The organism is Pseudoalteromonas sp. NJ631, assembly GCF_000276645.1.
Classification (GTDB): domain Bacteria; phylum Pseudomonadota; class Gammaproteobacteria; order Enterobacterales; family Alteromonadaceae; genus Pseudoalteromonas; species Pseudoalteromonas piscicida.
In genome coordinates this window covers 1-56,423 of record NZ_AKXJ01000022.1, presented here as the reverse complement: position 1 = coordinate 56,423, position 56,423 = coordinate 1, and the positions used below count along the sequence as shown (strand labels likewise).

The 56,423-nt window shown below is 42.7% G+C and carries 61 protein-coding genes (1 of these 61 running past the window's edge); 47 read left to right on the top strand and 14 right to left on the bottom strand.

Annotation, left to right across the window (positions count from 1 at the left end):
- The 3 genes in view from ctaD to A587_RS0122980 are tightly spaced (each overlapping or abutting the next) and all read left to right on the top strand, a layout consistent with a single transcriptional unit that may run on beyond the window.
- On the top strand, positions 1-658 hold the 3' end of the coding sequence (gene ctaD, locus A587_RS0122990) for a cytochrome c oxidase subunit I (protein ID WP_017219464.1). The gene continues 917 nt to the left of window position 1, outside the view; the window shows 658 of its 1,575 coding nt (coding positions 918-1,575); the start codon falls outside the window, past its left edge; its stop codon occupies positions 656-658.
- The gene (locus A587_RS0122985; protein ID WP_017219463.1) at positions 658-1,236 is read left to right on the top strand and encodes a cytochrome c oxidase assembly protein; all 579 of its coding nucleotides are present in this window, start codon (positions 658-660) and stop codon (positions 1,234-1,236) included. The genes ctaD and A587_RS0122985 overlap by 1 nt, the downstream gene beginning before the upstream one ends.
- Positions 1,226-2,101, top strand: a complete 876-nt coding sequence (locus tag A587_RS0122980; protein WP_010378438.1) for a cytochrome c oxidase subunit 3 — start codon at positions 1,226-1,228, stop codon at positions 2,099-2,101. The genes A587_RS0122985 and A587_RS0122980 overlap by 11 nt, the downstream gene beginning before the upstream one ends.
- Here A587_RS0122980 and A587_RS25475 read toward each other — a convergent pair.
- Entirely contained in the window at positions 2,007-2,303 is a 297-nt protein-coding gene (locus tag A587_RS25475; RefSeq protein ID WP_081629166.1) for a DUF2909 family protein, read from the bottom strand. The two genes, A587_RS0122980 and A587_RS25475, sit on opposite strands and share 95 nt — an antisense overlap.
- Before the next feature lie 12 nt (positions 2,304-2,315).
- On the opposite strand from A587_RS25475, the gene A587_RS0122975 reads away from it, so the two are divergent.
- The 13 genes from A587_RS0122975 (at position 2,316) to A587_RS0122915 (ending at position 14,656) form a co-directional block, all read left to right on the top strand.
- Positions 2,316-3,044 carry an SURF1 family protein gene (locus A587_RS0122975; protein ID WP_017219462.1) on the top strand — a complete coding sequence of 243 codons (729 nt, stop codon included), beginning with the start codon at positions 2,316-2,318 and terminating at the stop codon, positions 3,042-3,044.
- Positions 3,037-3,528 (top strand): hypothetical protein, encoded by a 492-nt coding sequence (locus A587_RS0122970; protein ID WP_017219461.1) that lies wholly within the window; start codon positions 3,037-3,039, stop codon positions 3,526-3,528. The genes A587_RS0122975 and A587_RS0122970 overlap by 8 nt, the downstream gene beginning before the upstream one ends.
- 9 nt (positions 3,529-3,537) lie before the next feature.
- Positions 3,538-4,551 carry a COX15/CtaA family protein gene (locus tag A587_RS0122965; protein ID WP_017219460.1) on the top strand — a complete coding sequence of 338 codons (1,014 nt, stop codon included), beginning with the start codon at positions 3,538-3,540 and terminating at the stop codon, positions 4,549-4,551.
- Entirely contained in the window at positions 4,535-5,434 is a 900-nt protein-coding gene (gene cyoE / locus A587_RS0122960) for a heme o synthase (RefSeq protein ID WP_017219459.1), read from the top strand. The genes A587_RS0122965 and cyoE overlap by 17 nt, the downstream gene beginning before the upstream one ends.
- Positions 5,431-6,024 (top strand): SCO family protein, encoded by a 594-nt coding sequence (locus A587_RS0122955; protein WP_017219458.1) that lies wholly within the window; start codon positions 5,431-5,433, stop codon positions 6,022-6,024. The genes cyoE and A587_RS0122955 overlap by 4 nt, the downstream gene beginning before the upstream one ends.
- Before the next feature lie 155 nt (positions 6,025-6,179).
- Positions 6,180-6,452 (top strand): STAS domain-containing protein, encoded by a 273-nt coding sequence (locus A587_RS0122950; protein ID WP_010378445.1) that lies wholly within the window; start codon positions 6,180-6,182, stop codon positions 6,450-6,452.
- A 9-nt stretch (positions 6,453-6,461) separates the two neighbouring features.
- Positions 6,462-6,824, top strand: coding sequence for a response regulator (locus tag A587_RS0122945; protein WP_010378447.1), 363 nt, complete (start codon positions 6,462-6,464; stop codon positions 6,822-6,824).
- Between the two features lie 18 nt (positions 6,825-6,842).
- Positions 6,843-8,927, top strand: coding sequence for a chemotaxis protein CheA (locus A587_RS0122940; protein ID WP_017219457.1), 2,085 nt, complete (start codon positions 6,843-6,845; stop codon positions 8,925-8,927).
- The gene (locus tag A587_RS0122935; protein WP_010378450.1) at positions 8,924-9,445 is read left to right on the top strand and encodes a chemotaxis protein CheW; all 522 of its coding nucleotides are present in this window, start codon (positions 8,924-8,926) and stop codon (positions 9,443-9,445) included. Before A587_RS0122940 ends, A587_RS0122935 begins: the two co-directional genes overlap by 4 nt.
- A 1-nt stretch (position 9,446) precedes the next feature.
- Positions 9,447-12,134 (top strand): methyl-accepting chemotaxis protein, encoded by a 2,688-nt coding sequence (locus A587_RS0122930; RefSeq protein ID WP_017219456.1) that lies wholly within the window; start codon positions 9,447-9,449, stop codon positions 12,132-12,134.
- 52 nt (positions 12,135-12,186) lie between these two features.
- Positions 12,187-13,017 (top strand): CheR family methyltransferase, encoded by an 831-nt coding sequence (locus A587_RS0122925; RefSeq protein WP_017219455.1) that lies wholly within the window; start codon positions 12,187-12,189, stop codon positions 13,015-13,017.
- Positions 13,004-13,618, top strand: coding sequence for a chemoreceptor glutamine deamidase CheD (cheD, locus tag A587_RS0122920; RefSeq protein ID WP_017219454.1), 615 nt, complete (start codon positions 13,004-13,006; stop codon positions 13,616-13,618). The genes A587_RS0122925 and cheD overlap by 14 nt, the downstream gene beginning before the upstream one ends.
- A gap of 9 nt (positions 13,619-13,627) precedes the next feature.
- Entirely contained in the window at positions 13,628-14,656 is a 1,029-nt protein-coding gene (locus A587_RS0122915; protein ID WP_017219453.1) for a protein-glutamate methylesterase/protein-glutamine glutaminase, read from the top strand.
- Positions 14,657-14,689: 33 nt separating this feature from the next.
- Here A587_RS0122915 and A587_RS0122910 read toward each other — a convergent pair whose 3' ends face one another.
- Entirely contained in the window at positions 14,690-15,733 is a 1,044-nt protein-coding gene (locus tag A587_RS0122910; protein ID WP_017219452.1) for a polysaccharide deacetylase family protein, read from the bottom strand.
- 27 nt (positions 15,734-15,760) lie between these two features.
- Here A587_RS0122910 and A587_RS0122905 point away from each other — a divergent pair, with 27 nt between their 5' ends.
- Positions 15,761-17,029 carry an MATE family efflux transporter gene (locus A587_RS0122905; RefSeq protein WP_017219451.1) on the top strand — a complete coding sequence of 423 codons (1,269 nt, stop codon included), beginning with the start codon at positions 15,761-15,763 and terminating at the stop codon, positions 17,027-17,029.
- Between the two features lie 11 nt (positions 17,030-17,040).
- On the opposite strand, the gene A587_RS0122900 is transcribed toward A587_RS0122905, so the two are convergent.
- On the bottom strand, positions 17,041-17,319 hold the full coding sequence (locus tag A587_RS0122900) for a hypothetical protein (protein ID WP_017219450.1): 279 nt from the start codon (positions 17,317-17,319) through the stop codon (positions 17,041-17,043).
- A complete protein-coding gene (gene nfuA / locus A587_RS0122895) occupies positions 17,319-17,894 on the bottom strand; it encodes a Fe-S biogenesis protein NfuA (protein WP_010378467.1) in 576 nt (191 codons plus the stop codon). Before nfuA ends, A587_RS0122900 begins: the two co-directional genes overlap by 1 nt.
- 145 nt (positions 17,895-18,039) lie before the next feature.
- Between nfuA and A587_RS0122890 the strand changes: the two genes are divergently transcribed.
- Positions 18,040-20,565 (top strand): M14 metallopeptidase family protein, encoded by a 2,526-nt coding sequence (locus tag A587_RS0122890; protein WP_017219449.1) that lies wholly within the window; start codon positions 18,040-18,042, stop codon positions 20,563-20,565.
- A 64-nt stretch (positions 20,566-20,629) separates the two neighbouring features.
- Here the strand turns inward: A587_RS0122890 and A587_RS0122885 are convergent, their stop codons facing one another.
- Positions 20,630-21,301, bottom strand: coding sequence for a ComF family protein (locus A587_RS0122885; protein ID WP_017219448.1), 672 nt, complete (start codon positions 21,299-21,301; stop codon positions 20,630-20,632).
- A gap of 57 nt (positions 21,302-21,358) precedes the next feature.
- Between A587_RS0122885 and bioH the strand changes: the two genes are divergently transcribed.
- From bioH to A587_RS0122870, 3 genes are all read left to right on the top strand, one after another.
- Complete coding sequence (gene bioH / locus A587_RS0122880; protein ID WP_017219447.1) at positions 21,359-22,090, top strand: pimeloyl-ACP methyl ester esterase BioH; 732 nt, start codon at positions 21,359-21,361, stop codon at positions 22,088-22,090.
- A gap of 104 nt (positions 22,091-22,194) precedes the next feature.
- The gene (locus A587_RS0122875; protein ID WP_010378475.1) at positions 22,195-22,503 is read left to right on the top strand and encodes a hypothetical protein; all 309 of its coding nucleotides are present in this window, start codon (positions 22,195-22,197) and stop codon (positions 22,501-22,503) included.
- Positions 22,503-23,387 (top strand): putative metalloprotease CJM1_0395 family protein, encoded by an 885-nt coding sequence (locus A587_RS0122870; RefSeq protein ID WP_017219446.1) that lies wholly within the window; start codon positions 22,503-22,505, stop codon positions 23,385-23,387. The genes A587_RS0122875 and A587_RS0122870 overlap by 1 nt, the downstream gene beginning before the upstream one ends.
- A gap of 283 nt (positions 23,388-23,670) precedes the next feature.
- Here A587_RS0122870 and A587_RS0122865 read toward each other — a convergent pair whose 3' ends face one another.
- Positions 23,671-25,983: a Tex family protein gene (locus A587_RS0122865; protein WP_017219445.1), complete on the bottom strand. Its 2,313-nt coding sequence runs from the start codon at positions 25,981-25,983 to the stop codon at positions 23,671-23,673.
- Between the two features lie 83 nt (positions 25,984-26,066).
- Positions 26,067-26,552 carry a transcription elongation factor GreB gene (gene greB / locus A587_RS0122860; protein WP_010378480.1) on the bottom strand — a complete coding sequence of 162 codons (486 nt, stop codon included), beginning with the start codon at positions 26,550-26,552 and terminating at the stop codon, positions 26,067-26,069.
- Between the two features lie 214 nt (positions 26,553-26,766).
- Here greB and ompR point away from each other — a divergent pair, with 214 nt between their 5' ends.
- The 6 genes from ompR to A587_RS0122830 all read left to right on the top strand — a co-directional run bounded on the left by ompR (position 26,767) and on the right by A587_RS0122830 (position 31,571).
- Positions 26,767-27,486: an osmolarity response regulator transcription factor OmpR gene (gene ompR / locus A587_RS0122855; protein WP_010378483.1), complete on the top strand. Its 720-nt coding sequence runs from the start codon at positions 26,767-26,769 to the stop codon at positions 27,484-27,486.
- Positions 27,487-27,491: 5 nt separating this feature from the next.
- Positions 27,492-28,811: a two-component system sensor histidine kinase EnvZ gene (gene envZ / locus A587_RS0122850; protein WP_017219444.1), complete on the top strand. Its 1,320-nt coding sequence runs from the start codon at positions 27,492-27,494 to the stop codon at positions 28,809-28,811.
- Positions 28,812-28,880: 69 nt separating this feature from the next.
- Complete coding sequence (locus tag A587_RS0122845; protein WP_017219443.1) at positions 28,881-29,537, top strand: hypothetical protein; 657 nt, start codon at positions 28,881-28,883, stop codon at positions 29,535-29,537.
- Positions 29,534-30,208: a hypothetical protein gene (locus A587_RS0122840; RefSeq protein ID WP_017219442.1), complete on the top strand. Its 675-nt coding sequence runs from the start codon at positions 29,534-29,536 to the stop codon at positions 30,206-30,208. The genes A587_RS0122845 and A587_RS0122840 overlap by 4 nt, the downstream gene beginning before the upstream one ends.
- On the top strand, positions 30,208-30,954 hold the full coding sequence (locus tag A587_RS0122835; protein ID WP_017219441.1) for a hypothetical protein: 747 nt from the start codon (positions 30,208-30,210) through the stop codon (positions 30,952-30,954). The genes A587_RS0122840 and A587_RS0122835 overlap by 1 nt, the downstream gene beginning before the upstream one ends.
- A 251-nt stretch (positions 30,955-31,205) precedes the next feature.
- Entirely contained in the window at positions 31,206-31,571 is a 366-nt protein-coding gene (locus A587_RS0122830; protein ID WP_017219440.1) for a hypothetical protein, read from the top strand.
- 103 nt (positions 31,572-31,674) lie between these two features.
- Here the strand turns inward: A587_RS0122830 and A587_RS0122825 are convergent, their stop codons facing one another.
- The 3 genes from A587_RS0122825 to hslR all read right to left on the bottom strand — a co-directional run bounded on the left by A587_RS0122825 (position 31,675) and on the right by hslR (position 34,744).
- Positions 31,675-33,213, bottom strand: a complete 1,539-nt coding sequence (locus A587_RS0122825; protein ID WP_010378491.1) for a phosphoenolpyruvate carboxykinase — start codon at positions 33,211-33,213, stop codon at positions 31,675-31,677.
- A 263-nt stretch (positions 33,214-33,476) separates the two neighbouring features.
- A complete protein-coding gene (hslO, locus tag A587_RS0122820) occupies positions 33,477-34,322 on the bottom strand; it encodes an Hsp33 family molecular chaperone HslO (RefSeq protein WP_017219439.1) in 846 nt (281 codons plus the stop codon).
- An 11-nt stretch (positions 34,323-34,333) separates the two neighbouring features.
- On the bottom strand, positions 34,334-34,744 hold the full coding sequence (gene hslR / locus A587_RS0122815) for a ribosome-associated heat shock protein Hsp15 (RefSeq protein WP_010378496.1): 411 nt from the start codon (positions 34,742-34,744) through the stop codon (positions 34,334-34,336).
- Between the two features lie 276 nt (positions 34,745-35,020).
- Here hslR and gspC point away from each other — a divergent pair, with 276 nt between their 5' ends.
- The 13 genes from gspC to A587_RS0122750 all read left to right on the top strand — a co-directional run bounded on the left by gspC (position 35,021) and on the right by A587_RS0122750 (position 47,221).
- A complete protein-coding gene (gene gspC / locus A587_RS0122810; protein WP_017219438.1) occupies positions 35,021-35,905 on the top strand; it encodes a type II secretion system protein GspC in 885 nt (294 codons plus the stop codon).
- A gap of 27 nt (positions 35,906-35,932) precedes the next feature.
- On the top strand, positions 35,933-37,999 hold the full coding sequence (gene gspD / locus A587_RS0122805) for a type II secretion system secretin GspD (protein WP_017219437.1): 2,067 nt from the start codon (positions 35,933-35,935) through the stop codon (positions 37,997-37,999).
- A gap of 91 nt (positions 38,000-38,090) precedes the next feature.
- Positions 38,091-39,578 (top strand): type II secretion system ATPase GspE, encoded by a 1,488-nt coding sequence (gene gspE, locus A587_RS0122800; RefSeq protein ID WP_171039519.1) that lies wholly within the window; start codon positions 38,091-38,093, stop codon positions 39,576-39,578.
- A complete protein-coding gene (gene gspF, locus A587_RS0122795) occupies positions 39,578-40,804 on the top strand; it encodes a type II secretion system inner membrane protein GspF (protein WP_017219436.1) in 1,227 nt (408 codons plus the stop codon). Before gspE ends, gspF begins: the two co-directional genes overlap by 1 nt.
- A gap of 64 nt (positions 40,805-40,868) precedes the next feature.
- Positions 40,869-41,294: a type II secretion system major pseudopilin GspG gene (gene gspG / locus A587_RS0122790; RefSeq protein ID WP_026001105.1), complete on the top strand. Its 426-nt coding sequence runs from the start codon at positions 40,869-40,871 to the stop codon at positions 41,292-41,294.
- 3 nt (positions 41,295-41,297) lie between these two features.
- Positions 41,298-41,891: a prepilin-type N-terminal cleavage/methylation domain-containing protein gene (locus A587_RS0122785; RefSeq protein WP_017219435.1), complete on the top strand. Its 594-nt coding sequence runs from the start codon at positions 41,298-41,300 to the stop codon at positions 41,889-41,891.
- Positions 41,888-42,265 (top strand): type II secretion system minor pseudopilin GspI, encoded by a 378-nt coding sequence (gene gspI / locus A587_RS0122780; RefSeq protein WP_010378513.1) that lies wholly within the window; start codon positions 41,888-41,890, stop codon positions 42,263-42,265. The genes A587_RS0122785 and gspI overlap by 4 nt, the downstream gene beginning before the upstream one ends.
- Before the next feature lie 5 nt (positions 42,266-42,270).
- The gene (gene gspJ / locus A587_RS0122775) at positions 42,271-42,903 is read left to right on the top strand and encodes a type II secretion system minor pseudopilin GspJ (RefSeq protein WP_017219434.1); all 633 of its coding nucleotides are present in this window, start codon (positions 42,271-42,273) and stop codon (positions 42,901-42,903) included.
- Positions 42,900-43,901, top strand: a complete 1,002-nt coding sequence (gspK, locus tag A587_RS0122770) for a type II secretion system minor pseudopilin GspK (protein WP_017219433.1) — start codon at positions 42,900-42,902, stop codon at positions 43,899-43,901. The genes gspJ and gspK overlap by 4 nt, the downstream gene beginning before the upstream one ends.
- On the top strand, positions 43,898-45,103 hold the full coding sequence (gene gspL, locus A587_RS0122765; RefSeq protein WP_017219432.1) for a type II secretion system protein GspL: 1,206 nt from the start codon (positions 43,898-43,900) through the stop codon (positions 45,101-45,103). The genes gspK and gspL overlap by 4 nt, the downstream gene beginning before the upstream one ends.
- Positions 45,100-45,573, top strand: a complete 474-nt coding sequence (gene gspM / locus A587_RS0122760) for a type II secretion system protein GspM (RefSeq protein ID WP_010378522.1) — start codon at positions 45,100-45,102, stop codon at positions 45,571-45,573. The genes gspL and gspM overlap by 4 nt, the downstream gene beginning before the upstream one ends.
- Before the next feature lie 2 nt (positions 45,574-45,575).
- Positions 45,576-46,334: a type II secretion system protein N gene (locus tag A587_RS0122755; RefSeq protein WP_017219431.1), complete on the top strand. Its 759-nt coding sequence runs from the start codon at positions 45,576-45,578 to the stop codon at positions 46,332-46,334.
- 317 nt (positions 46,335-46,651) lie between these two features.
- The gene (locus A587_RS0122750) at positions 46,652-47,221 is read left to right on the top strand and encodes a UPF0149 family protein (protein WP_017219430.1); all 570 of its coding nucleotides are present in this window, start codon (positions 46,652-46,654) and stop codon (positions 47,219-47,221) included.
- A gap of 11 nt (positions 47,222-47,232) precedes the next feature.
- Here A587_RS0122750 and A587_RS0122745 read toward each other — a convergent pair whose 3' ends face one another.
- Positions 47,233-47,436: a hypothetical protein gene (locus tag A587_RS0122745; RefSeq protein WP_010604378.1), complete on the bottom strand. Its 204-nt coding sequence runs from the start codon at positions 47,434-47,436 to the stop codon at positions 47,233-47,235.
- Positions 47,436-47,795 (bottom strand): hypothetical protein, encoded by a 360-nt coding sequence (locus tag A587_RS0122740; protein ID WP_026001103.1) that lies wholly within the window; start codon positions 47,793-47,795, stop codon positions 47,436-47,438. The genes A587_RS0122745 and A587_RS0122740 overlap by 1 nt, the downstream gene beginning before the upstream one ends.
- Positions 47,796-48,044: 249 nt before the next feature.
- On the opposite strand from A587_RS0122740, the gene ccoG reads away from it, so the two are divergent.
- From ccoG to A587_RS0122715, 5 genes are read left to right on the top strand one after another with little or no spacing between them, the layout of a single operon-like run.
- On the top strand, positions 48,045-49,502 hold the full coding sequence (ccoG, locus tag A587_RS0122735) for a cytochrome c oxidase accessory protein CcoG (RefSeq protein WP_017219429.1): 1,458 nt from the start codon (positions 48,045-48,047) through the stop codon (positions 49,500-49,502).
- Positions 49,503-49,551: 49 nt separating this feature from the next.
- Entirely contained in the window at positions 49,552-50,526 is a 975-nt protein-coding gene (locus tag A587_RS0122730) for a serine/threonine protein kinase (protein ID WP_010378535.1), read from the top strand.
- 16 nt (positions 50,527-50,542) lie between these two features.
- Positions 50,543-51,166 (top strand): thiol:disulfide interchange protein DsbA/DsbL, encoded by a 624-nt coding sequence (locus A587_RS0122725; RefSeq protein ID WP_017219428.1) that lies wholly within the window; start codon positions 50,543-50,545, stop codon positions 51,164-51,166.
- An 18-nt stretch (positions 51,167-51,184) separates the two neighbouring features.
- A complete protein-coding gene (locus A587_RS0122720) occupies positions 51,185-51,814 on the top strand; it encodes a thiol:disulfide interchange protein DsbA/DsbL (protein ID WP_017219427.1) in 630 nt (209 codons plus the stop codon).
- 48 nt (positions 51,815-51,862) lie between these two features.
- Positions 51,863-52,327 (top strand): DUF523 domain-containing protein, encoded by a 465-nt coding sequence (locus A587_RS0122715; RefSeq protein ID WP_017219426.1) that lies wholly within the window; start codon positions 51,863-51,865, stop codon positions 52,325-52,327.
- Positions 52,328-52,330: 3 nt separating this feature from the next.
- Here A587_RS0122715 and trmA read toward each other — a convergent pair whose 3' ends face one another.
- Positions 52,331-53,425 (bottom strand): tRNA (uridine(54)-C5)-methyltransferase TrmA, encoded by a 1,095-nt coding sequence (trmA, locus tag A587_RS0122710; RefSeq protein ID WP_017219425.1) that lies wholly within the window; start codon positions 53,423-53,425, stop codon positions 52,331-52,333.
- A 164-nt stretch (positions 53,426-53,589) separates the two neighbouring features.
- Here trmA and A587_RS0122705 point away from each other — a divergent pair, with 164 nt between their 5' ends.
- Together A587_RS0122705 and murI are read left to right on the top strand one after the other, a co-directional pair.
- The gene (locus A587_RS0122705; protein ID WP_017219424.1) at positions 53,590-54,717 is read left to right on the top strand and encodes a DUF5610 domain-containing protein; all 1,128 of its coding nucleotides are present in this window, start codon (positions 53,590-53,592) and stop codon (positions 54,715-54,717) included.
- Positions 54,718-54,780: 63 nt separating this feature from the next.
- Positions 54,781-55,557, top strand: a complete 777-nt coding sequence (murI, locus tag A587_RS0122700) for a glutamate racemase (protein WP_026001102.1) — start codon at positions 54,781-54,783, stop codon at positions 55,555-55,557.
- On the opposite strand, the gene A587_RS0122695 is transcribed toward murI, so the two are convergent.
- Positions 55,558-56,025 (bottom strand): RNA recognition motif domain-containing protein, encoded by a 468-nt coding sequence (locus tag A587_RS0122695; protein ID WP_010378552.1) that lies wholly within the window; start codon positions 56,023-56,025, stop codon positions 55,558-55,560. It lies immediately after the preceding gene.
- Positions 56,026-56,423: the final 398 nt, after the last annotated feature.

The window sequence follows — 56,423 nt, the reverse complement described above, 5'->3', positions numbered from 1 at the left end:
GGGCATGCCTTTAGCTGGTGAGTTGTTTTTTATGTATGCAACTATGCTCATATCTGTGCCTACTGGCGTTAAGGTTTTTAATTGGGTAGCTACAATGTGGCGAGGTGCTATTAGTTTTGAGGTGCCCATGCTTTTTGCCATTGCGTTTATCGTACTTTTCACAATTGGCGGATTTTCCGGTTTGATGTTAGCAATTACGCCCGCAGATTTCCAATATCACGATACCTACTTCGTTGTCGCGCATTTCCATTACGTGTTGGTTACGGGTGCAGTATTCTCAATAATGGCCGCCGCATATTATTGGTTACCAAAGTGGACAGGTCACATGTTTGATATCAAATTGGCTAAATTTCACTTTTGGCTCTCTTTGGTTAGTGTGAACGTATTGTTCTTCCCTATGCACTTTGTTGGTCTTGCTGGCATGCCAAGGCGGATCCCTGATTATGCTCTACAGTTCGCTGATTTCAACGCGATCATTAGTATCGGAGGGTTTGCTTTTGGTCTTTCTCAACTGTTGTTTGTTGCAGTGGTTTATAAATGTATAAAAGGTGGAGAGCAGGCCCCAGGGAAAGTGTGGGATGGGGCTGAGGGATTAGAGTGGCAAGTACCATCTCCGGCTCCTTATCATACCTTTTCAACGCCACCGGAGATTAAATAATGCAACATGGACGCCTGCTTAAGAAGCTAATTTTGTTGACGCTAGGTATGTTTGCTTTTGCCTTTGCACTGGTTCCTCTATACGACGTTTTTTGTGATGTCACAGGCCTAAATGGTAAGCCATCCATGGAAATCGCCAAGCAGAGCGAGTCAATTGTGCAAAGTCGACAAGTAGATGTGAGCTTCACAACGCATAGTCAAAGCCAGGCGCCATTTAAGGTCGATGCAGTCGAGCATTCGGTTAGAATTCAACCCGGTAAGCTAACCGATGTCAAATTCATTGCAAAAAATTTGAGTGATAGTGAGCGTGTGTTGCAAGCGATCCCTTCAGTGTCTCCAGGGAAAGCGGCAAAGTATTTACACAAAATGGCCTGCTTTTGTTTTGATCAGCAACCAATGAAAGGCAAAGAAGAAGTTGAGTTTGTCTTGAGGTTCTATGTAGATACGGAGCTCCCAAGTGATGTTGAGGAACTCACGCTTTCATATACGTTGTTTGATATTACAGAGCGAGTTAGCAAACAAGACAGTGATGGACTGAATATGCTGGCCGCTCGAGAGGAGTTCAAATATGAACCATGAACAAGAAAAATATTACGTGCCTGAGCAAAGTCCATGGCCAATCGTCGGGGCTTTTGCACTTTTCTTTATCGCTGTTGGCGCTGGCTTAACGATTATTCAACTTAAATCAACCAGTAATAGTGGAGTAATGCTACTGCTCGTGGGTATTGCTGTGCTGATCTATATGATTTTTGGTTGGTTCAGGAATGTGATCCAAGAATCTCAAACTGGATTATATTCTGCCCAAATGGATCGTTCGTTCAAGCAAGGAATGGGATGGTTTATCTTTTCCGAAGTTATGTTTTTTGCTGCTTTTTTTGGCGCACTTTTTTATGCTCGAATGATAGCTGTGCCGTGGTTAGGCGGTGCAAGTAATAACGCCAGTACCAATGAGGTTTTGTGGCCTCAATTTGAAGCTGTATGGCCATTGCTCACAACTCCAGATGGAACTGTCACTCAAGCTATGGGTTGGCAGGGACTTCCGCTGATCAATACGATTATTCTATTAGCATCATCAGTAACCCTTAGCTTTGCTCACGTAGCTTTAGAAAAAGAGCAAAGGGCGAAAGTGAAGGCGTTCTTAGGGTTAACAGTACTACTTGGCGTCGCATTCTTAACCTTGCAAGTGGAAGAGTATATTCACGCTTACCAAGATCTGGGGTTAACTCTCCAGTCGGGAGTTTACGGTAATACGTTCTTTTTGCTGACAGGATTTCATGGTTTTCACGTCACACTTGGCGCGATCATTCTTTTCGTTATATGGATAAGGGTATTAAAGGGTCACTTTACCGCTAAGAATCACTTTGCTTTTCAAGCTGGGGCTTGGTATTGGCATTTTGTTGATGTTGTTTGGTTGTGCCTGTTTGTATTTGTTTATGTGTTGTAACAACGGGTGAAGAGTGTAGCTTTATAAAGCCAAATTGAGCGGCAAGACAGATTAGAAGTACGACAGCTATTGATGCATAAACTCTTTGTTGCAATAGCCTCGCCATCGACTCTTGTTGCTCTGACTTGAGCATGACTAGCATAGCTCTAAATAGATTTAGAAAAACGAGTAGTAGCAATACAACAATAATAATTTTAATCATAAGGGGTGTCCGATGGATTTAGGTGCACTTTTTAAAGGTAGATCAAAACCCCCCATATTGGCAGCATTAATCGTTGTTCTTTTATGTGGCTCGCTCTCTTATTGGCAGTGGCAAAGAGCGCAGCAAAAACATGTGTTGCAGCATAAAGTTGAGATTGAAAAATCGCTAGGCGTGGCTAATGAGCAGCAAGTAACATCCCAGCCGCTCACGCAATATGTTAATGCTGAAGTGTCGATTACAGGGAGTTTTGTAGGCGATGCGGTTTGGTATTTAGATAATCAAGTCGTGAAAGGCCGAGTCGGTTTTGATGTAATTGGCATTATAAAAATTTCCGAAACTGATGAGTATCTAGCTGTTAATTTAGGTTTTGTGCCTCAGCTGGCTAGTCGCGTGCCTACCGTTTTCTCTCTTCCAAGTGGCACCGTTTCTCTGCCTGTCTATATCAAATCTAGTGCTAGTAAGCGGTTCACCTTAGCTAAGTCTGCGGCTGAGGAGACAACAAAACAATCTGTGATTCAGTATATTGATGTTGATTACTTGTCTGCGGAGTCAGGTAAACCTCTTTTACCTCTAATTGCCTACATGACTAAAAATAGACTTGATGGAACTGAGCCCCATTATCAACCGGTAGTAATGTCACCGCAAAAACATGAAGCTTATGCTTTACAGTGGTTGCTTATTGCCTTGGCCGCGGTAGTAATTGGCTGGAAACTTTCAAAAAAGGAGAATAAAGATGTCTAAAAGCGCGGCATGGTTTATAGGGCTGTTCGTATTCCCCTTACTATTGGCATTTGTTGCCTTAAAGGTCGGCTGGATACCACATAGCACGACTAATCACGGTGAATTTTTAAGTCAGGAGGTTCGCCAATCAGAGCTGGTTTTAGATACTGAGTGGAGTATCGTTTATCAGCGACCAAAGCAGTGTAATAAGCAATGTTCTTTACTGCTAGATAGCTTACCTAATTTGTATTTAGCGCTGGGGAAAAACCAGCAGAAAGTATCGCTTGTGGTATTACAAGAGCGAAATGAAAAAGGTATTGAGTACGCTACTTCTTTGCCGATATACCTCAACCAGTTAGATGAAAACTATCTCTACCTAGTTGATAAAACTGGGTTATTTGTACTTAAGTATGCACCAGTAGCAAGCTTAGAAGAAATACGAAGTGTACAAAAAGGGCTACTGAGTGATCTGAAGAAATTATTGAACTACTCTCGTTCAAGTTAGGAGGTAAATATGTCCAAGGTAAGAATAAAAATCGCAATATTTGCCTGTTTCGTCGCAATAACGGTAGTGACACTTGGCGCCTTCACACGTTTAAGTGATGCGGGACTTGGGTGTCCAGATTGGCCTGGGTGTTACGGCTTTTTAACAGTACCAAATGAGACTCATGAACTATCTGCGGCGAAAGACAATTTTCCACATTTAGAAGTGGAAGCAGAAAAAGCTTGGATTGAAATGATCCATCGCTATTTTGCCAGCTTCCTCGGGTTACTTATTTTGGCACTTGCATGCATAAGGCTATTCAAGAAGCAAAAAACAAAAAACCCTAATCGTCACTACTACTTACTGCTATTGCTTGTGTTATTTCAAGGGGCACTTGGGATGTGGACCGTGACGATGAATTTACAGCCAGTTATTGTGATGGGTCATTTACTAGGTGGGTTTAGTATTCTTGCATTGCTGGTGTTATTGGTTTTAAGGCTGAAATACACCACTATTACTGCTAGTGTAACTAGCCTTACCTGTCGTTTATGTTATGTGGCTCTTGGTGTGTTGATTATACAAATTGCGCTTGGTGGGTGGCTTGCAGCCAATTATGCTGCTCCACATTGTACAGGGTTGCCGCTATGTGACAATCTGCAACTTTTCTCTTGGCAGAGTTTATTTACGCTTCCTGAAGCTTCAGCGACTTATGAGTTTGGTGTTTTGCCATTCGAATCTAGAGTATCTATTCACTTTATCCATCGGATATGGGCAGTTATTACCGTTTTAATGTTACTTGCTGCATGCTGGCCACTGCTTAAAGCAAGTCAAAACCGAGTACTCCGACACTCAGCGCTTGTCGTTTTAGCTTTAATTTCTATACAAGTTTTGGTTGGGGCTGCAATAGTACATTTTCAGTTTCCTCTATTGTTGACACTATTCCATAACTTCATGGCAGCTATGGTGTTATTAGCAATGGTGAGATTGTGCTTTTTTATCAGCTTGGCGCAAAAAGTAGGGGTGAAATATGCTTCAATTAACTAATTTTTTAGAGCTTCAAAAAGCAACTACGCTATTACAAGCCTACTTTGGCATGTGTAAGTTCAAAGTAGTATGTATGTTAGTTATTACTGCTTGGGTCGGGATGATGTTAGCACCGCAAAGTGATAAAACATTATTGGCACAGTTAATGAGTTTGTTTGGCATTGGTTTACTTTCAAGTAGTGCAGCAGCTGTAAATCATATCGTGGATAGAGAAATAGATAAAAAGATGGCGCGAACACGAAACCGACCGTTAGCGACAGACTCCGTTTCTGTATCATCAGCTTTAATCTTCGCGACAGGCCTCGCAATTTCAGGATATGCTCTATTAACTATTTTTGCCAATCAGTTATGTGCGCTACTTACCTTAGCCGCGCTATTCGGTTATGCCGTGGTTTATACGTTATTGTTAAAGCGCGCAACACCTCAAAACATAGTAATAGGGGGGTTAGCAGGAGCGATGCCACCTCTGTTAGGTTGGGTCAGTGAGACTGGTCAGCTTGGTGCAGAGCCTTGGTTGTTAGTAATGATCATTTTTGCTTGGACACCTCCCCACTTTTGGGCATTAGCTATTGCTCGTAAACGAGATTACGAAAAAGCCGAAGTCCCTATGTTACCAGTAACGCATGGAAACGAATTTACAAAACTCTGTGTGCTATTTTATACCATCATTTTGACTTTAGTCTGTTTGCTACCTTACCTAGTGGGAATGTCTGGTTGGATCTACTTGCTGGTCTCCGGCATAGCAAATGTCGCTTTTATTTACAAAGCCACAAAGCTTATGAGAACAAATAGTTTAGAGTATGCTATGAGGGTATTCTATTTCTCTATCTGGCATCTTTTGATAGTGTTCATTGCACTCTTTGTGGATAAAGCATTTATATGAAAAAATTTTTCTTAATTATCTCTATGTTAATTCTGTTTGGTTGTGGGCCTGCGCCAGATGTGTCGGAAAAAGTGGTTTGGTACCCTAAGCCTAAGGACGTGAAAGCGTTTGAATTAAGGGATCAATACGGTGAGGTAGTCTCAAATCAAGACCTTACCGATAAATGGAACTTGCTGTTTTTGGGTTACACTAGCTGTCCCGACGTGTGTCCTATGACGCTGTTGAAGCTGACTCACGTATATCAATCCGTAAAAAACAAAAGTGACTTACAAGTATGGTTTGTATCGGTCGATCCTAACCGAGATACTGAAGAGAGGCGTTTAGCCTATATCAAGCACTTTGATCCTAATTTTAAAGCGGTATCTGCCGATCATTCGGCTTTATTTCCGTTTGTGAGAGATCTCGGTTTAATCTACGCAATAAATCAGGAACAGGCAGAAGAGTATTATGTTGATCATAGTGCGTCTGTAGCATTAATTAACCCTAAAGGGCAGCTTGAGGCTATTTTCAAACCCACTTATACAGCTGGAGCTGTCCCTACAATCGATGACAAACTACTTCTCGCTGACCTAGAGAAGATCATCAATTAGTCTTATATCGGCACTGGTCGACCCCAGTGTCGCTGTACTATCTTACCTCTAACGCTTTAATTATTTGCGGATTTTTAATCAATCTTTGTGGCATTTTTACCATCACGGTCTAAGCTAATTTTATTACTCATTTTTACAAGGATAGTCTTCAGCTCATGTTGAAACTTCCACCTGAAATGGCGATTAACCATGTGGAAAGCCTGTACCATCAGATTTTCCAAGACTCTATGGAAACATCAGACATCACGATTGATATTAGTGAAGTGCAAAGAGCCGACACAGCGTCTATACAACTGCTCTGTGCCGTACAGAAACACTTGCTCTCTTTAGAACATAAAATTGTATGGCATGGTGAAAGTGACGCTTTAGCGCAGGCGGTAGATGAGTTGGGATTAACCCATTATTTATTCCATAGTATTGAAAATTAAGAGGTGAATATGAAAAAGATTTTAGCTGTGGATGATTCGGCGTCAATGCGCCAAATGGTTGGCTTTACTTTGAAAAAAGCAGGTTTTGATGTCACGGAAGCCAAAGATGGCAGTGAAGCGCTATCTATTGCCAAGCAACAAGGGTTCGATGCCGTGATCTCTGATGTAAACATGCCTGTAATGGATGGGATCACTCTTATTAAAGAGCTGCGCAGCTTACCCAACTATAAGTTCACCCCTTTACTGATGCTGACAACTGAGTCGGGGTTAGATAAAAAAACAGAAGGTAAAGCGGCGGGAGCAACAGGTTGGATAGTGAAGCCATTCAACCCTGAACAACTACTAGCGGTATTGAAAAAAGTCATAAGATAGATACAGAGAGGCGTCGATATGAGTATTGATTTAAGCCAATTTTTTGATGTCTTTTTTGAAGAGAGCTTTGAAGGTCTAGACATAATGGAAGCTGAGCTGCTGAATTTACAGCCAGGCCATGAAGACTCAGAAACGATCAATACTATATTTCGCGCAGCACACAGCATTAAAGGTGGCAGTGGAACATTTGGTTTTACTTCTGTCGCTAACTTCACGCATGTTTTGGAAACCTTACTCGATCAGATCAGGGATGGGCGTCGACAGTTGACCGCTGAACATGTCAATTTGCTGCTCCAATCCGTTGATTGTTTAAGGGCCTTATTAACCGCATTACAAGCCGAAGAAGAGCCAGATCTTTCCAATGCGAATGAGTTGAAAGTTAAATTTGAAGAGATTTTAGGTGGTAAAGAGAGTGCTAGCTCAGATACTGCCGATAGCACACCTCAAAGGCAAGAATCTCAAACCTATCAAATAGACTTTAAACCGCTCCCTCATTTGTTTAAAACCGGTAATGAGCCGCTTTATATGTTAAGTGAGCTATCGGAATTGGGGGATTTAGAAACTCATGCATTTTGTGATGCAATACCTGAGATTGATGACTTCAATCCAGAGGATTGTTACCTCAGTTGGCGTTTATACTTAACAACCAGTCATCCAGAATCGGCGATTAAAGAAGTATTTGAGTGGGTTGAGGATGATGCTGAAATTTCTATTACCTTATGTGGTGGTTTATTTGAAGATGATGTGAGTGTCTCTACAACGCCAGAACCAGAGAGTGATAAGAAAGAAGCGTCGAGCAACGACACTCAAAATACTGATGTACCAAAAATAACCCCGGCGACAAAGGCTAAACCTGAGGCTAGCAAGAAATCAGCAGAATCGACTTCGATCCGTGTTGGGATTGATAAAGTTGATTCGCTTATCAATATGGTAGGGGAGTTGGTTATTACCCAAGCTATGTTGACTCAATTAGGTGAGCAAGAACCGACCGAAAATACGCTTGCTGCGATGCAAGAAGGCCTCGCTCAATTAGCCCATAATACGCGCGATTTACAAGAAAATGTAATGCGTATCAGGATGTTACCTATTAGTTTTGTCTTCAGCCGATTTCCCCGTTTAGTAAGAGATACGTCACAAAAGTTGAATAAACAGGTTGAGCTAAAACTGCTAGGAGAGCAAACAGAATTAGATAAAACCGTGATGGAAAAAATTTCCGATCCTATGGTTCATTTAGTAAGAAACTCTTTGGATCACGGCTTAGAAACACCAGAAGACAGAATAAAAGCCGGAAAAGATCCCGTGGGTACGGTGACACTGAATGCTTTCCACCAAGGTGGAAATATTGTGATTGAAATCATGGATGATGGCAGAGGCTTGAATACCGAAAAAATAAAAAGTAAAGCAATTGCCAATGGCCTAATTCAAGCAACTGATGAGCTGACTATTGAAGAGGTTAATGAACTTATTTTTAGGCCAGGGTTTTCAACAGCTGATGAAGTGAGTGATATCTCTGGTCGCGGCGTAGGTATGGATGTTGTTCGACGAAATATTCAAGCATTAAACGGCAGCGTCGAAGTGACCTCTGCAAAAGGGGTTGGCTCGACATTTACGATTAGGCTGCCATTAACGCTGGCCATTCTTGATGGTCAACTGGTTAAAGTTGCAAAGCATACCTACATCATTCCACTTATTTCTATTGTTGAGTCTTTACAAATAGATATTAAAAAAGTGAGCAAAGTAGGTAATGGTTTAGAGGTGCTTCGGTTACGAGATGAATACATACCAATACTAAGGCTATATCAACTATTTAACCATGGTGGTGCAATAGAAGAGTTGGATAAAACACTGTTAGTAGTTGTAGAGAGTGATAATCACAAAGTGGGATTGTTGGTGGATGATTTACTAGCGCAACAACAGGTCGTTATTAAAAGTCTCGAAGCGAATTATCAGAAAGTAAATGGGATCTCAGGGGCGACAATTTTAGGTGATGGAAGAGTCTCTTTAATTGTTGATATTAGTGGTCTTATCAAACTGAGTGGCTTAAAGCGTCCAGGAACTCAAGAGTTATTAGTAGAACAAGAGTTAGATGAGGTGGTGTCATGATCACTGAAAAAGCCTCGATTAATGAACAAGTCATGCTTGCAGACAGAGATGACGATACACAATTTCTCACCTTTATGATGGCGGGAGAAGAATATGGCATGGATATTCTGGCCGTACAGGAAATCAGAGGGTGGGAAGAAGTCACTGCAATTCCAAATGCTCCTAAGTATGTGAACGGTGCGATTAATTTACGTGGCACGATAGTGCCAATCATAGATTTAAGGGTTCGATTCGGCTTACCGCAAATCGAATATGGAGCTCTAACTGTGGTTATCGTTGTCTCCGTTGTAATAAAAGAGGCAACAAAGATTATGGGGTTAGTTGTTGATGCGGTATCTGACGTATACAGCATCAACGAAGAAACAGCGAAGGATGTTCCAGATTTTCAAGACTCGGAAAATAGTCAATTTGTACAAGGACTTGTAAATGTTGGTGAAAAAATGGTCGTACTTTTAAATTTGAAAAAGATATTAGATCTTGAAGTAAAGCAGAATGAGCAATTGGTTGTCGGGGGATAACATGAGCGATCAAGCATTAGCAAGTCAACTCAACAATAGGGTTCTGATAGCGGGTGCCATAATATTTGTGGGCTTGGCAATTAGTGTTCAAATGTTGAATATTAATATGTCTACACAAGCCTATGTGGCGATGGTTATAGCAGCTGTTAGTGTGGTGCTGGCAATTTTACTACTTAAGCAAAGCGCAAACATTCTGCTTTCTAAGTTGCAAGATGTTGAGGAAATTGTTCCCGCGATCGAGAGCAAAGATGCTAGCTTGCTCAATGCAAGTAATGCGTCACGTCAATCATCTTTATACAAAGCAGTTGCTAATTTATTAAGTGGTGACGCGGTAGATAGTCAAGATCATAGTCATAGTTTATTGTTAGCTTTAAAGGTCTGTCAGGCAAATATTATGCTTGCAGATACATCTCTCAACATTGTGTATTTAAACGACTCAGTGACAAGTATGCTGCGTAAAAACCAGGCCAAATTACAGGAAGAGTTACCCGGTTTTAATGTCGATAGTTTGATTGGTGCAAATATAGACACATTCCATAAAAACCCTAGTCACCAGAGAGGTATCTTAGCTAATTTGACTCGTCCATATGTCACGCAAATCAAAGTGGCAGGGTTGACCTTTGATCTTATCGCTACACCTGTTTTTGACGATGAAGGGCAGAGGATCGCTACGTTAGTAGAGTGGAAAGACCTTACAAGAGAATTAGCGCTAGAGAAAAAACAAAAGGATTTGGCAAGCCATAATGCTCGTATATCCAGTGCGTTGGATGTTTGTCAGGCTAATGTAATGCTGGCAGATGAGGATCTGAACATTATCTATGTTAACGATTCCGTGGTTCGTATGCTGAGAGACAATCAAGCACAGCTTAGAAAGTCACTGCCGAATTTTGATGTGGATACGCTTGTTGGGCAGTGTATTGATGTATTTCATGCTAACCCAAGTCATCAAAGAGGTCTGCTCGAAAAGCTGAGTGATGTATATCGCACAGATATTAAAGTTGCGGGTTTTACTTTTGGCCTGATCGCGACTCCAGTATTTAATGATGAGAAAAAGCGGATTGGTACAGTCGTTGAGTGGGACGATAAAACAGAGCGTTTAGTTCGTGAAGAAGAAGAGAAAGCCACTGCGGCTGAGAACTTACGCGTCCGAAGAGCATTAGATAATGTATCAACGAATACGATGATAGCAAATGAACAGTTCGAGATTGTTTATTTAAATCGAGCAGTGAAAGACATGATGAGAAATGCTGAAAGCGATTTAAGACGTGATTTGCCTAACTTTGATAGTAACCATCTTATGGGGGCAAACATTGATGTATTCCACCGCAACCCAAGTCATCAACGTAGTATGCTTTCTCGGCTTGAGACAGAGTATAAAACGGAAATCGTTGTTGGTGGAAGAACTTTTGGCTTAGTCGCTAACCCGATATTTGATGGTAATAACGAACGCGTGGGCACCGTTGTTGAATGGGAAGATAGAACCAAAGAAGTCACGATTGAGAAAGAAGTGAATGGCCTTGTACAGTCTGCAAATGGCGGTAATTTGAGCGTTCGTTTATCAGAAGATGGCAAAGATGGCTTCTATCTGAGATTAACACAAGGTTTGAATAGCCTGGTCTCCACGGTTGATGAGACGGTTACAGACATGGGAGATATGTTAGACGCATTGGCGACAGGTAACCTGACCAGACGTATTGAAGGTGAATACCGTGGGGCATACGAAAAACTTAAAAAAGATGCCAATACTACCGCTGAGAAGTTAACTGAGGTACTAGGCCGGATCCGTACTTCTGCAAACTTGGTTGCTAGTGGTGCTGATGAAATATCCCAAGGTAACGCTGATTTGAGTCAACGAACAGAAGAGCAAGCATCCTCACTAGAGGAAACCGCCTCTAGCATGGAAGAAATGACGAGCACCGTTAGACAAAATGCAGATAACGCGAAAGTAGCGAATGAATTGGCTGAAGAAACTTGTGACAAGGCGACTAAAGGTGGTGAAGTAGTCACACGCGCAGTTGAAAGCATGTCTGAAATTAATGATTCAAGTAAGAAAATTGCCGACATTATAGGCGTTATTGATGAAATCGCTTTCCAGACAAACCTATTGGCATTAAACGCAGCCGTTGAAGCTGCCAGAGCCGGAGAACAAGGTCGAGGCTTTGCAGTGGTCGCGGGTGAGGTCCGTAATCTAGCTCAGCGTTCTGCAGCAGCGGCGAAAGAGATTAAAGATCTGATCAGAGACAGTGTAAGTAAGGTTGAAGATGGTACGTTACTGGTTAATGAGTCGGGTGAAACGCTAAAAGAGATAGTTGAGTCTGTTAAGCGGGTGACAAACATGATTTCTGACATTGCTGAAGCGTCGATTGAGCAGAGTTCAGGTATTGAGCAGGTCAATAAAGCAGTGTCACAAATGGATGAAATGACGCAGCAAAATGCTGCCTTAGTTGAAGAAGCGTCAGCCGCAGGGGAGTCGATGGCTGAGCAAGCAAATGATATGAGAAGATTATTAAACTTCTTCACTCTTGATGAATCTTCACACCGTAGCTTAGAAATATCTGAGTCACCGAAGAACTATAAAGCGCCAGAAAAGCAATTACCAAAACGGACAATGAACTCCAATAAGTCCCCTCAGCAAAACACGAGAAGTAATCAGTTTGCAGATGACTCGGAAGAGTGGGAAGAGTTTTAGGGTTAGGCAATAGATCAATTCCGTAGTGGGGGTTGGCTGAAGGAATACGACGATGCGAGAGTTTCTGTTGACCGATAAGGATTTTTCCGAAATTTCGGCTCGAGTCTATGACACATGCGGCATAGTACTCGGGCCGCATAAAAGGGAAATGGTCTACTCAAGGTTGGCAAGGCGCATAAGGGCCAATGGGCTAAATTCATTTGAGGCGTATTTGTCTTTTTTGGAAGAAAACCAAGATGTTGAGTTTAGTCATTTTATTAATGCAATAACAACTAACTTAACTTCTTTCTTTCGAGAAAATCATCACTTCGAGTTCTTAACAAAAAGAATAGTTCCTGAAATTATTGCTAGGCACAAACACGACAGAAGAGTCCGGATCTGGTCTGCCGGGTGCTCTACAGGTGAAGAACCCTATAGTATTGCGATGACCATTGCGAATGCTTTTCCGAATGGTTGGGATGTCAAAGTGCTAGCAACAGATCTAGATTCCAACGTCTTGGGCAAAGCGAGTCTCGGAGAATATACGGCAAACAACGTCACGGGGCTAGATGAAGATAAGCTCAAAAAATGGTTTCTTAGAAGTGCTGATGGAGCAATGTATAAAGTGAAGCCTAAATTGCAATCTTTCATCCATTTTAAACGACTTAACCTTCTAGAGCCGTGGCCAATGAAAGGACCCTTTGATGTTATTTTCTGTCGTAATGTTTTGATTTATTTTGATAAAGAAACCAAAGATAAATTGTTTGAGCAATATCATGACATGTTAGTTCCCAATGGCTATTTACTCATTGGGCACTCCGAAACGATGGGAAAAGAGCACCTGGAATTTAAAAATTTAGGTAAAACCATTTATCAAAAAGGCCAGTTGAATGAGAGAGTTTAGACCTGTTCTCAGAGGCTTCGAGCATGTAAAGCGCTTTTGGGATTCAGGGCGTGCCAAAGTCGTTGCAAAAGTACTTCCAGGGGAGTTTTATGTATCTAAGCAGGATGAACTGATTTCGACTGTACTAGGTTCTTGCATTGCCGCTTGCGTATATGATGAGAAATTGGGGATAGGTGGTATGAATCACTTTATGTTACCCGGAGCAAAGGCACTCAGAGAAGTGCATGCGGATGACCTAAATTGCCGTTACGGTAACTGGGCGATGGAGTATCTGATAAATGAAGTACTCAAAAATGGGGCGTCTAGAAGCAATTTAAAAATCAAACTTTTTGGCGGTGGAAAAATTATTAGCGCAATGACTGATATTGGGGAAGGAAACATCAGGTTTGCTCGAGCCTATGTGGAAGAGGAAAATTTGAATTTAATTTCACTGGATGTAGGTGGCCCTTGGCCAAGAAAAGTTATCTTTCATCCTCAAAGTGGCAAAGCGCAAGTGAAAAAGTTACGAACCATGCACAATAACACAATTGAACAACGTGAAGTGCGTTACTTACATGACATTGAGGCTCAAGACAATAAAACGGATATTGAGCTATTTTAGGTGTGAAATATGATCAAAGTTCTGATTGTTGACGACTCGCCGTTAATTCGTGGGTTGTTAAAAGAAATTTTAGGTCAGGCGGATGGTATTAAAGTCGTTGGCACCGCGGAAGACCCTTATGAAGCTAGAGAGCTCATTAAGTCTACTTCGCCTGACGTATTAACTTTGGATATAGAAATGCCAAAAATGAATGGCATTAATTTTCTTAAAAATTTAATGCGCTTAAGGCCTATGCCTGTTGTGATGATCTCTACGTTGACCCAAGAGGGCTCACCCGCCACGATAGAAGCACTAGAATTAGGTGCCGTTGATTTTATTTCTAAGCCCACCAGCAATGTTGCTGATACCTTAATGTCTTATTCCGATTTGCTGGTTAAGAAAATTAGAGTAGCGGCCGGTGCAAGAGTGAGGGCGTTTAAAGCACCAAAACAGGAAAGCGAATTAGAAATTGGCCGTAATTATACATTTTCTCGTAATACTATTTTAGCCATAGGCGCCTCAACTGGAGGAACTGAAGCTATCAGAGAGGTGCTTATGCGATTACCAACACACGCCCCTCCTGTTGTTATCACCCAACATATCCCACCAGTTTTCAGTACCTCATTCGCGCAAAGAATGGATCGCACCTGTGCGGTATCAGTCAAAGAAGCGGAAGATGGTGATGTTTTATTACCTGGTCATGTTTTCATAGCACCGGGAGACAAACATCTTAAGGTGGCACACACTGCAACCGGATATGTTTGCCGATTAGATGATACTGAGCCTGTTAATCGTCATAAACCCTCAGTTGAGGTGTTATTTAACTCCCTTGTGCCAATGGGGAAGCATGTTTGTGCTGCTATGCTTACGGGAATGGGTAGTGATGGAGCAAAAGCAATGCTAGCTTTGAAAACCGCTGGTGCCAATACATTTGCACAAGATGAACTTAGCTGTGTGGTATGGGGAATGCCCAGAGCGGCGTACGAGCTTGGCGCAGTGCAAAGCCTAGTACCTTTGAGTAAAGTGACTGAAACCATGCTGAGCGCGGTTAAAAAGTAGGGGTAAGAGCTAATTTGCTCCTACCCAAAGCTGTTATTTTTCAATAACCCAAGGTTGTGAAAACCAATAATATCGTCCTGTGTCTTTGATTGAAGGTGCCGTACAGTTATATCGAGACCGTCCTATGGATAGTGCTTTCGGGGTTTGGATACGTACGCTGGTTTCTGATAGCCACGTCAGCTCAGCTTGTCCAACACCTGAAACGTAGCATGCAAATTGACTCTGATGAAAATCCTTATTGTTAAAATGCAACGTGATTGCTGGGGTTTTATTGTTCGTAACGCTATCAAGGTAATCTAATTTTTGTAGAGAGAACGCTTTGGTCTCGAGCTTAGTTTTTAATGTTTCTAAGTTGCTGTAGTTTCCTGATGCGGGAAAGCGAGCGATACGTGTAAAATCTGAAGAAACACCAACCGCACCAGAGTGTTGGCCAATACCAATAAGTCCAAGCTCTGCTACTAGCTTTTGCAATTCATGGTTAAACTCACCGTAAGGGTATGCGAGGTAGGGGTAATCGTGGCCAATTTCTTCTTTAATACGCTGTTGTGACCATGTGATATCGTGCTCAACACGTGCACGCCACTGCGCCGCTGTTTCATTTTTTAGTTTGAGGTGGAGGTAATCGTGCTTAGCACTATGATTTGCGATAATAGCCCCACGTTTTGCTAATGCTCTTAACTCATCCCATGTCATCACATAGCTTTTCTTTTCGTCAATAAGTTGAGGGTTGACGAAAATAGTATAGGGAAAGCCAAAAGATTCCAGGATCGGGGCCGCCGCAGTGATATTATTTTCATAGCCATCATCAAAGGTGATAGCTAACGTCTTTTCTGGTAGAGACTTACCCGACTTCAGACTATCTAACAATTGGGGTAAAGGTATCACCGAAAAACCATGTTCTTTAATGTGGTTAAGATGAGATTTAAAGGTTTCTTCACTCACGCTGGTGACCGCTGGGAGTTTCTCACTCACGTGATGATACTGTAAGATAACCGCACCCCAACTATTTGCTGAGAATAGGGCCAAACCAAAAATAATATGTTGTATCAATTTCTTAAATGCCATAAAGCGCAACATCTGAGCCTCTTACTACTTGCAGGTCCGATGATACTATCAAATATTACGGTGCCACTGTTAGGATTAGTCGATACAGCAGTCATTGGTCATATGGGGGATGCGCATTTTTTGGCTGGGATTGCGCTAGGCTCTAGCGCTATCTCGGTACTATTTTGGCTTGCAAGTTTTCTGCGAATGAGTACTACAGGAGTGATCGCTCAATCAAGCGGCCAGCAAGACCATGACAAGCTGACACGTTCACTATTTACCAGCATGCTCATTGCGCTGCTCTTTGCCGTGAGTTTGATTCTATTATCTCCTCTGCTGGTCCAAGTTATTGCTCAACTTTCAAATGCTTCTAGTGAAGTATTTGAGCAAGCAAAATTATATTTTCAAATCCGTGTATTTAGCGCGCCTGCAGCAATGTTAAATCTTGTGTTGCTGGGCTTTATGCTTGGGATGCATTACGGGCGAGGGCCATTCTATCTGGTGTTATTCACGAACATAGTGAATATAGCTTTGGATATTTTATTTGTTGTCGGATTTGAGTGGGGAGTAGCAGGCGCAGCTTGGGCTTCACTGATTGCAGACTATTCGGCATTAGGCTTATCTTTGTTTTTGAGCGCATTGGTCGCAAAGCGCTACGGTATTGCGTTGAAATTCACTCTACCAAAGCGCGCGCAGTGGCTCAGTTTACTCACCTTGAATCGTGATATTTTTATTCGTTCCTTGATCTTACAACTCTGCTTTAGTTTTATGACTTTCTATGGCGCAAGGCTTGGTGAGATCACGCTAGCGGCCAATGCTGTCTTACTGAATTTTTTGATGTTAGTTAGCTTTGCGATGGACGGTATCGCTTATGCTGCCGAGGCAAAGGTCGGCAGAGCAAAAGGACAAGGCTCGTTGGGGCAATTGCAATTATGGGTAAAAGTAAGCCTGTTTTGGGGGGCTGCATTTGCGCTTTTATACAGCGCTATTTTTTATCTAGCTGGTGGCTGGATCATTAGCTTATTAACCAATATCCCCGAAGTGATAACGTTGGCAGGTACTTATTTACCTTGGTTGGTGCTATTACCTTTGATTGCCATGAGTTGCTTTTTGTTTGACGGCATCTTTGTTGGGCTTACTCGTGCTAAAGAAATGCGAAATAGCATGTTAGTTTCTGCGGTATTCGGTTTCTTCTTGCCTTTTTTGATTGCCTTGCCACTCGGTAATCATGCGCTCTGGCTTGCGATGAGTTGTTTTATGGGGTTGCGTGGATTGACCTTGGCATATAAATATCATCTGCTCGCTCGAGAAGCTACTTTACTCGAATAATGGGGGTTGCGTTAAGCGAATGGGTCGTTATCTTTTAGGGCTTGGCGGCGTTTTTCTCTGGCTTCTATAACCTGAGAAAAACGATTAGCAAAAATGCCAATATAACCGTAAAAGGCACAGCACAAACCAGGAAGTAAAAGCACTAAACCTGCGATTTGAAAGCGATGATCTTGATAATAACCCAGCGCGATAAAAGCACCCGCGAGTAACACAATAACCAGGCCAAAAAGGAAAAATTTGAGGCTTCGCTTAGGGTGAGACCCTAAGCGATAAATGAGGGGGTTGCTCATTAATAGTAAGAGTGTTCGCCGCGCGCGTGCTCCGTGATGTCACGTACGCCGTTGATTTCTTCAAACTTAGCGATCATCTCTTTTTCGATGCCTTCTTTCAACGTGACATCAATCATTGAGCAGCCGTTACAACCACCGCCGAATTGAAGTACAGCAATACCATCTGCGGTAATTTCTACTAGGCTGACTTGACCACCGTGATTGGCCAGTTGTGGATTTACTTCTGTCACTAGCATGTGCTCTACGCGCTCAGCTAGGCTCGCATCATCACGTAATCGTTTAGCTTTGGCATTTGGTGCCTTAAGCGTCAACTGACTCCCCATTTTATCGGTAACGAAGTCGATATCGGCTTCTTCTAAAAATGGTGCGCTTTCTTCATCAACGATGGCTTCAAAACCATTAAACGGTAAGCGGATATCGCTTTGTTCAACGGCATCTGCTGGGCAATATGACACGCCACACTCAGCTTGAGAGGTGCCTGGATTAACCACGAAAACTCTAATATTAGTGCCTTCAGCCTGATCGGCTAATAGTTTCGCGAAATGGCTTTGGGCAGAATCTGAAATATGGATCATAATTCGCTCTATACTTGACTAAATTACTCGGTTAATACGTATCATACTCTCCTCGTCGTGTTGTCGCTAGTGTTCGGCGTAAAAATTTGGCAATCGGCGGTGCGCTTGTTAGCTTGAAAAGTAATCGGAATTAAAGGACATTATCATGCGGTTAATAAGCTGTATTATCGTGCTGTTGAGCTTTAGCTTGCAGGCCAAGCCCATTGCCTATTATTTTGGCGATGAAGTAAAATTTGATCCCACAATAACTACGCCAAAACAAGCATTTGGATATGAAGTTGGGCGGTGGCATTTGCGCCACGATCAAATCGTTAATTATCTACACACCCTTGCAAGTGAAAGCCCAAGGTTGAGTGTCGAAACAATCGGGTTTAGCCATGAGCGACGTCCTTTATTACTCCTAAAAGCAAGCTCGCCACAAAACCAACAAAACCTGGCGCGTATTCAGCAAGAGCATATTGCTTCATTGAGCAGTAGCCAAAACAGTTCAGACCAGCCAGTTGTGATGTGGATGGGCTATAGCGTACACGGTAATGAGTCTTCAGGAAGCAATGCCGCGGTACTCATGGCATATTATTTAGCTGCGGCGCAGGGCGAGTCAGTTACGCAGCTCCTTGATAATGCGGTGATATTGTTAGATCCAGCTTTGAACCCTGATGGCTTATCACGTTTTGCTACATGGGCAAACGCCAATAAGAGCATGTCTCTATCAACCGATCCTGCACATCGTGAGCATAATGAGTCTTGGCCTTCTAGTCGCACTAACCATTATTGGTTTGACCTCAATCGTGACTGGTTACTACTACAACATCCTGAGTCAAAAGCACGGATCAAAGCGTTCCATCGTTGGAAACCAAACGTACTGACCGATTTTCATGAAATGGGACCAAATAGTACGTATTTTTTTCAACCTGGGATCCCATCAAGGACTCACCCAATTACTCCATTACAAAACGTAGCGCTAACCAACGAGATTGGTAAGTTTCATGCCAAAGCCCTTGATGCACAAGGGGAGTTATATTTTACCCAAGAGAGCTTTGATGACTTTTATTATGGCAAAGGCTCTACGTACCCCGACGTAAATGGTGCGGTTGGCATTTTGTTCGAACAAGCAAGTAGTCGAGGGCATGCACAAGAAACTCAGTATGGCGTGTTGAGCTTTCCTGAAACGATTAAAAATCAGGTTACGACGAGTCTCTCGACATTTCAAGCCAGCACGACACATAGACGCGCTTTACTTGACTATCAGCAGCAGTTTTATCAACAAGCGAATGAGCTTGCTAGTAAAGACGAAATCAACGGTTACGTTGTTGCTCGCGGCAAAGATAACTATCGCTTTCAAGCGTTTGTGGATTTATTGAAACAGCATCAGATAGAGGTGAAATATCTCTCAAAAATCAAAGAGGTGGAGAACACCGAATATCAGCAAGGGGATTTATACATTCCACTAGCCCAGCCACAATATCGCTTGATAAAAGCACTATTTAGCACACAGAGGCATTTTAAGGACAACACGTTTTACGATGTTTCAGGTTGGACGATGCCGTACGCTTATGATTTAGATTTTGCCGCAGTAAAAAGTGGCTGGGGTTTAAAGCTTCAAGGTGAATCGAGCACTGACTCAAATATATTGGCTCCCGTTGCAGGAAGTTATGCCTACACCATAGAATGGCACCATTACTTGGCGCCACAATTAGCAAATCGACTCTTACAGGCTGGAGTGAAAGTAGCAGCTGCAATGTCACCATTTGCAGCATCAACCACCTCAGGCTCTCATGACTTTCAGGCCGGTACATTGGTGATTGCTAGTGGTATTCAGCAGCAAGCAGGCTGGTTTACTCAGCTTGAAACAATCGCCAGAGAGCTTTCACTTCCAGTATATAGTGTGACTACAGGCCTTACACAAAGTGGCGTCGATTTTGGGTCAAGACAAATGCTGCAGCTGCAAAAGCCAGAAGTCCTCATCATAGGTGGTGCGGGTGTAAGTCAATATGAAGCGGGTGAGCTTTGGTATCATTTGGATAGGCATTTAAAACTTGCTCCTTCAATTGTGGAAAAGCAGCATATCGAGAAACTCGATCTTACGCGCTACACCCACATTTTATTGGCTGATGGTAAATATGGAGATTTAAGTGACAAGAGCAAAGCTAAGCTCTTGAGCTGGGTCGCTAAAGGCGGTGTGATTTGGGGGCAAAAGCGTGGTGCGCAGTGGCTAATCGAACAGCAGCTACTAGACGCTGAAATGGTTTCAAGCAAAGAAATGCGAGCCCAGTTTGACAGCAAAAATCTCACCTTTGCAGATCAAGATAGCCTGTCGGCAAAACAGCGGATTGCCGGCGCGATTTTTGATGCGCGTTTGGATTTAAGCCATCCTTTGTCTTTTGGCTTTGAAAACCGGGAATTGCCTGTCTTTAAAAATAGCACTTGGGTGATGCATCGTAATAATAAGCCATTTATCGAGTCGTTGACGTATACTAAAAAGCCTTTATTGGCAGGGTATGCTGATAATATTAACGTTGAACAGATCGCTGGTTCCTCTGTCTTGATAGCGTCAACGTCTGGACGTGGGGTGGCTGTAGGAATGACTGACAATCCTGTATTTCGTGGCTTTTGGTTCGGTTCTAGCCGGCTGCTAAATAACGCGTTGTTCTTTGCACACGGCATAAGATAAGGTCCAGAACATTTAGCAAGTTGATTGATATCTGTTCTAGCTATATCAATCAAATAATACGCTTTTAAGCGTCGAATGGTGTGAGGCTGATAGCCATCGCCCACACCATTTTTGCCCCATTTTGTTTACACACTTTTGCCGCTGCATTCATGGTCGCACCCGTTGTGATCACATCCTCAAGTAATACTATATTTTTTCCTTCAACAGATTGGTTGAGCACAAAGGCATTGTTTAAGTTACGTTTTCGTTTAGCTTTGGTCAGCTCCGATTGTGGCTTGGTGTGTTTTGCTTTTTTGAGTATTGTCTGGCTGAGTGGTAGCCCTTGCCAAATTTGCTCAACTTGATTGTAACCTCGTCGGATTAAACGCCTTCGGTGTAGTGGCAAACAACAAACAAGGTCTACGGGGAAAGCATCTTCTTCACTGAAACGCTGCCATAGTGTCTGAGCTAGCAGGTTTAAGGCACATTGATACGCTTTGCTATGGTTAAACTTTACTCCTTGCAACCATGTGTTTATTGGCGTGCGGTACCAACTTGCCACGCTTAATCCATCGCAGTCTTCAAGGCTAACCATGCGTTGGATATTGGGGTAATTAAGTAAATTTATCTCTTTATCCATAAAGTCTAAACAGGCTTGTAAGCAGTGTGGACAAAGCAAGGCTTCTGTTGTGCTTTGTTCACAGCATACACAGGGTTGACGCCACTTTTTAGGTAATAACCGATTAAGTTGGATCATTGCTTTCCATCCTGGGTTAGCTATCATGGCGTCAAGTTTGGTATAGAGAACAGATAAATGCAAAATGAAGTTGTGCTGCTCCATGGTTGGGGGATGAACAAAGCGGTGTGGCAGTTATGCGAGGAAACTTTAGCACCTACAACACCAATTAAAGCGGTAAACCTTCCTGGATTTGGTGGTACACCAAGCGCGGAGGGCGATTATTCTCTTGAGCGTAACGCTTTACTTATTGCTGAGCAGCTGATGCCACAAAGCGTATTGATAGGCTGGTCTTTGGGGGGCTTATTTGCATTGTATTTAGCTGCTCATTTTCCAGACAAAGTTAGCAAGGTTATTTTGGTCGCTTCAACGCCATTTTTTTGTGAGCAAGCTGATTGGCCCGGAATAGCCCCTAAAGTGCTAAACAACTTTGAGACTCAACTGCAAACCAATAGCGCAAAGACGATAGAAAGATTTTTAGCTATTCAAGCGATGGGCAGTGAATATGCCAGAGAAGACATCAAACAACTCAAAGCGCTACTAGGCACACTGCCGGAAGCGGAGGCGAAAGCACTAGCTGGTGGACTGGAGATATTGAAATCGCAGGACTTACGTAATGAATTTTCACGGCTACAACTCCCCACAATAGGCATATTCGGCCGTTTAGATTCTCTTGTTCCACAAACGGCTGTAGAGAAAATGCAGGTACTCAATCCAAATTTTAAGGCTCATACGCTTGCAAAGGCCTCTCATGCGCCTTTTATCTCTCATAAAGAAGCTTTTTTATCACTCCTTAAATCAATTATTTAGAAATTTAGAATAATAAAGCGGCAAAAAATTGCCGCTTTTACTTTTCTTTGTTGATATTTTGCGCAATAATTAGTCAGTAAGAAAAGGTTTATCTAGGTGCGAATATGCCAATAGGTGATGTGTTAAATAATGGAATTGACGGTTATAACCGCGCTGCTCAGGGGATTGCCCAAGCAAGTGCTGATATTAACCGCGCTGCCATCGATCAACAAAGTGATTCTGAACGTGCGTCTGGGCGGCAGTTGCAGGGTGCCAGTGCCGGTGAAGCTGTGACGGCTCCAGTGAGCGAAACCCCAAGCTTGACCGAATCAGTGGTAGCCTTAAAAGTTGAAGAGTTTAACGCGAAAGCCAATGTGCAAACTATTCGCACTGCAGATGAAGTGCTAGGTACGTTGATTGATATTAAAGTGTAATGAACATAGTAACGCCACCACCGGCGATGAATTTAAACACTGCCAACGTGTACACCGAAACGGTTGTACGCGATAATCAGCTGCGTGAAGCGATCCCAAAACCTGCACCAACTAATCCCTCATTTACTGAAAACCGCAACCTTTCCGATTCTGAAAAAGGCCGCTCTTCTAACGTAGACGATGCAAAAATTTACGGTTCTGATGGTAAAACAGAGCAAAGCAAAACCATTCAAGGCAAAGAGGAAGGTGAAAAAGGCGAAGGCCAAGAAAAAGAAAAGAATGAACAAGAGCAGCAACAAACAGAGCAAGATGAGCAGGTCGTTCAAGAATTAAAATCTCGAGATAGAGAGGTAAGATTACATGAGCAGGCTCATGCCAGAGTAGGCGGGCAATATGCCGGATCACCGAGTTATGAATATCAGCGCGGTCCTGATGGCAATAACTACGCTATTGGCGGTGAGGTGATGATCGATGTTGCGCCGCTTGAAGGTGATCCACAGGGCACGATTGAAAAAATGCAAACGGTGAGAGCGGCAGCGTTAGCACCAGCAGAACCCTCTGGCGCTGATAGAGCCATCGCAGCAGATGCGACTCAAAAACTCTCGGCGGCGCAGGCTGAGTTGGCAAAAGCTTCTATCAGTGGTGAAGAGCAAAGTGATAGCAAGCGGGTGCAAAATATTCAAACTCGTCGTTTGAGTGGTGAGCAGGCAAAAGCAGAGAGTGCAGAAGAGCAAGCCAAGCTGAAGCAGGATGCAGATCCTTACGCTGTCGCGATGCCAATTGAAGCTGATCCTGAAATCCAAGCAAGATCGCTCAGGATCTCAAACTTTTATCAACATGTAGCGATGCCTAATCAACCCGCATCGCTATCAGTGCAAATTTAACCGTAGGTATTGGCCTTCTCCTCCGCGGGTCATTGCAGTGAAAACGAGTTAAAACCCCCGACAAACGAAAAGCGCGACCAAGGCCGCGCTTTTCTTTGTTCATTGCATTGTTGAACCTGAACTCGGGATAACAACTTGTTCTCTAGCAGCTGTTATCCCTTACTACTGCGTTAAATTTGCCTTGTATTAAGAAATAACTCCTGGCTAGAGCGATATTACGCTTTTGAACTTAGTGAGTTTAGTGGATTAACTTACTTCTTATCCCAAGTTCAGGTTATTGAGATTACTTCTTCAGCTTCGCGAAGGCTTCAGCAAACGCATTACCCATCGCGGCGTTACCTGCATCTCGTGACTTTGGCTTAGAAGACTTAGGCGCAGGTTTTCCTTTGTGCGGCTTCGCGTTTTGTTTTTGCGCTGGAGCTTGAGATATTTCATCGTTTAAGCGCATGGTAAAGCTAATGCGTTTACGAGGCACATCAACCTCAATCACTTTGACCTTAACGATATCTCCCGCTTTAACGACTTCACGCGGATCGGAAATAAACTTATCCGTGAGTGCTGAAATGTGAACAAGTCCATCTTGATGCACACCTACATCCACAAAAGCCCCAAAATTGGCAACATTAGAGACCACACCTTCTAAAATCATACCGACTTTAAGATCTGTGATTGTTTCAACACCAGCTTTAAACTGCGCCGTTTTAAATTCTGGGCGAGGATCTCGGCCTGGCTTATCTAACTCTTTGATAATATCAGTGACCGTTGGTACCCCAAACTTATCATCTACATAGTCGTTTGCCACAAGGCCATTCAAGACTTCGCGATTACCGATAAGGGTATTCACTTCTAGATTTTGTTTTTTACAAATCGCTTTGACAACAGGGTAAGCTTCTGGGTGCACTGCCGATGCATCCAGTGGATCGTCGCCATTGGCGATACGTAAGAAACCAGCTGCTTGTTCAAATGCTTTAGGTCCTAATCGCTCAACTTTTTTAAGCGCTTTGCGATCCGTGAAAGAGCCATTTTCGTCGCGGTATTTTACGATGTTGCTGGCTAATGTTTTATTCAAACCCGAGACGCGCGTTAATAATGGTATCGATGCCGTGTTCACATCGACACCTACTGAGTTTACGCAGTCTTCGACCACAGCAGTTAGCGTTTGCCCTAGCTGGCTTTGAGAAACATCGTGCTGATATTGGCCAACACCGATTGATTTTGGTTCGATTTTCACAAGCTCTGCTAGCGGATCTTGTAATCTTCTTGCGATAGAAACTGCACCACGTAGAGATACATCAAGATCTGGAAATTCGTTTGCGGCAAATTCAGAGGCTGAGTACACCGATGCGCCAGCTTCACTCACCATGATTTTGTTGAGCTTTAATTCGGTAGCGCCTTTTAGCAGTTCTGCGGCCAGTTTGTCGGTTTCGCGAGACGCGGTTCCGTTACCGATAGCAATAAGCTCAACTTTGTATTGGCGGCACATTTGCTCTAGTGTCTTCAGCGACTTATCCCACTGGTTTTGAGGGGCATGAGGGTGGATAGTACTGGTTGCAATCAGTTTGCCTGTGGCATCGACAATGGCGACTTTACACCCGGTACGTAATCCCGGATCGATACCCATTGTCACTTTTGCACCAGCAGGCGCAGCCATCAGTAGATCTTTTAGGTTTTTCGCGAAAACTTCGATAGCGTCTAGCTCTGACTTTTCACGCATTGACCCTAAGAATTCGTTTTCCAAGTGCAGGGCGATTTTAATCTTCCATGCCCACTGGACCACACCCATTAACCAATCACTGGCAGCTTTACCAGAGACGGCTAGGCGGTAATGATCAGCAATGATCTGTGCACAAAATTGAGCAGGGTCCTCTGCGCTTGGTTCCGGGTTGATAGATAACTGTAAAAAACCTTCGTTACGTGCTCTTAGCATCGCCAGTGCGCGGTGCGATGGAATTTTATTTAGCAGCTCATTATGTTCAAAGTAGTCACGGTATTTGCTTCCTGCTTCTTCTTTACCCGCAATGACTCTTGCTTCGATTTGTGCGTTGTCTTTAAGGTGCGCACGGAGTTTAGCAAGTAGCTTTGCGTCTTCTGCAAAACGCTCCATGAGAATAAACTTAGCGCCATCTAAAGCCGCTTTGGTGTCTGAAACGCCTTTGCTCTCATCAATGAAAGGAGTCGCTTGTTGTTCTGGGTCTAACGTTGGATCTGCAAATAAAGCGTCTGCTAGGGGTTCCAAACCTGCTTCTATCGCGATTTGGCCTTTTGTTCTGCGCTTTGGTTTGTATGGGAGATATAAATCTTCGAGTACGGTTTTGCTGTCAGCGGCTTGTATTTCTGCATTTAACTCGGCAGTGAGTTTACCCTGTTCATCGATGGTTTTTAAAATAAACTCGCGACGTTCATCAAGCTCTCGTAAGTAACCTAACCTTTGCTCAAGCAAACGCAGTTGAGTGTCATCTAAGCCACCCGTTACCTCTTTACGGTAACGTGCAATAAATGGAACGGTTGCCCCTTCGTCTAGCAAACTAATAGCAGCATTAACTTGCTGTTCTCTGGCGTTAAGCTCCGTTGCTAAACGTTGTGTGATATTGCTCATGCAAAATCCTTATACTCTTCTTAATCGGTCTGTGTTGCCTAGACAATACTCATCTCGGGCAAACAAAATTTAGCTCAATGTTATCATTGTTCGGTGTTTCTGCGATATTCGATTTGGTTGATATACCAAAGTCTTCGGCCATGCGGTGTGGTGACCGTAATTTCATCATCGACTTGTTTGCTTAGTAAAGCCCTAGCCATTGGCGCATCGATGGAGATGTAGTCATTGCGTTCGTATATTTCATCAGGTCCAACAATTCGAAATGCACGAACCTCGCCTTCTTCGCTTTCCACTTCTACCCAAGCGCCAAAAAATACTTTACCTTCTTGTTCGGGACTATATTCCACGACTTTTAGTTCGGGCATACGCTTTCGTAAAAAGCGTACCCGTCTATCTATTTGCCTTAATAAACGTTTATTGAAGGTGTAGTCGGCATTTTCGGAGCGATCGCCTAAACTCGCTGCCCAATTCACAATTTTGGTGATCTCTGGGCGCTTTTCAAACCACAGGTGATCATGTTCTTGCTGCAGTTGGCGGTATCCTTCGGGCGTGATCAAATTCGTTTTCATGTTTCTCAGGTGTTTTGGGTTAAACCCTTGTAATGTTCGGTAACAATCTAGTATCAATGTATGGTGTCGAAAAGCACCAAATTCAATTATATTTAAGCATAATAATATCATGGTCCATTATCGCCATGAGCGTTAAATGAACAGGATGATGATTTGTGCACGAAATGTCGCAGATCAGCAAGCTTTAGTAAATTAATAAATAGAAGAAATATAAATGGGAAATGAAACCACCAAAGTGCTCGTAGTTGACGACGATATGCGTTTGCGCAGCCTTTTAGAGCGTTATCTCGTAGAGCAGGGATTTATCGTCCGCAGTGCAGCCAATTCTGAACAAATGGACAGACTACTTGAACGCGAAAACTTTCACTTGATGGTGTTAGACCTGATGCTTCCTGGAGAAGATGGTCTTTCCATCTGTCGTCGTTTAAGACAAAAAGAGAATGAGATCCCAATTGTCATGTTGACGGCGAAAGGTGATGAGGTTGACCGTATTATTGGTCTTGAGCTTGGCGCGGATGATTACATTCCAAAACCTTTCAACCCAAGAGAACTGTTAGCGCGAATAAAAGCCATTCTTCGTCGTCGTGCCAAAGAAGTACCAGGTGCGCCTGCTGCAGAAGAAAATGAAGTGAGCTTCGGTAACTTTACCCTTAATTTAGCGACGCGAGAAATGCAACATGGGGAAGCGACGATTTCACTTACCTCAGGTGAGTTTGCGGTACTTAAAGCACTGGTGAGTCACCCTCGAGAGCCGCTTAGTCGAGATAAGTTAATGAACCTTGCTAGAGGGCGTGATTATAGCGCACTTGAGCGCAGCATTGACGTTCAGGTTTCGCGCTTGCGTCGTATGATTGAAGATGACGCCTCTAATCCTCGCTATATACAAACGGTGTGGGGTCTTGGGTACGTATTTGTGCCTGACGGTGTGAAGTAGCCAGCATGTTACCTCGTAGTGCATTCGGGCAAACCGTCTTCTTTGTCGGCGCGTTACTATTGATAAATCAAGTCGTGTCTTACATTACCGTTACCTTATACGTTTTCAAACCAACTTTTGAACAAGTGAATCTGATGCTTGCTAAGCAGGTTAAAACGGTTTTCATTGATTGGGAGAATGGCGTTGAAGTTGATAACAGTGTATCTCGCAAATTCTTCGAGATAACGGGTATTGAGGTGATGACACAAAGAGAGGCCTATGTAAATGGGCTGGGGCAGGCCAAAGAATATACATTGCTGTCTCGTAGCATGTCGGATCAACTTAATGGTTCTGCGCGAGTCAGGATAAGCCAAGGAGATCCGGTTGTTTATTGGGTCGAAGCACCGCAAGCGCCTGGGTATTGGGTAAGAGTACCGCTTAGCGGACTCAGTGAAACAAAAATGGAGTTTTTAGTTTTTTACCTCTCCAGTATTGGTTTTTTAAGTGTGTTAGGGGGGTGGCTTTTTGCTAGGCATCTAAACAAACCGCTAAAATCGCTACAAATTGCAGCTAGTCGAGTAGGCGTAGGAGACTTTTCAACACGCCTTGTCGAAGAAGGGTCAACAGAAGTTATTGAGGTGACTCGGGCATTTAATAAAATGTCTAAGGGGATCGCAGACCTAGAAAGTGATAGACGACTGTTAATGGCTGGTGTGTCGCACGATTTACGTACGCCCTTAACCCGAATTCGTCTAGCAACTGAAATGATGTCGGATGAGGAAGATTACCTGCGCGAGGGGATAATCGACGATATTGAAGACATGAATGCAATTATCGACCAATTCATTGAATATCTCCGTCACCACAACGGTGCAGAAATGTCGGCAGACGACGTTAACACGGTTATTGAAGAAGTGGTTCATGCAGAGCAGCAGCATCAGCGACCAATTCACTTGCAAGCAGAGGAATACTTACCTGCGGTAATGATGAATGCCGTCGCGTTAAAGCGAGTATTCACTAATATGATTGAAAATGCGATCCGTTATTCTGAACAAGATATTGAGGTGACGACAGAATACAGCCCCAAGCACCGTGCCGTTATCGTAAAAGTAATGGACAGAGGGCCAGGTATCCCTGAGTCAGAGTTGGAGTCTGTATTCGAACCATTTAAACAGGGAGATCAGGCTAGAGGGAGTGAGGGAAGTGGCTTAGGGCTTGCCATTATCAAACGTATCGTGACCACACACGGCGGTAAAGTAAGACTACGAAATCGAGATGGCGGTGGTCTGATCGCGGAGGTTTCTTTGCCAGCTTACCGTGGTAAACTTGAGGAAAATAACAATTAATAAACTTTAACGGCTTGAGGTATAACACTGGTTTTTCCGGGCCGTTAAGTAATAGTAAGGAATGCTATTGTGGCTATAGAAGTATCCAGCGCACGATTGATCCCTGTTTTGAGGCGTATTGTCGCTGTCAAAAAGTTTGCCAAACTCCACCCAACGCTCATTCCCTTTATGCTCTATCTGGCCGTCAGTGGTATCGCTCTGTTTTATGTTGCTCGTTTGCTTAATTCGTTTGGGTTTTCTGCACTGAAGCACATAGGGATAAGTGACTTTTTAACCGTGATCATGACTAATTTTTTATTTCTACCGGCATTTACTTTCGTTGTCTTCAGCTTACTCACGATAATCAGGCAAGATAAAAAGCTTGTTCAGGTTAAGTTTCTTGGCGTTGATAAGTTGAACTATATAGTTAACCAGCCACTCTATAATTTTCCACTTTCCACAACGATTATTACTACGCTTATTTTGTCTACATATGCGGCTGATTTCGCAGCAAAAAGTGCTGTAAGAGACGTAAAGGCTTTACAGCGTGGAAACACTGATATTTATTTAAGTTATCCGATAGATTGGTTTGGCGAACAAGTAATGACAATTCCTTCAGTTGTAATTGTGTTGTCGACTTCACGATATACTTTTATATATCACCCTGAAACAAAAAAGGCGGTGGCCATTCCCGATGCGAATTTAGGTAGCATTACTACACTCTCGGCTTCAGGGGGAGGGAAATGAAAAAAATTACCAATGACGCTGAATATTACGCTTGGTTCGATGAAGTAAGTAAAAAGACCGCAAAATTTATTTATGAACAACCTGGTGTTCTTATTACTTTGGGATATCTGACACTAAATTTGGCAGGCTTCGTGTATCTTACTTCTTTATTCAATGCTTTTTCTATCGAGATCATCAAATATATGGAACTTAGCGACTTATTGATGTCATTCTTGGCAGAGCCAGATATTCTTTTTGCAACATCTTGCGCAATTGCAGTGGGAGGAGGAGTGGCTTATGTAGTGAGTAAATTCGATAGAAAGCGGGCTCAGGTTAAAGAGCTTAAGGGGTGGAAAAGCTGGCTCTTGAGCCACCGTATTTTATATCGACTCAATCCTTTCTATAGTTTAGTTGTTGTAGCTATGCTTATTTATCCAAATGCATACGCTGGACTATTGGGCTCTTGGAACGCTGAGAGTATAAAAGAAGGTAATGGTAAGCTATACAACTTCGATTTAATTAACTCGATTAGCCTTGATCAACAAAAAAGGCGTCATTTTCAAGATATGCAAATCATACTGGAGTCTGAACGCTATGTTTTTCTCTATGAAAAATCTAAAAATCGTTCAGTGATCCTATCGAGAGATAATATCGCGAGTATTCAGATAGTTGCGCAGGGTGTGGATAATTGATGCGAAGCATATCGAAGAAGGTGCCATATCGTGATTTGACCTATACCCAAAATGTTTTAACAAATGCTCAGTTGGTTCAATTAAAGTGCATCATTGCAACGAGCTTTTCCAATGTAGAGGTTGAGCATTACTTTACTCAGTACTTTGAAAAAGGCGAAAGCACAAAGCGTAGACTCCGGTTATTTTTATCAGGCGGGGATATTGTCGGCTATTGCTTATTGACCTTTGATGATAGCAGCGAGGATGTTTGTATTGTTGGCGCTTCAGCTGCTTTTTTACCTGATTTTAGAGGGAAAAACAGTACCTTTAGGTTTTCTCTTATAGAAGTATTAAAACGTTATATACGTAACCCACGTAGAAAACTGTTATATGCCGACACTATGCTCAGCCCCGCTATGTTCAGGGCCATAGCAAAAAATATCGCCGAAGTTTATCCAAATAACTTGTCTCAAAATAGTGCGATAGCAACGCTCTATGACACCATTAACCCGTGTGGCTTGGTAAGTTCCTATAATGGTCTAAGATGTTTGAAGGTTGTAGGGCGTAAAACCAATTACAGCGAGGCAGACATCACATGCTTTAGAGAAAGCAGGAAAACTGAGATTGCACTTTACTGTAGTGTTAATCCTGACTTTGATAAAGGGATTGCGCTCGTTGTTATCATTCCTATTTCGCTTACACAATTTATCTTAACACTAAAGAAAATATTATCGAGTAGAGTATCTGGTGTGTTAGGGCGAGGATAAGTACCGTCACTAGATATTTGTTATTGCTTCTAAGTTTGTCAAAAGGTCTTAGCCGATTAATTTTGTTTAACTTTTTGATATTTATGATTTTTATTGATGTTTGCTAAGCTGGGTTCAGTTCCTATTATGCACTACTGAAGAGTAAGTTAGATTTCCCTAGCAACGTTTTATTGTTTTCAGTGTGTTGATTTAATGTTTTATTTATGTAAGTCTTTTGGGCGATAGTTAACTTAATATAAAAGGAAAATTGTATGAATAAGCTATTACCCGCAGTTGCTTTACTTGTGGCAACTTTTACTATGAGCAATCAAGCACATGCCAATGAAAAAAATGTGACAGTTGGTGAGTTTGGCGAAATTAGTGCTAATGGAGATATTGGCACTGCATCTATGTCTATTCCGGAGTTTAAGCAGTACTTTCGATATATTATAGACACGGACGAAGTCGCTAATATCACTTCACAATGTCGTATCTTGACTTACGTATACCATGATATTGATTTTAATTATATATACCCTGTCGAGTTTCGAATTGAGGCATACTCAAAGACTAAGCTTTATAAAACATATAAAGGCCAAAGAGGACGCTTTCCTTCTGAGCAACGGCTATGTAATTGATCAAAAAGCTTTAGCGTAAAACAATAAACCCACTTGAAGTGGGTTTTTGGATCAAAAAAACGCCCAAACAAGGGGCGCTTTTGATAAAGGAATCTTTCTTAGATTAGCCGCGAGGACCTGCCGCTTTGATTGCTTCAGAAACATCGTATTTAGCGAAGTTTTCTTTGAAGTCAGCCGCAAGTTTAGCTGCATATTCAGCATACTTAGCTTGATCTTGCCATGTATTTACTGGATTAAGTAGCTTGCTATCAACACCTTCCACTGCCACTGGTACATCTAAATTTAGTGCCTCAATGTGCTGTGTCTCAACGCCCTCTAATGTATCGTTTACGATTGCATCAATCACGGCGCGAGTTGTTGGAATGTCAAAACGCTTACCAATGCCATAAGGGCCACCAGTCCAACCTGTGTTTACTAGGTAAACTTTAGCGCCAAACTCACGCACACGCTTCATTAGTAGCTCAGCATACACGCCTGCTGGACGAGGGAAGAAAGGAGCACCAAAACAAGTTGAGAAAGTTGATTCGATATCAGAGGTTGAACCAATCTCAGTTGAGCCTACTTTCGCCGTGTAACCACTAAGGAAGTGATAAGCCGCGGCTTCTTCGCTTAGGATTGAAACTGGAGGTAATACGCCGCTCACGTCACAAGTTAAGAATACAACAGCACGAGGCTCGCCCGCGCGGTTTTCAACTTTACGCTTTTCAACATGCTCAAGAGGATAAGCTGCACGCGTATTTTGCGTTAAGCTTGAATCGGTATAGTCAGGAGTACGCGTTTCATCTAGCACGACGTTTTCTAAAATAGTACCAAAACGGATTGCATCCCAAATAACAGGCTCGTTCTTTTGTGACAGGTCGATACATTTCGCATAACAACCGCCTTCAATGTTGAATACGCTACCAGGCGCCCAACCGTGCTCATCATCACCGATAAGAAAGCGCTTAGGATCCGCAGAAAGAGTAGTTTTACCAGTTCCTGATAGACCAAAGAATAACGTTGTGTCACCAGCTTCACCTACGTTTGCACTACAGTGCATAGGTAGCACACCTTTTGCTGGTAGTAAGAAGTTTTGTACAGAGAACATCGACTTCTTCATTTCACCGGCGTAATGCATACCTGCGATTAGCACTTTGCGCTGTGCAAAGTTGATGATAACGGTACCATCGCTGTTTGTGCCATCACGCTCAGGATCACAAACAAAAGAAGGAACGTTCATCACCTGCCATTCAGGTAAATCAGTTTTGTTATAAGAGTTAGGTTCGATAAACATGTTTTTAGCGAAAATGTGATGCCAAGCAGTTTCAGTCGTTACAACGACTGGTAAATAGTGCTCTGGATCCGCACCGACTTCTAAGTGAGAGACGAAGTGGTCATTTTCAAGAACGTGCGCTTCTACGCGAGCCCATAAAGCATCAAACTTGGCACCTTCGAATGGGCGGTTTACGTTACCCCATTGGATGTCATTTTCTGTGCTTGATTCTTTTACGATGAAACGGTCGTTTGGTGAACGTCCAGTACGACGACCTGTTTTTGCAACAAAAGCTCCATTTGCGGCTAAAGTGCCCTCGCCACGACGGATAGCGTGTTCGACAAGTTCAGCTGCGGTTAAATCGACAAAACGAGTAGCGCTTGAAGTCATGTTTATACCTAAAAAGTGAGAGTTGAACGGGATAGCTCTGGGGTACTCTTGCCCTTAGCTAAATTTATAGTAACAGATGAAATTGAGATATTCGAGCCTTTAGAGTGCTTAAAATTACATAAAAACGTCAAAAAACTTGAATAATTTCAATGATACCGGTGTCATAACTTTTGTATGTTTTATGACACCGGTATCACCTAATAGACATAAAAAAACCGCCAAAAATGGCGGTTTCATTTTGTAATTAAGGGCTAAAGCGCAACTTAATTAAATAACGATTTAATATCTTGCTCGTTAAAAACGTAGTTTTTCAAACAGTAATGACAGCTAATATTGACTTCGCCGTGTTTTTGCAAGTCTTCCATCAAGGCTTCTAGTCCGACATTGGCCAGCGCATTCTCGGTTTTTTCACGGCTACATCCACATACAAACGAGATGGCTTGTGGTTCAAAAAGTTGAGGATTGTCTTCGTGATACAGTCTTGTTAGTACGGTATTAGCGTCTAAATCTAGTAGCTCTTCATCTTTAATCGTGTCGCTTAGTGCTTCAAGATGTTGGAAATCGGAAACAGACTTTTCTTTATTGACAGGCAGTACTTGTAAAAACAGACCTGCCGCTTTCACTTTATCGCCAACTAGGCTTGTTGCGAACCATAAACGGGTTTTCAATTGCTCAGATTGCTCGAAGTACTCTTCTAAACATTCGGCAAGCGATGCTTTAGAAAGAGGAACTATGCCTTGATAGCGTTCGCCTTTTGTCGGTGTAATGGTGATAACCATATACCCTTTGCCCATGAGCTCAGGTACAGATGATCCTGAAACTTCAGATTGCAGCCTTGCCACGCCGCGCATCTGTTGTTTGTGATTACCATTGATCACCGCATATTTTACTGGACCATCACCTTGAAGCTGAACCGCAATGTCACCTTCAAATTTTAACGTAGCGGTCAGCAAACTCGTTGCAACCAATAACTCGCCTAATAGCTGCTGCACAGGCTCTGGGTAGTTGTGACCGCTAATGATGTCAGTAAAAGTCTGTTCTATTTGTACAAGCTCACCACGTACGTCTAGCTTGTCGAAAATATAACGATGAAGTAAATCAGTCTGCATCAATGAAAATCCTAGTTTGATTTCAATTTAAGTAATTCACGGCGTTGTTTCTTGTCCGGCTTAGTAGCAGGACGAGGCGCAAACAAGCTATTGTTTTGGCGCGCCAACGCGTTTTGCGTTCGTTTTTCAATACTTGCCTCAGACTCTTCATAAAGAGTTTGAGCAATAGGAGCCGCTTGTCGCTTTTCCATGATTTTGAGTATGGTTACTTCTTTCTCTTCATATCCTTGGGCCAACTTCACTACCGCGCCGACTTCAACCGTTTTACTTGGTTTACAGCGCTGACCGTTGTAATGTACTTTGCCACCTTGGACCATATCGCGAGCAAGCGCTCGTGTTTTGTAGAAGCGAGCAGCCCATAACCACTTATCAATACGAACTTTCTGTTCAGATTGGTTGTTTTCCTGTTGGAGTTTTGTCACAATTCGTTAACTATTTGCTAGTGTGAAATTTAACCTAACAAATTTAGCATATTTCGTTATGCAAACAAAGTAGATGACAGGCACTAAACTTGTGAGTTAATCGCACTTTACCTAAAAAATGAACTAATATGTGTGTCTATGTTCCAAGGTTAAGTTTAGATTCAGTTAATTGGCCTACGGTGTACCTATTTAATTAAAAGTTTAACAAATGCACGCTTGTTGAAAAAATTTCGAGGCGGTACACTGGGGCGTTCAAGAGAATAAGAAAAGTATTATATGGAATTACAGTTACAACAGCTTCAGAAGTTTTGGCTTGGTTTGCCTCATGCAAAATTGAGTCGTATCATTGTTGTCCTGTCGGTTGTTTACGTTGCGTTTCTCTTTTCGCAATTATTTTGGTTGTTATGGCCTGTGCCACAAACTCAACCCTTGCTCCCTGCATCACAACTGTATAGTCAATCAAGTAGCGGTATCACAAGTCAAGGAATTGTCGCTCAAAATTTGTTTGGTGAGGCAAATGCTAAGCTTGATACCAAACCACAGCCCGTGGTTTCTGATGCACCGGAAACAACGCTCAACGTTAGGCTAACTGGTATCGTGGCGGTCAGCCAAGATGATGGTGCAGGCCTTGCTATTATTGAATCTCAGGGGCGTCAAGAGACCTATTCTGTTGACGCACCAATCACAGGCACTCGCGCAAAGCTTGCTCGGGTATTGCCTGATCGTGTGATCTTAGATGTTAGTGGACGTTTTGAAACGCTGATGTTAGATGGCATAGAGTTTAGCCGCACTGTGGCGATGCCAACAAAGCCAAAGAAAATCGTCAACAGCACAACTTCACCAACCCCACCTCGAAATGAACTAGCTAATCGTCGCCAGGAATTGCTCAGCGATCCCGGTAAATTATTTGATTATATAAAGATTGCTCCGGAACAGCGTAATGGCGAAGTTATTGGCTATCGTCTCTCACCTGGAAAGGATCCTGAATTGTTCGAACAGGTGGGGCTTAAAGCGAATGATTTAGCAATCGCAATTAATGGGTTTCAGCTCACGGATATGAAACAGGCTATGTCAGCTATTAATGAACTTAGAACGAGCACAGATGCGAACATCACGATCGAACGAGACGGTCAGGTGATGGATGTGCAGTTTAGCCTGTAAAGTTACTAATTTTGGAGTTTTAGAATAATGGGTAAAAAGCTACACCTCACAAAAACCAAAAAAGGGTTAGCTAAGTATGCAACGCTCTTGATTGCTGCTGGTATTTCACTTTCTGTTTCTGCGGTTGAATATGCCGCGAACTTCAAAGGTACCGATATTAATGAATTCATTAATATCGTTAGTGATAAGCTGAATAAAACTATCATCATAGACCCTAACGTGCGCGGTAACATCAATGTTCGCAGTTATGAGCTGATGGATGAAAAGCTGTATTATCAGTTCTTTTTAAACGTGCTTGAAGTATATGGTTATTCAGTTATTGAAATGGATAGCGGTGTGCTTAAGGTGGTTCGTAGTTCTGATGGTAAAAAGTCGAACGTGCCTTTGGTATCTGGTGAAGAACTAGGAAATGGTGACGTAATGGTAACACGCGTTGTGCGCGTGAAGAACGTTAGCGTGCAAGAGCTTGGTCCACTTATTCGTCAATTCAGTGACCAAAAAGATGGTGGTCACGTAACTAATCTAAATTCAGCAAACGTGATGATGCTAACCGGCCATGCGTCCTCGGTGAATCGTCTTGTTGATATTATCAAAACGGTTGACCAAGCAGGCGATAAGCGTGTTGATATCGTTAAGCTGAAGCATGCCACTGCTGAAGATGTTGTTAAAGTCGTTGAAAAGATTTTCCAAGACTCAGGGAAAGGTGGTGTACCAGACTTCCTTATTCCGAAAATTGTGTCAGATACCCGTACCAACAGCGTCATTGTTAGTGGCGAATCACAGGCACGTAGCCGCGCGGCTGAACTCATCAAGCGTTTAGATGATGAACTACAATCTCAAGGCAATACTCAGGTTTTCTATCTGAATTACGCAAAAGCGGAAGACTTGGTTAAGGTTCTTCAAGGCGTGAGTAAATCGATTGAAGAAGAGCAAGCCGCAGGTCAGCAAGCAAGAACTCGCAGTAGTAGCAAAAATGAAACCAGTATTGAGGCGCATGAAGACTCAAACTCACTGGTGATTACCGCACAACCAGACACGATGCGATCTTTAACTCAGGTGATTAAAAAGTTAGATATTCGTCGAGCTCAAGTATTGGTTGAAGCAATCGTTGTTGAGGTTTCTGAAGCCGATGGTATTAACCTTGGCTTACAGTGGATCTCTGAAAAAGGCGGGATGCTGCAATTTAATGATGGCAACACCGTTCCGATCGGTTCACTAGCTGTTGCTGCTGAACAAGCACGTGATAGAGAGATTAAAGGGACTATCGTTGGAACAGATGATAATGATGTATCTAATACCACGACTACCGAGCGTGGAGATTATAGCGGTTTGGCAGGCCTACTGCAAAATATCAATGGTCTGGCGGCTGGTATTGTGAAGAATGATTGGGGTGCAATCATTCAAGCGGTAACCACGGATACCAACTCAAATATTCTAGCTACACCGTCTGTTACCACTATGGATAACGAAGAAGCGTCCATGATCGTCGGTGAAGAAGTACCTATCGTGACTGGTTCTACTGCAAACGACAATAACTCAAACCCGTTCCAAACGGTAGACCGCCAAGAAGTGGGTATCAAATTAAAAGTAACCCCTCAGATTAACGATGGCACTGCGGTTCAACTGACGATTGAGCAAGAAGTATCAAGCGTGAAAGGTGCGACGTCGGTGGATATTCGAGTGGCTAAACGTGCTATCAATACCACGGTTATCGCTGATGATGGCGGCATGGTTATCTTAGGTGGTTTGATTGACGAAACCGTTCAAGAAAGTGTTTCTAAAGTACCACTATTAGGTGATATTCCAGTGTTAGGTCACCTATTTAGATCAACAGGGACTAAGAAGGAAAAGCGTAACTTACTCGTCTTTATCCGTCCGACTATTGTACGTGATAGCCGCAGTATGAACGAGATTAGCCATTCAAAATATAACTTTATCCGTGGTGAGCAGCATAAACAAAGAGAAGATGGTATCGAGTTAATGCCATTTGAAGATACGCCGATCCTTCCTAAGTGGGACGACAAGCTTACTTTGCCACCTACGTATGAAGAGTTCTTGAAAGAGCAAAACAGAAAAGAGCGTGAAAATGATTGATGAAAAAGTCACGCCAGATTTAGGAGCTGAAGCTGAAGAGATGGCAGCGCAGCTACAAAGCGCTGAGCCAATAGTAGGCGAAGTAGCTGAAATGCCTGTCGTACCGACGATTTCATTGCGTTTACCATTTTCATTTGCACGTCGAAAAGGGGTGTTACTCAGCCCTGATGGCGATCAGGCTAAGCTTTTTCACAAAGGCACGCTTGACCTTGAAACGCTGATGGAAGTACGCCGTGTTGCAGGCAAAACATTACGTCTAGAGGCGTTAGATGAAGACCGCTTTGAGCATATGCTTGAAGCGTCTTATCAAAGAGACAGCTCAGAAACACAACAGATGATGGAAGACATCGGCAACGAGATGGACTTGTTCTCGCTTGCTGAAGAATTGCCACAAACAGAAGATCTGCTTGCTGCGGATGATGATGCGCCTATCATCAAGCTCATTAACGCCATGTTGAGTGAAGCGATAAAAGAAGGTGCATCGGATATCCATATCGAAACCTTTGAGCAAGAACTGGTTATTCGCTTTAGGGTTGATGGCGTACTGAAAGAAGTATTGAAGCCAAATCGTAAATTGTCTTCATTATTAGTGTCTCGTATCAAAGTAATGGCTAAGCTCGACATCGCAGAAAAGCGAGTGCCGCAAGATGGCCGTATTAGTCTGCGGATTGCGGGGCGAGCCGTGGATGTGCGTGTATCGACGATGCCATCAAGCTTTGGTGAGCGAGTGGTGCTGCGTCTATTAGACAAAAATAATGCGCGATTAGATCTCGAAGATTTGGGGATGACCCAAGCAAACCGCGATGCGTTTGCAGAGATCATTGCCAAGCCTCACGGCATCATACTAGTTACCGGTCCAACTGGTTCAGGTAAGAGTACGACCTTGTACGCTGGTATGACACAAATCAATTCAAGAGACCGTAATATTTTAACGGTTGAAGATCCGATTGAATATGAGATCCCAGGCATCGGCCAAACACAAGTAAATCCAAAAGTAGATATGACATTCGCTCGAGGTTTACGTGCGATCCTACGTCAAGATCCCGATGTGGTGATGGTTGGTGAGATCCGAGATTTAGAAACCGCGCAAATTGGTGTTCAAGCATCTTTGACTGGCCACTTGGTATTATCCACACTACACACGAATACAGCCGCCGGTGCTATCACGCGTATGGAAGACATGGGTGTTGAGCCGTTTCTTTTGAGTTCATCATTGCTAGGCGTGCTTTCACAGCGATTGGTAAGAACGCTTTGCCCTAACTGTAAAGAAGCGCATTTAGCGGATGAACGAGAATGTGAACTGCTGGGGGTGGCCAAAGACAGTGGCACGCAAATCTTCCGTGCAGTCGGCTGTGAAGAGTGTAACTTCAATGGTTACAAAGGTCGTACGGGTATTCATGAGCTTCTCATCGTTGATGAGCCTATCCGTGAACTTATTCATAACGGTAAAGGTGAGCAAGCGGTAGAGAAGTATATTCGTAAGCGTACGCCAAGCATCCGACAAGATGGCTGTTCGCGAGTACTTGCTGGTCAAACAACCTTAGAAGAAGTAATGCGTGTAACGCGTGAGGAAGGCTAATGGCAGCGTTTGAATACCGCGCCTTAGATGGTAAAGGCAAAGAGAAGAAAGGAATTTTAGAGGCGGATACCGCGAAGCAAGTTAGGCAGATGCTGAGAGAAAAAGCCATGATGCCACTTGAGGTTTTGCCTGCTGCTGAGAAAGATAAAAACCAAAGTAGTGGTGGTTTTACGCTTTTTAAAGGCTACCGTCCCTCGGTATCAGACCTTGCCTTGATCACGCGCCAGTTGGCGACCTTGATCCAATCTTCTTTACCTGTTGAAGCTGCGGTGATGGCTGTAGCTGAGCAATGTGAAAAGCCAAGATTAAAGCGTATGCTGATGGCGGTAAGATCAAAAGTCGTTGAAGGTTATACACTTGCAGATGGTATGTCGGAGTTTCCTCACGTATTTGATCACTTGTACCGCTCAATGGTTGCCGCTGGAGAAAAGTCAGGGCACTTAGATGAAGTACTAAATCGCTTGGCCGATTACACTGAGCAGCGTCAACATATGCGTAGCCAAATTACGCAAGCGATGGTGTATCCCATTATTTTGGTCATCTTTGCTATCGCAATTGTTTCCATTCTATTGGGGACGGTAGTACCAAAGATCTTGAAGACCTTTGAGAAATCTAAGCAAGCACTGCCTTGGACAACTGAGTGGGTTATGGCTGCCAGTAATTTTGTACAAAGCTACTGGATGATCACGTTGGCAGTGGTTGTCATTGGCACCTACGCGGTTAAAAAAGCATTACAAAAACCTAAGATCCGCTTTTGGTACGATAGCAAGCTGCTGAGTTTACCGGGTCTTGGAAAGGTAACTCGCAGTGTGAATACTGCACGATTTGCGCGTACCTTAAGTATTCTCTCATCGAGTTCTGTTCCGCTACTTGAGGGTATGAAAATCTCAGGCCAAGTACTAGAGAACGAAAAAATCAAATCCTCCGTTGCAGAAGCGGCGACTCGGGTGAGTGAAGGTGCAAGCCTTAGAGCGTCGTTGCAACAGACCAAAATGTTTCCACCTATGATGCTGCACATGATTGCCAGCGGTGAAAAGTCGGGTGAATTAGAACAGATGCTTGAGCGTGCAGCGAATAACCAAGAAAGAGAATTTGAAAGTATGGTAAATGTCTCGCTGAAGTTGCTAGAACCTGCGATGATAGCGACGATGGCAATTATTGTACTGTTTATAGTTATGGCGATTCTTCAACCCATTATGGCGATGAACAAAGCCGTAGGATTGTAGTCAAAAAGGAAAGGCCATCGCATGTTTTTGCATGGTCATCAATAACAGCATTGAGGTAAACATTGTGAAAAAACAATCAGGTTTCTCACTACTAGAAGTGATGGTGGTACTTGTTATCATCGGTATGATCTTATCTATCGTTGCACCTAACGTGATGGGTCAACAAGAAGAAGCTGCAAAAGAAAAGGCACGTCTAGATATTCGTCAAATTGAAGACGCAATGAAGATGTACAAGTTAAAAAACAAACGTTACCCAACCACAGAGCAAGGCTTGGAAGCGTTGGTAACGCAAACCAATATTGACCCGGTACCAAAACGTTTCCCTGAAGGTGGCTTTATTTCTAAGCTTCCAGAAGATCCATGGGGCAATCCTTACCAATTAGTCAGCCCAGGTGAAATGAGCCAAATCGATATCTTTTCAATGGGTCCGGATGGCGAAGTTGGAACTGATGATGATATCGGTAACTGGGATACGGAAGACGAACGTTAATCTATGTTAGCACCTCTGCATAAACCGGCATTAACTAAGGTAAAGGGCTTCAGTTTACTTGAAGTCCTTATTGTCTTGGTGATCATTGCTTTTTCAGTAAATCTCATTACTTATACCGTCAGTGATAGTGATGAGGAAGAGCTCGAAACCATGGCTATGCGTGTGCAGGGGACGATTAATCTTGCGTCAGAATTTGCAGTACTAAATCAGGTTGAGCTTGGTTTTCACCTAGATAAAGGTGTGATTGAGTTTTTGGTTTTTGACGGTGAGAAGTGGCGAACTTTCGAAGCGGACGATATCTACAAACCAATTGAACTGCCAGAGCAGTACAAAGTGGAATTGATCTTAGAAGATCTGCCGTGGTCTCAAGATAACTTACTTGAGCAAGCAAATTGGCGAGAATTGATGAGTGGCGGTGACGACGACAATTTACTTGAGCTTAAAAAGCTCAAGATCCCGCAAGTACTTATTTTATCTTCCGGTGAAGTCAGCGCATTTAGATTAAGTGTGGAAAATAAAGAGCTGCAGGAGCCAATATTTTTTGTCGAAGGCGAATTTATGGCGCCAGTGGGGCTGAAGCGGGAACCTGAAGAATGAGCGCTAAAAAAAGCTTAGGCTTTACCTTACTTGAAGTCATGGTTGCGCTAAGTATTTGTGCTGTCGCTGGTATTGCTGCAATGCAAGCAACAAGCGAACATATAAATCATATCAGCTCGCTTGAAGAGCAGACCTATGCGTCGTGGGTGGCAGAAAATCGCTTGGTATTTTTGCGCGCGCAAGGCGATGACTGGCATGGGAAGAATGGTAACAAAGGCGAAGAGGAAATGGCCGGGGTCACTTGGTATTGGCAACAGCATATCCAACAAACGGCAGATCCTAGCTTTGTAAAGCTCACCGTGCACGTTTTCCGCGAGCCTGAACTCAAAAACTCAGTGTATGACATCACCACTTTTATGTACCGGAGTAAGTAGTGACAATGCATACACCTCAGCGTGGTTTCACGCTAATAGAAGTATTGTTAGCACTGGCTATTTTAGCGGTAGTGGTGACAGCGACTCATCAAATTTTAGATTCAACGTTGAAGGCCCAAGCGGCTTCAGCGGAAAAAATTGCCGAAATTGAAGGTCTACAAACGACTTTCCGCTTGATGGATCAGGATTTTAATCAGATCACTAAGCGAGAAGTCAGAAATGAAGTAGGGGATTTTAGCCCAACTTATATCATCCATGGCCGGTATGAGCTTGAGAGCCAATATGATGGTATCGCTTTTGTTCGTGATGGTTGGACTAACCCTATTAGTTTATTGCCACGTTCTGAACTGCAGGCCGTGGGCTATCGGGTTATCGATGACAAGCTTGAGCGTATTTATCGAGTATATGTTGACCAGCTTGATGGAACAGAGCCCCGCGCGCAGGTCATCTTGGAAGATGTAGAAGAGTTAAAGTTTGAATTTTTGGATGACAGACTAAAATGGCAAGCTGATTGGAAGTCTAAATCGTTACCTAAAGCGGTTAAAGTGACGTTGCAAAGAAAAGACTCGGATCCAATAAGCCGTTTATTTTTAACGCCAGGCAGTGGTGTCGCTGATGATAAGGGGCAACAGCCATGAAGCAGCAAGGTGCAGCACTCGTCATCGTACTTTTCATCGTTGCATTGGCAGCGACAATTGCCGCTGAAATGGCGAGTAGTTTAATGGTGCAGGTACAAAAGGCCTCGAATATTCAAACTCAGCAACAAGCCAAGTGGTATAGCTATGGTGCTGAGGAATTAGTCAAAAGAGCGTTGATACAAGCAAAAAAAGATGATCCTGATACCGTTAATCTAGACCAGCCTTGGGCTCGTGAAGAAGTGCCTTACCCTGTTGATCATGGTACGTTGAGCGGCAAAGTTACAGACTTACAGGCATGCCTAAACCTGAATGCCTTGAGAGCAAAGTCACAAACAAATGGAAATAACCAAGGTGGTCAGCAGATTGGTGGAAAGAATACAAACCCAGCCCATGCAGCGCTATTGGAACTTTTGAAGAATATTGAGGATTTGCCGAGTAACGAGAGCGAGGAAGCCCTTGCTGATAGTGTGTACGATTGGCTTGATGAAGATAGCATTACTTATCGCTCAGGGGCAGAAGAAGACGAGTATATGTCTAATCAGACTCCTTATTTAACGGCTAATAATTTGATGGCGTCTGTTAGTGAGTTACGCGTGATTAAGGGCTTTAACCCGCTGGTGATGGAAAAGATTAAGCCTTATGTTTGCGTGATCCCTGGAAGTGAGGAGCTCGCGGTAAACGTCAATACGATATTGCCAGAACAAGCGCTTTTACTCAGTGCGCTTATACCTGGTTTATCGAAGTCAGGTGCTGAAGCTATTATTTCTGCAAGACCAAAAAAAGGTTTTACTGATATTAATGAATTTTACACGGAAGTCGCGAATCAAGGGGTCAAAGACCCTAATAAGACTTCCAAAACTTTTACGATTAACAGCAATTATTTTCAGTTGCGAGCAACAGCTGTGTTTGATGAGCGACGCTTTTCTCTCACATCAATTATAGAAACAAAAGATGGTAAAGCGTACGTGCTTGCTCGTAAATTTGGAGGCGTAGAGTGACAGAACAATTATTGATCCGTGTGGATCAGTCACACCAGGCGACAATACACTGGTTAGTGTGGTCAACAGAACAACAACAAATTATTGCCAGTGGTGAACTAGAAGGGAGTGAACAGCTTGGTAGCCTTGCCGAAAAAGCGCAAACGAGACCGGTTGTATTGTTACTACCAGCGACTGCGGTACAGTTACGCACGCTAGAATTACCAGCAAAATGGAATAGGAAACTAGAGCAAGCCTTACCGTTTATGCTTGAGGAACATGTTGCGACCGACATCGATGCGCTATTTATCGCGATTGGTAAACCGGGCATGAAAGCCGACACACATACTATAGATGTTGCGATTTGTGATAGCAGTTGGCTACAAAGCTGGTTTAGTGCCTTCGATGATGCAGGGATCAGTGTAAGTAAAGCGCTACCGGATGCTCTATGTTTGCCGCTTCATGAAGAGATGACTAGTGCCGTGCAGTTAGGTCAGCAATGGCTATTCAAACACAATGCTTGGCAAGTTGGCACTGCTGAACTTAGCTGGGTCAACGAGTACCTAACCATTGCGGGTGTTAAGCAGCTGGCGCATTTTAGCCCGGCAAGCGATTTCTCAGAAACGATAACGCTTACAGCGCAACAACAAGATTACGATTTACCTTTAGCCATCTTCGCAAAATCGCTATCAAACATTGATTTTAATTTGCGTCAAGGTCGGTTCGCTGCGAAGAAAAAGCAGCCGCAGTGGTGGCGTGACTGGCGCAGTGGACTAATAGCGGCGAGTGTGGCAGTAGTGAGCTTTATCGCAATTAAAGGCACTCAGCTGTATGTAATAAGTCATCAAGCTAATCAGCTAGAAACCCAAGCGGTCGCTATGTATCAACAGGCATTTCCAAATAAAGTAGTACGTCCGCACTTATTGAAAAAACAGATCCAAAATGAGCTTGATGCGTTATCTGGCACGGAGCAGGGCGGTTTGCTCGAATTAACTAATCACTTTGTGGCGATTTATGAAGAGGTCGATGCTTTCGCTCCTGAAACGCTGCGTTATGACAAACGTAGGAATGAACTCAGAATTAGAGCGCGCGCAAAAGAGTTTCAGGTATTTGGTCAGGTCAAAGCAATTTTAGAGCAACGCGGTGTAAGTGTTGAACAGGGCGCCCTGAACAATGATGGTGACTTTGTGGTGGGTGAAATTCGCATTCGAGGTGCAGCATGAAGCAGCAAGTAGTGAACTATTGGCGTGGTTTAAAAGAGCAAGAACAAAAACTGTTGATTGTTGCTGGCGTTATTTTTGTCGTTTTTGTTCTAGTAATGGGTATATTCAAACCTTTGAATCAGGCTGTCAGCGATGCCGAAGCTAAGCTAAAACGTAACCATGAACTCGTAAATTGGGTTGGTCAAAGCGTGAGTAAGCTGAAATCTAGCAGTCCCGCACAGGTGATTAGCGGCGGCAATATCAGCCAGATAGTCAATAACACCCGTGGCCGCTTTCAAATTGATATCAGCAAAATGCAACCTAGTGGCGAAAGCTTGCGTTTAACCATCGATGATGTGGAATTTAATAAACTTGTTGCTTGGATAGATGAACTGACAAATAAGCATGGAGTAAAAGTAGAAAACCTAGACCTTACACAAGGGAATTTACCTGGCTTTGTGCGTGTTAGTCGCTTGGTTTTAGAGAAATAATTATGAAAAAAACACTATCTCTACTCATTATATTTTTACTCGCATTTATTATTTTTAGTGCTTTTACTATGCCTGCAGCGGTGTTGCTGCAAGTTTTTAAAGGCCAATTGCCAGCTAATTTGCAGCTAGGTGCAGTAAATGGTTCTGTTTGGCATGGTCAAGTGAGCGGTGTGAGATTTAATAACATTCAATTGAATCAGGTTAAGTGGGAGCTTGAACCGTCGTCATTACTACTCGGTGAGTTGGCAGGCAATGTACAGTTTGGTAATGCGAGAGATAAAAATGAGATCTCAGGAAAAGCTAATTTCTCATCGAATTTAGTAAGTAAATCCGTGACGGTAAATAATGCCTCACTTCGTTTCAGTGTTGAGCAGGCTATGGACCAAGTAACTCTGCCATTGCCGGTTGATGCCAAAGGGCGCGTTATTGTCAATGTGAAGGAGTACCAAAGTGGTGCACCGTACTGCGAAGGACTAAATGGTGAGATAAGTAGTCCAAATATTGATGTTAAAGGCATGAATGGTTGGTTTAGTATCGGCGACCTTAGCGGTCAGCTCGATTGTAAATCAGGAGATATTGCCGTGGTTGTTGACCCTGAAAACCGCTTGGGCTTACAGGCTGATGCGACACTAGCTGCCAATTTCCAGTTTCGCGTGTCTGGTAATATCAAGCCAGATGCGAGTCTACCAAAAGAAGTACACGATGCGGTTAAGTTTTTGGGTAGACCGGATGGCGAAGGTCGTTATCCAGTAAATTTATAATATACTTCTGTCATATCAGACTTTAGTTATACCAATTTGCTTAATAAAGTGACCTATTTTGAGGCGAGAAAATCTTGTCGATAACACCGCTACCGCGTCCTGCTATCGCCAAGGTACCTACATCCATGTAGGCAAGGCGAAAATTTTGCTATTTAGTTGTTCTAAATGAGAAATTTTTAACGCAGGTAGCGTAAGATTTGCTCCTTCAAATTGAGCAAGTATTAAGACTAATTGGTATTAATCTAATCTCAGGTTAGTTATTAATATAAAAGCATTTTTGTAGGCGCTGAGACGGCGCCTAAGTTCAAGGCAACACTATGCACGACTTCTCTTTTACTGCAGCTGATCAGCTGAATTTAGAAAACTACTTTTCTGCGCGCAAACTTTCTATTGATATTGCTTTTTTACAAGGATATCTATTTGCTACCTGTATAGACCCAAACGGTATCGAGGTAGATAAGTGGCTTAAGACTTTAACCAACGCAGATCCCGAACTAGATGAGAGTATTGCATTTGCATTGATGGCTTTACATCATGAGATTTCTGAGCAGGTATACGAAACTGAATTTCAATTGCCTTGGAATGGTGAAACACCACTTGAGCAAAAAATTAATTGGGCCGAAGGGTTTTTAATGGCGGCGACGCCCTTTTATGAGCAATTGATGTCCAGTCCGCTCGCCGACGATATTAAACAAGCTTTGCAAGTGAGCACAGAACAACTGGGGCTTTTTGCACTTGGTGAGCAACAGTTAACGATTTACTGTGACAAAGTAGGACAGTCACTGACCGAGTTCCAACTAACTCAAGCGCAATTGGCTGACGAGTTTGCCGCTTCTTATGCTGAGTTAGTCGAAGTCGCCGCAGTGAATAGCGGACTATTTGAATAATCAAAGGTTCTTTACGCGAGATCTAACTCGATAAATGTGCAACCCTGTTGGCATTGTGCCACAGCTCTATTTGATGTCGATTGGCTTAAACTGAGTGCAATGGGTTGCTGACAGCTTGGGCAATTGACAACACGACCCTGACTAAGCTTTTTGATGAGTGCTTTTTGATCGTTAAAGGATTTTGCCGACTTTTTATTTAATTGACTAAAGTCCATTATAATCCCTTTGCTTCATGAATGGCTTGCTCTGCAATTTCACAGATTTTGACAAGATCAGGGCCGTAAAAATACAAGTTATAGTCGTTTTCTTTACAATACTTGAGGTGGAAAAGCCTTACTTTTTCATCTGTTGCAAGGGCTTCATCAATATAGCGCTTTTCGTCATCTGTCATGGTAATTGCTTTTACGACGTTGGCTCTGGCGATTCTTGCGGCCGTACTGCGTTGTACTTTGCTGGACTCGCTTAGCACTTCAACGCCTTGACCGAGTAATCTATCTCTTGGCTCTTTAATCAATGGATGATCCACAGTAAACAGAGCAACGACTATAATGGCTAATACTAAGAATTTTTTCATAATCTGACGCTGATTTGATCTAGCTAACAAAAATCTTGTTCCTAGTGTAATAAACTTGTCTGTCAGGTCGCAACAAGTCTCTCATCATTTATGGTGGGTTTTAGCTCAACTTACTATTAATCATAGAGTTTCAAAGCGTATAATAGTAAGCGCTAAACTATGTCATGGGGCACATTGCAATAGTTTAGCCTGTATTTTTCAAGGTCACTGTAGCAAGTGCATCTCGTTCCAAAGCACTAAGGAGCTTCCATGGAGAACGAAAGAATCAAGGTTAAAAACATACCGTCTGAAGTAAAAATTCAAAAGCCAATAGGTGGCACTGAAGGGAAATCGCTCAATAGCTCTACGCCCGATCGTTTTAATCCTCGTAATCGCATATATGTCCGGGCGGTGTCTGGCCTACATCAACTGCTAAGAAGGCGTATCGGCTTTATTGGTATGTTGGCATTTATGGCTTTACCTTGGTTAAACTTTCACGGCCATCAAGCGGTGTTGTTCGATATTTTTGAGCAGAAGTTTAATATTTTTGGCATGACACTATGGCCACAAGATCTGACTATCTTTGCTTTTATTCTGATGATAGCGGCATTTGCTCTGTTCTTGGTGACCACCTTCTATGGCCGGGTATGGTGCGGCTACACCTGCCCGCAAACCGTTTGGACGTTTATTTTTATTTGGTTTGAAGAAAAATTTGAAGGAACAGCAAACCAACGGAAAAAATTAGATCAGAGACCGATGGATTTTGACAAGTTTTGGCGAAAAACGGCAAAACACGGTAGCTGGATACTCTTTTCACTGTATACCGCAATTACTTTTGTTGGTTACTTTACCCCAATCCGCTCGTTGATCCCTGATTTACTTACTTTTTCTGCAGGCTTTTATTCCGTCATTAGCATTATTGTGTTTACCATTTGTACCTATGGTAATGCTGGCTGGATGAGGGAAATTATGTGTTTACATATCTGTCCTTACTCTCGCTTCCAATCAGCCATGTTTGATAAAGATACGTTCACCGTTGCCTATGATAGCGAACGAGGTGAAAGTCGAGGTCCTCGAGGACGCAAACAAGATCCAAAAGCGCTAGGCCTAGGAGATTGTATCGATTGCAACCTGTGCGTTCAGGTGTGTCCTACCGGTATCGATATTCGTAATGGCTTGCAATATGAATGCATCAACTGTGGTGCGTGTATTGATGCCTGTGATGGTGTTATGGATAAGATGAACTACCCGCGCGGATTGATTGCTTACACTACAGAGCGCAATTTAGAATCATCCAGCGAAAAGACCAAACCAGTACGTGGTAAATTAATCGGTTATTTAATGATTCTGGTCGTTATCACGGGTGCATTAGTTGCGAACATTGCGATGCGTAAGCCGATGGATCTTGATATTATTCGGGATAGAAATCAGCTTTATCGTGTCAATATTGAGGGATTGGTAGAAAATACCTATACCTTGAAAGTGATAAACAAAGCGCAAGTTGAGCAGAAATTTTCTATTGCAATAACAGGTCTAAGTAATTATCAAGTGATCGGTAAGCAAGAGGTGCACTTAGCTGCAGGCACGACATTAGATGTGCCACTCTCTGTTGTGATTGATCCATATGATTTGAAAAAGCCAGTCACTGAATTTGAGTTTGTGCTTATTAACCAAGACGCTCCTGAAGAGCGGCTGGCGCAGCCGACCAATTTCTTCAAAGGAAGATAATAGAGTAAGGTAAAAGCGAGGTATAAAACCTCGCTTTTTTATAAACATTATGAACGATTTTAGTTTTAACGCGTTGACACCGGATCTTATTTTAGATGCGATTGAGGCACTTGAGATATATCCGACAACGGGATTATTGGCCTTAAACAGCTATGAAAACCGTGTTTATCAATTTGGTGCTGAGGACGGCAAGCGTTATGTGGTGAAGTTTTACCGCCCAGCGCGTTGGACGGATGAACAAATTTTAGAAGAGCATGAATTCGCATTGGCAGCGAAGGAAGCTGAAGTGCCTGTTGTAGCGCCTTTACTTATTACTGGGCGTAGTCTGCATTTTTATGAAGGTTATCGCTATACGTTGTTTCCAAGCGTTGGTGGACGCCAGTTCGAGCTCGATAATCTAGACCATTTAGAAATTTTAGGCCGTTACCTAGGGCGCTTGCATTGTCTGTCGGCTGAGCGAGCATTCGAGCATAGACCACAGCTCAATACCCAGCGTTTTTTGGTTGATGCGCAACAAACACTGCTAAAAAGCCAGTTAGTGCCTAGTCATCTACATACTCCATTTGTTACTATTCTTGAGCAAGTTATTAACAAAGCAACCTCAAAGTATCAAGTTGCCAAAACACTTCGGCTTCATGGGGATTGTCATGCTGGAAATTTATTGTGGTCTAGAGATCAATTGATGTTGGTGGATCTTGACGATTGTCAGCAAGGCCCTGCAATACAGGACTTGTGGATGATGTTAAATGGCGACCGCAACGAGCAATTGGTACAGTTAGATACCCTACTTATGGGTTACGAAGAATTTATGCCGTTTGATTCAAAAGAGCTTGCGTTAATTGAGCCGCTACGTGCCATGAGAATGGTGAATTATATGGCTTGGTTGGCACAGCGCTGGCAGGATCCTGCATTCGAACGGAACTTTTCTTGGTTTGCGACAGACAAATACTGGGAACAACAGATCTTAGCGTTAAAAGAGCAATTTGCTGCATTAGATGAACCAAGTTTGAGCCTATTTCCTTAAAATTAGAGAGAGTAACATGCTAAAAAAATTAAAAATCGCACTTATTGCATTACTTTTGCCCATTGCTGCGATGGCTTCAGACTTTACCGAAGGTGAGCACTACACAACCTTAACAACCGAACAGAGTGAATCAGAGAAAGTTACCGAGTTTTTCTCCTTTTACTGTCCGCACTGTTTCCGCTTTGAGCCAATTGCTAAAGCGATTGAAAAGAATTTACCTGAGGGGGCGTACTTTGAAAAAAGCCATGTGAACTTCCTGCGAGGCGTTCCTACAGAAACGCAGAGCAACCTAAGCTATGCCTATATTATTGCTGATCAAGCAGGCAAAGCGGATGTGATTGCTGAGAAGATTTTTAATGCTATTCATGTTGAAAGAAACAAACTGTTAGACATTAAAGATTTGAAAACGCTAATGGAGTTAAATGGGATTTCTGCTGAAAAGTTTGATCAGGCTGTAACGAGCATGCCAGTAGTGAGTGCTGAAAATAACATGCTTAAAGCACAAGAAAAGTTTTCTGAAGCGGGTGCGCTTACAGGCGTTCCAACTTTTATCGTAAACGACAAATACAGAATCGAAATGAAAGGTATCAAGAGCCAAGAGCAGCTTGATGAATTGATCGCATATCTATTAAAAAAATAAGGACTGGAGAAAGTTAGTATGTTGAAAGTATTAAAAGGCTTAGCGGTTGCACTAATGCTTCCTCTTCTTGCTCAGGCTGCGCCATTTGAAGAAGGTGTACATTATGAAGTTATTGCCGAGCGTGGCACGAAAAAGCCTGAGGTAATGGAGTATTTTTCTTTTTATTGTCCAGCCTGTAACGCAATGGAAAATTTAATCGTTGACGTTAAACCAAAGCTAGATGAGGGCGTTAAGTTTAAAAAGAGTCACATAGATTTTGTTGGTCCAAGAGAGCCTGAGATCCAACAGGTGTTGGCGCAAGCACTTGCAACTGCAGAAGTGCTGCCTCAAAAAGACAAGATAATTGCAGCCATGTTTAATCACATTCATGGCAAGCGTGCAAAAATCAATGAACTTGCTGATGTAAAAGATATCTTTATTGCGCAAGGTGTTGAAGAAGAGAAATTTGATAAACTTTATGCTAGTTTCTCCGTTCGTACCAAAACATCAAAAATGCAGCGTATGCAGAAGACCCTTTCTGATAAAGGCGCGCTAACAGGGGTACCAATGTTCGTGGTAAACGGTAAATACAAGCTATTGCTTCGAGAGTCTGGTACGACTAAGCCTGAGCAAATTGCTGCTTTGGTGAATTATTTAGCAAAGAAATAAAACCTAATTTGTATTAGACTAGCCCTGCAATTGTTGCGGGGCTTTTTTATGTTTAAGATTTTAGTTTCTAGTTGTTTATTAGGTTACCCGGTGAGGTATGACGCCTCTTCACAAAGCCTTCAAGACAATACCTTGCAGTATTGGCGGCAAAAAAATTGGGTCTTACCGCTATGCCCTGAAGTATCAGGTGGTTTACCAACCCCTCGTCCATCGGCTGAAATAGTAGATGGTAAAGTTTTGAGTAAACAAGGGGATGATTTTACCTCTGCGTTTGAACTCGGTGCTAAAAAAGCGCTAGCGGCTTGTCTTCAGCACGATATAAAGTTTGCGTTGTTAAAAGAGTCCAGTCCGTCTTGCGGCAGCAATCTGATTTACGATGGTAGTCATAAAGGTATAAAAATAGTAGGGCAGGGGCTGACGGCGTCTTTATTGCAGCAATCCGGTATTCAAGTCTTTAGCGAAACTCAACTGCCAGCACTTATCACAGCGATGGCAGCCAGTCGTAATCGTTAGAGATCACTTTCTCACTAAGTAAACGCCAGATTCAATATGATGGGTATAAGGGAACTGATCGAAAATCGCCATACGTGCGATTTTATGTGTTTCACATAACAAGGCTAAATCACGCTCTAACGTGTCTGGATTGCATGAGATATAAATAATGTTGTCGTAGTTGCTAACTAAGCGACAGGTCAATTCATCCATACCAGCACGAGGCGGGTCGACAAGAATCGTTTGGCAATCATAGGACTGTAAATCAATACCATCTAATCGAGAAAACTTCTGCCCTTTCATGGCTTGTGTAAACTCTTCACTCGACATACGAATAATATCTAAGTTATCGACTTTGTTTGCTGCAATATTAAATTGTGCAGACTTTACTGATGATTTAGAGATCTCAGTAGCCAGCACTTTATTGAATGAACCAGCCAGTGCAATTGAAAAGTTACCGTTACCACAATAAAGCTCAAGTAGATCGTTGCTTAGCGGTTCACTAATGGACTGCGCCCAAGCTAGCATTTTCTGATTCACTTCCGCATTCGGTTGCGTAAAGCTGTTCTCAACCTGCTGATAAATATATTCTTTACCGTCAACGCTTAGCTTTTCAGTTACATAGTCATTGCCAAACACAATCTTTTGTTTTCTAGCACGACCTATAAAATCAACTTTGTAGGTTTGTTGCAACTCGGCTCTTAATGTCTGCATGGCAGTTTGCCACGCTTCATCTAACTGCTTGTGATAAAGTAAGCTGATCAGTACTTCACCGCTCAGCGTAGTGAGATAGTCGATCTGAAACAGTTTACGACGCAATATTTCGTTGCCTTTCAGCTGATGTATCATCACCTGCATCATTTCATTGACAAGCAGCGCACCAGGATCAAAGCTATCAACACGGATCTTTTCTTTTGTTTGCTGGTCAAACATGATGTGAAACAGATCTTCACCCTCATGCCATACTCTAAATTCACAGCGCTGGCGGTAATGGCGAGTTGCAGACTCATACACTTCAAGTGCTGGTGCATTAAACTGTGCAAATTGTGTTGTGATACGCTCAGCTTTATCTGCTAACTGTTGCTCGTATGCTGAATCATCAATTTTTATTACTGCCATGCTAAAACCATCTATGTTGAATTAAGAGGCGCTATTTTAGGGAGCGTTGCTAATTTGTCCAGTCTAGCATCACTGATGCGTCTGGTTTGCTGTTTTTTTAATCATTATACTTTAGCTTTGCGCAAATATGCCGATAATCTAACTAATATATTGGAGGGCATACCATGAAAATCGGGCAATTAAATCAGTTGCTCAATCCAGCGATGCAGCATAAGCCTGGAAAGAGCAAAGGGATAGGACCAAATATCCAAATTAATTCAGACAGCTATGCGGGGAATAAATCTAAGCTAGCGGCTAAAATTCTTGATGATAAGCTTGCAGAAGCGTTGGGGATTGAGAAGCCGACACAAGATAAAAAAGACAAGCCACTATTTGATTTTGAATCTATTGTCAAAAATGTACTCGATTTTGTTCAGGGTGCAGTGAAGAAAGCCAAAGTCGACGGCAAAAATGATGACGAATTGAAATCCATGCTCGATGGGGCACGTAAGGGCGTGCTACAGGGGATTGATGAAGCCAGCGAAGAGTTAAAAGGCATGGGCGCTTTCAATCCCGACATCGAAGATGGTATTGAAAAGTCACGAGAAGGGATTTTTAAAGGTTTAGATGATTTTGAAAAAGAGCTGTTTGAAGAAAAGTCGCCAAAGGCATTAGCGATCAGTGCCGCACAGTTTGCGAGCCTCTCTAATCAGGCTGAATATGCATTTACTACAGCTGAAGGGGATGAAGTCGTTATTTCATTCTCCGATGCGTATGCTCAGGGGGCCGCTGCGAGTGTCGCGCAAAAAGGTAATGATTATGGCATGGCATATGGCACTAAGTCCTCTCATGAGGTTAGTTTCTCAATTAAGGTAAATGGTGAGCTGAACGAAGAGGAGCAGCAGGCAATTAACGATATGATGGAAGATATCCGTAATGTCAGTGATTCTTTTTTCGGTGGTGAATACGATGAAGCTTTCGATTTGGCAAAGTCGCTTAGCTTAAACTCTGATCAGATCACTAATTTCACGATGGATCTAAGACAAAGTAAAACGTCTGCTGCGATTGCTCAATATCAGCAAGGCAATCCAATGAAGGAGTTAGAGAAGGCATTTATGCCACTGAATAAGCAGTTAGCAGATGTGCAAGAGCAAGCTAAGGGACTCAATGCCGATAATGAGTTGCCAAACCTGCTTGCTTGGATGAATGAAGGTCAGTCGAGACTAAATGAGTTTCTGGATTATGCTAGTAGCTTTTTTAGTAAACTGAATGAACTAAATAAAGAGCAAGTAGAGCAAAAACAAACAAGCTAAGCCAGTTTATTTTCGCGAGGACTCATGGCAAACTTCATACTTCTTTGATTTGAGGTATGAAGTTTGTCGCATATTTTGGTTTTCGATTCAGGGATCGGTGGCACCAGTGTGCTGTCGCACTTAAAGGCATGTTTGCAGGGTGTTTCATTTAGTTATGTTATGGACAACGCTTTTCTCCCATATGGCCTTCAGCCTCAAGAGCTAATCAAATCACGTATCAAGGGGCTTATTTGTTGGCAACAGCAATGCTTGGGCAATGTTGATCTTATCGTTATTGCATGTAATACCGCTTCAACATACGCATTAGAAGAAGCCAGAAAACATACCCATATTCCAATTATAGGCGTTGTTCCCGCTGTTAAGCCTGCTGCGTCTAGTTCAAAGACCAAGCACATCGCACTATTGGCAACACCTGCAACGTCAAATAATGCTTATACGCATAAGCTCATCATGGATTTTACCTCAGGTTGTAAAGTTGAAACTTTGCATTCAACGGAGCTTGTAAGGATCGCTGAGTACTTTTATTGGCATAACGAGTTGGATAAAGAGGCACTTTGCGCGGAAATAGCTCGGCTTAACATTCCTGCCACTGTTGATAGGCTAGTGTTGGGATGTACACATTTTCCTTTGATAGCTCACGATATCAAGAATTGCTTACAGAAGCATGTTGAGCTGGTTGATTCAGGCAAAGCAATAGCCAATCGCGCAGTGTCATTGCTGGGAAGTCAAATAGTAGTAGGGGAAAAGGTGCCGAGTGCATCGGAAGTACGTTTCTATGCAACGGCACCAGTAATAGGTAATAAAGAAGCAATCTCTATTATTAATTTAAATAAAGATTAATTAAGCGGGTGAGTGATCCATCTCACTTTCAGGCTTTTGCTTTGCTTCTCTTACTTTTAATGTACGCTGTTGAAATTCACGTTCATTGAGTTGAGTAATCGCCTTTTCTGCATCTTGCTTAGACATCTCAACAAAACCAAAACCACGTCGTTTGCCTGTGTTTTTATCCTTAAGTAGACGAACTGAAAATACTTGCCCTTGCTCTTCGAAAAGTTCGCGGACAACATGTTCGTTGGCTCGATATGGTAGATTACCTACATATAATGTAGTAGTTGATAAGTTTGATTGTTTTTCTTGTTGTGTATCACTTTTTAAAAACTGGCTTACTACACTACCGATGATAATACCTACGGCAAGCATAAGAGCAGCGTCGAGCTGTGTAGAGCTTAATGCAAGATCAACAATGAAAAAGCTCGCTACTGCAATAACCAAAGTGATCAAAATTACTTTATGATCAAAAGACTTCATATAAATATACCAATTAAAAGAAGGTTAAACATTAATTTAACAAATGAGTTAGCTATCTTAACGAGTTAATTAAACTTCGCAATAATTAATATAGTTCTGATAGTAAGATTTGTCCTTTTTTGCATGGTTTTTATACTAAAAATAGGGTTTTGGTTAATGTTTGTTCGAACGATCAAAAAGATCGAAAAAAAGGGTTGCACTAAAATTGGATCGCCCTATAATGCGACCCCACTGACACGGGGCGCTACGCTGAAAAGCAAAGCAGCAACGAGTTAGCGTCAAGTAAAACTTAAGTTCGAAACTTCTTCTCAAGAAATTTAAAATTAAGTGTTGACAAAAAAACGGGAATGCTTAGAATGCACATCCCTCGAAACAACGAAATGTTTCGAAATGTTCTT

What these genes read in the sequence shown, in the direction of transcription:
- A587_RS0122720 (WP_017219427.1), top strand. Translation starts at nt 51,185, where the DNA reads ATGTTGAAAGTATTAAAAGGCTTAGCGGTTGCACTAATGCTTCCTCTT.
- A587_RS0122835 (WP_017219441.1), top strand. Translation starts at nt 30,208, where the DNA reads ATGCGAAGCATATCGAAGAAGGTGCCATATCGTGATTTGACCTATACC.
- envZ (WP_017219444.1), top strand. Translation starts at nt 27,492, where the DNA reads ATGTTACCTCGTAGTGCATTCGGGCAAACCGTCTTCTTTGTCGGCGCG.
- A587_RS0122890 (WP_017219449.1), top strand. Translation starts at nt 18,040, where the DNA reads ATGCGGTTAATAAGCTGTATTATCGTGCTGTTGAGCTTTAGCTTGCAG.
- A587_RS0122965 (WP_017219460.1), top strand. Translation starts at nt 3,538, where the DNA reads ATGTCCAAGGTAAGAATAAAAATCGCAATATTTGCCTGTTTCGTCGCA.
- A587_RS0122865 (WP_017219445.1), bottom strand. Translation starts at nt 25,983, where the DNA reads ATGAGCAATATCACACAACGTTTAGCAACGGAGCTTAACGCCAGAGAA.
- trmA (WP_017219425.1), bottom strand. Translation starts at nt 53,425, where the DNA reads ATGGCAGTAATAAAAATTGATGATTCAGCATACGAGCAACAGTTAGCA.
- A587_RS0122705 (WP_017219424.1), top strand. Translation starts at nt 53,590, where the DNA reads ATGAAAATCGGGCAATTAAATCAGTTGCTCAATCCAGCGATGCAGCAT.
- A587_RS0122955 (WP_017219458.1), top strand. Translation starts at nt 5,431, where the DNA reads ATGAAAAAATTTTTCTTAATTATCTCTATGTTAATTCTGTTTGGTTGT.
- gspD (WP_017219437.1), top strand. Translation starts at nt 35,933, where the DNA reads ATGGGTAAAAAGCTACACCTCACAAAAACCAAAAAAGGGTTAGCTAAG.
- A587_RS0122695 (WP_010378552.1), bottom strand. Translation starts at nt 56,025, where the DNA reads ATGAAGTCTTTTGATCATAAAGTAATTTTGATCACTTTGGTTATTGCA.
- A587_RS0122840 (WP_017219442.1), top strand. Translation starts at nt 29,534, where the DNA reads ATGAAAAAAATTACCAATGACGCTGAATATTACGCTTGGTTCGATGAA.
- A587_RS0122930 (WP_017219456.1), top strand. Translation starts at nt 9,447, where the DNA reads ATGAGCGATCAAGCATTAGCAAGTCAACTCAACAATAGGGTTCTGATA.
- nfuA (WP_010378467.1), bottom strand. Translation starts at nt 17,894, where the DNA reads ATGATCCATATTTCAGATTCTGCCCAAAGCCATTTCGCGAAACTATTA.
- cyoE (WP_017219459.1), top strand. Translation starts at nt 4,535, where the DNA reads ATGCTTCAATTAACTAATTTTTTAGAGCTTCAAAAAGCAACTACGCTA.
- A587_RS0122825 (WP_010378491.1), bottom strand. Translation starts at nt 33,213, where the DNA reads ATGACTTCAAGCGCTACTCGTTTTGTCGATTTAACCGCAGCTGAACTT.
- ompR (WP_010378483.1), top strand. Translation starts at nt 26,767, where the DNA reads ATGGGAAATGAAACCACCAAAGTGCTCGTAGTTGACGACGATATGCGT.
- A587_RS0122915 (WP_017219453.1), top strand. Translation starts at nt 13,628, where the DNA reads ATGATCAAAGTTCTGATTGTTGACGACTCGCCGTTAATTCGTGGGTTG.
- A587_RS0122980 (WP_010378438.1), top strand. Translation starts at nt 1,226, where the DNA reads ATGAACCATGAACAAGAAAAATATTACGTGCCTGAGCAAAGTCCATGG.
- A587_RS0122985 (WP_017219463.1), top strand. Translation starts at nt 658, where the DNA reads ATGCAACATGGACGCCTGCTTAAGAAGCTAATTTTGTTGACGCTAGGT.
- A587_RS0122755 (WP_017219431.1), top strand. Translation starts at nt 45,576, where the DNA reads ATGAAAAAAACACTATCTCTACTCATTATATTTTTACTCGCATTTATT.
- A587_RS0122925 (WP_017219455.1), top strand. Translation starts at nt 12,187, where the DNA reads ATGCGAGAGTTTCTGTTGACCGATAAGGATTTTTCCGAAATTTCGGCT.
- A587_RS0122740 (WP_026001103.1), bottom strand. Translation starts at nt 47,795, where the DNA reads ATGAAAAAATTCTTAGTATTAGCCATTATAGTCGTTGCTCTGTTTACT.
- A587_RS25475 (WP_081629166.1), bottom strand. Translation starts at nt 2,303, where the DNA reads ATGATTAAAATTATTATTGTTGTATTGCTACTACTCGTTTTTCTAAAT.
- gspK (WP_017219433.1), top strand. Translation starts at nt 42,900, where the DNA reads ATGAAGCAGCAAGGTGCAGCACTCGTCATCGTACTTTTCATCGTTGCA.
- A587_RS0122870 (WP_017219446.1), top strand. Translation starts at nt 22,503, where the DNA reads ATGAACATAGTAACGCCACCACCGGCGATGAATTTAAACACTGCCAAC.
- gspJ (WP_017219434.1), top strand. Translation starts at nt 42,271, where the DNA reads ATGCATACACCTCAGCGTGGTTTCACGCTAATAGAAGTATTGTTAGCA.
- A587_RS0122935 (WP_010378450.1), top strand. Translation starts at nt 8,924, where the DNA reads ATGATCACTGAAAAAGCCTCGATTAATGAACAAGTCATGCTTGCAGAC.
- hslO (WP_017219439.1), bottom strand. Translation starts at nt 34,322, where the DNA reads ATGCAGACTGATTTACTTCATCGTTATATTTTCGACAAGCTAGACGTA.
- A587_RS0122905 (WP_017219451.1), top strand. Translation starts at nt 15,761, where the DNA reads ATGATACTATCAAATATTACGGTGCCACTGTTAGGATTAGTCGATACA.
- bioH (WP_017219447.1), top strand. Translation starts at nt 21,359, where the DNA reads ATGCAAAATGAAGTTGTGCTGCTCCATGGTTGGGGGATGAACAAAGCG.
- A587_RS0122785 (WP_017219435.1), top strand. Translation starts at nt 41,298, where the DNA reads ATGTTAGCACCTCTGCATAAACCGGCATTAACTAAGGTAAAGGGCTTC.
- A587_RS0122745 (WP_010604378.1), bottom strand. Translation starts at nt 47,436, where the DNA reads ATGGACTTTAGTCAATTAAATAAAAAGTCGGCAAAATCCTTTAACGAT.
- cheD (WP_017219454.1), top strand. Translation starts at nt 13,004, where the DNA reads ATGAGAGAGTTTAGACCTGTTCTCAGAGGCTTCGAGCATGTAAAGCGC.
- gspI (WP_010378513.1), top strand. Translation starts at nt 41,888, where the DNA reads ATGAGCGCTAAAAAAAGCTTAGGCTTTACCTTACTTGAAGTCATGGTT.
- A587_RS0122875 (WP_010378475.1), top strand. Translation starts at nt 22,195, where the DNA reads ATGCCAATAGGTGATGTGTTAAATAATGGAATTGACGGTTATAACCGC.
- A587_RS0122715 (WP_017219426.1), top strand. Translation starts at nt 51,863, where the DNA reads ATGTTTAAGATTTTAGTTTCTAGTTGTTTATTAGGTTACCCGGTGAGG.
- gspE (WP_171039519.1), top strand. Translation starts at nt 38,091, where the DNA reads ATGCCTGTCGTACCGACGATTTCATTGCGTTTACCATTTTCATTTGCA.
- A587_RS0122730 (WP_010378535.1), top strand. Translation starts at nt 49,552, where the DNA reads ATGAACGATTTTAGTTTTAACGCGTTGACACCGGATCTTATTTTAGAT.
- A587_RS0122900 (WP_017219450.1), bottom strand. Translation starts at nt 17,319, where the DNA reads ATGAGCAACCCCCTCATTTATCGCTTAGGGTCTCACCCTAAGCGAAGC.
- A587_RS0122830 (WP_017219440.1), top strand. Translation starts at nt 31,206, where the DNA reads ATGAATAAGCTATTACCCGCAGTTGCTTTACTTGTGGCAACTTTTACT.
- A587_RS0122725 (WP_017219428.1), top strand. Translation starts at nt 50,543, where the DNA reads ATGCTAAAAAAATTAAAAATCGCACTTATTGCATTACTTTTGCCCATT.
- A587_RS0122950 (WP_010378445.1), top strand. Translation starts at nt 6,180, where the DNA reads ATGTTGAAACTTCCACCTGAAATGGCGATTAACCATGTGGAAAGCCTG.
- A587_RS0122945 (WP_010378447.1), top strand. Translation starts at nt 6,462, where the DNA reads ATGAAAAAGATTTTAGCTGTGGATGATTCGGCGTCAATGCGCCAAATG.
- gspC (WP_017219438.1), top strand. Translation starts at nt 35,021, where the DNA reads ATGGAATTACAGTTACAACAGCTTCAGAAGTTTTGGCTTGGTTTGCCT.
- A587_RS0122940 (WP_017219457.1), top strand. Translation starts at nt 6,843, where the DNA reads ATGAGTATTGATTTAAGCCAATTTTTTGATGTCTTTTTTGAAGAGAGC.
- A587_RS0122970 (WP_017219461.1), top strand. Translation starts at nt 3,037, where the DNA reads ATGTCTAAAAGCGCGGCATGGTTTATAGGGCTGTTCGTATTCCCCTTA.
- A587_RS0122885 (WP_017219448.1), bottom strand. Translation starts at nt 21,301, where the DNA reads ATGATCCAACTTAATCGGTTATTACCTAAAAAGTGGCGTCAACCCTGT.
- A587_RS0122910 (WP_017219452.1), bottom strand. Translation starts at nt 15,733, where the DNA reads ATGTTGCGCTTTATGGCATTTAAGAAATTGATACAACATATTATTTTT.
- gspF (WP_017219436.1), top strand. Translation starts at nt 39,578, where the DNA reads ATGGCAGCGTTTGAATACCGCGCCTTAGATGGTAAAGGCAAAGAGAAG.
- ccoG (WP_017219429.1), top strand. Translation starts at nt 48,045, where the DNA reads ATGGAGAACGAAAGAATCAAGGTTAAAAACATACCGTCTGAAGTAAAA.
- A587_RS0122750 (WP_017219430.1), top strand. Translation starts at nt 46,652, where the DNA reads ATGCACGACTTCTCTTTTACTGCAGCTGATCAGCTGAATTTAGAAAAC.
- greB (WP_010378480.1), bottom strand. Translation starts at nt 26,552, where the DNA reads ATGAAAACGAATTTGATCACGCCCGAAGGATACCGCCAACTGCAGCAA.
- gspM (WP_010378522.1), top strand. Translation starts at nt 45,100, where the DNA reads ATGAAGCAGCAAGTAGTGAACTATTGGCGTGGTTTAAAAGAGCAAGAA.
- A587_RS0122975 (WP_017219462.1), top strand. Translation starts at nt 2,316, where the DNA reads ATGGATTTAGGTGCACTTTTTAAAGGTAGATCAAAACCCCCCATATTG.